The organism is Comamonas sp. HJ-2, from assembly GCF_053615495.1.
Window position 1 is genome coordinate 57672 of sequence record NZ_JBSIFD010000013.1, and the last position, 56471, is coordinate 114142.

52 protein-coding genes and 2 riboswitches (2 of these 54 cut by a window edge) are annotated in these 56471 nt (G+C 62.2%); of the genes, 16 read left to right on the plus strand and 36 right to left on the minus strand.

What is annotated here, in order from left to right:
• Positions 1 to 1229, plus strand: partial view of an ATP-dependent DNA helicase gene (locus tag ACWGXF_RS12290; protein WP_256630388.1) — the 3' portion only. Its footprint begins 850 nt before the window's first position; 1229 of the gene's 2079 nt are visible here — the last part of the coding sequence; its start codon lies beyond the left edge, outside the window; its stop codon occupies positions 1227 to 1229.
• Between the two features lie 56 nt (positions 1230 to 1285).
• Here ACWGXF_RS12290 and ACWGXF_RS12295 read toward each other — a convergent pair whose 3' ends face one another.
• On the minus strand, positions 1286 to 2077 hold the full coding sequence (locus ACWGXF_RS12295; protein ID WP_003069900.1) for an outer membrane protein assembly factor BamD: 792 nt from the start codon (positions 2075 to 2077) through the stop codon (positions 1286 to 1288).
• A gap of 240 nt (positions 2078 to 2317) precedes the next feature.
• Between ACWGXF_RS12295 and dnaE the strand changes: the two genes are divergently transcribed.
• From dnaE to clpA, 3 genes are all read left to right on the plus strand, one after another.
• A complete protein-coding gene (dnaE, locus tag ACWGXF_RS12300; RefSeq protein ID WP_039048670.1) occupies positions 2318 to 5851 on the plus strand; it encodes a DNA polymerase III subunit alpha in 3534 nt (1177 codons plus the stop codon).
• Positions 5852 to 6049: 198 nt separating this feature from the next.
• Positions 6050 to 6415, plus strand: a complete 366-nt coding sequence (clpS, locus tag ACWGXF_RS12305; protein WP_034349666.1) for an ATP-dependent Clp protease adapter ClpS — start codon at positions 6050 to 6052, stop codon at positions 6413 to 6415.
• Positions 6416 to 6477: 62 nt separating this feature from the next.
• The gene (gene clpA, locus ACWGXF_RS12310; protein WP_012838218.1) at positions 6478 to 8802 is read left to right on the plus strand and encodes an ATP-dependent Clp protease ATP-binding subunit ClpA; all 2325 of its coding nucleotides are present in this window, start codon (positions 6478 to 6480) and stop codon (positions 8800 to 8802) included.
• Positions 8803 to 9153: 351 nt separating this feature from the next.
• Here clpA and ACWGXF_RS12315 read toward each other — a convergent pair whose 3' ends face one another.
• From ACWGXF_RS12315 to cyoA, 9 genes are all read right to left on the minus strand, one after another.
• Entirely contained in the window at positions 9154 to 9405 is a 252-nt protein-coding gene (locus ACWGXF_RS12315; protein WP_256630389.1) for a hypothetical protein, read from the minus strand.
• Positions 9406 to 9555: 150 nt separating this feature from the next.
• Entirely contained in the window at positions 9556 to 9984 is a 429-nt protein-coding gene (locus tag ACWGXF_RS12320) for a polymerase (RefSeq protein ID WP_256630390.1), read from the minus strand.
• Between the two features lie 156 nt (positions 9985 to 10140).
• On the minus strand, positions 10141 to 10677 hold the full coding sequence (locus ACWGXF_RS12325) for a response regulator transcription factor (RefSeq protein WP_003069919.1): 537 nt from the start codon (positions 10675 to 10677) through the stop codon (positions 10141 to 10143).
• 15 nt (positions 10678 to 10692) lie between these two features.
• The gene (locus ACWGXF_RS12330; protein ID WP_012838221.1) at positions 10693 to 11994 is read right to left on the minus strand and encodes an ATP-binding protein; all 1302 of its coding nucleotides are present in this window, start codon (positions 11992 to 11994) and stop codon (positions 10693 to 10695) included.
• 121 nt (positions 11995 to 12115) lie between these two features.
• Positions 12116 to 12898, minus strand: coding sequence for an SURF1 family protein (locus ACWGXF_RS12335; RefSeq protein ID WP_256630391.1), 783 nt, complete (start codon positions 12896 to 12898; stop codon positions 12116 to 12118).
• Between the two features lie 8 nt (positions 12899 to 12906).
• The gene (cyoD, locus tag ACWGXF_RS12340; RefSeq protein ID WP_003067192.1) at positions 12907 to 13332 is read right to left on the minus strand and encodes a cytochrome o ubiquinol oxidase subunit IV; all 426 of its coding nucleotides are present in this window, start codon (positions 13330 to 13332) and stop codon (positions 12907 to 12909) included.
• A complete protein-coding gene (gene cyoC, locus ACWGXF_RS12345) occupies positions 13333 to 13965 on the minus strand; it encodes a cytochrome o ubiquinol oxidase subunit III (protein WP_256630392.1) in 633 nt (210 codons plus the stop codon). It lies immediately after the preceding gene.
• Positions 13958 to 15964: a cytochrome o ubiquinol oxidase subunit I gene (gene cyoB / locus ACWGXF_RS12350; RefSeq protein WP_012838223.1), complete on the minus strand. Its 2007-nt coding sequence runs from the start codon at positions 15962 to 15964 to the stop codon at positions 13958 to 13960. Before cyoB ends, cyoC begins: the two co-directional genes overlap by 8 nt.
• Positions 15965 to 16026: 62 nt before the next feature.
• Positions 16027 to 17082, minus strand: coding sequence for a ubiquinol oxidase subunit II (gene cyoA, locus ACWGXF_RS12355; protein WP_039048674.1), 1056 nt, complete (start codon positions 17080 to 17082; stop codon positions 16027 to 16029).
• A gap of 338 nt (positions 17083 to 17420) precedes the next feature.
• Between cyoA and ACWGXF_RS12360 the strand changes: the two genes are divergently transcribed.
• Positions 17421 to 18761, plus strand: a complete 1341-nt coding sequence (locus ACWGXF_RS12360) for an MFS transporter (protein WP_012838225.1) — start codon at positions 17421 to 17423, stop codon at positions 18759 to 18761.
• Between the two features lie 117 nt (positions 18762 to 18878).
• On the opposite strand, the gene ACWGXF_RS12365 is transcribed toward ACWGXF_RS12360, so the two are convergent.
• Positions 18879 to 19877 carry a Bug family tripartite tricarboxylate transporter substrate binding protein gene (locus ACWGXF_RS12365; protein ID WP_003067198.1) on the minus strand — a complete coding sequence of 333 codons (999 nt, stop codon included), beginning with the start codon at positions 19875 to 19877 and terminating at the stop codon, positions 18879 to 18881.
• Positions 19878 to 20065: 188 nt separating this feature from the next.
• On the opposite strand from ACWGXF_RS12365, the gene ACWGXF_RS12370 reads away from it, so the two are divergent.
• The gene (locus ACWGXF_RS12370; RefSeq protein WP_003055493.1) at positions 20066 to 20977 is read left to right on the plus strand and encodes a LysR family transcriptional regulator; all 912 of its coding nucleotides are present in this window, start codon (positions 20066 to 20068) and stop codon (positions 20975 to 20977) included.
• A gap of 144 nt (positions 20978 to 21121) precedes the next feature.
• Here ACWGXF_RS12370 and ACWGXF_RS12375 read toward each other — a convergent pair whose 3' ends face one another.
• Positions 21122 to 21910: an IclR family transcriptional regulator domain-containing protein gene (locus ACWGXF_RS12375; protein ID WP_012838226.1), complete on the minus strand. Its 789-nt coding sequence runs from the start codon at positions 21908 to 21910 to the stop codon at positions 21122 to 21124.
• A gap of 180 nt (positions 21911 to 22090) precedes the next feature.
• Between ACWGXF_RS12375 and pobA the strand changes: the two genes are divergently transcribed.
• The 4 genes from pobA (at position 22091) to ACWGXF_RS12395 (ending at position 25502) form a co-directional block, all read left to right on the plus strand.
• Positions 22091 to 23266, plus strand: coding sequence for a 4-hydroxybenzoate 3-monooxygenase (pobA, locus tag ACWGXF_RS12380; protein ID WP_012838227.1), 1176 nt, complete (start codon positions 22091 to 22093; stop codon positions 23264 to 23266).
• A 198-nt stretch (positions 23267 to 23464) separates the two neighbouring features.
• Positions 23465 to 24244: a 2OG-Fe dioxygenase family protein gene (locus tag ACWGXF_RS12385; protein ID WP_039048677.1), complete on the plus strand. Its 780-nt coding sequence runs from the start codon at positions 23465 to 23467 to the stop codon at positions 24242 to 24244.
• Positions 24245 to 24433: 189 nt separating this feature from the next.
• Positions 24434 to 24907, plus strand: a complete 474-nt coding sequence (locus tag ACWGXF_RS12390) for a hypothetical protein (RefSeq protein WP_087865579.1) — start codon at positions 24434 to 24436, stop codon at positions 24905 to 24907.
• A gap of 157 nt (positions 24908 to 25064) precedes the next feature.
• Positions 25065 to 25502 carry a universal stress protein gene (locus tag ACWGXF_RS12395; RefSeq protein ID WP_034352575.1) on the plus strand — a complete coding sequence of 146 codons (438 nt, stop codon included), beginning with the start codon at positions 25065 to 25067 and terminating at the stop codon, positions 25500 to 25502.
• Between the two features lie 67 nt (positions 25503 to 25569).
• Here the strand turns inward: ACWGXF_RS12395 and ACWGXF_RS12400 are convergent, their stop codons facing one another.
• From ACWGXF_RS12400 to ACWGXF_RS12480, 17 genes are all read right to left on the minus strand, one after another.
• Complete coding sequence (locus ACWGXF_RS12400; RefSeq protein ID WP_229228666.1) at positions 25570 to 26127, minus strand: bacteriohemerythrin; 558 nt, start codon at positions 26125 to 26127, stop codon at positions 25570 to 25572.
• Positions 26128 to 26212: 85 nt separating this feature from the next.
• The gene (locus ACWGXF_RS12405) at positions 26213 to 27196 is read right to left on the minus strand and encodes a Bug family tripartite tricarboxylate transporter substrate binding protein (RefSeq protein WP_039048742.1); all 984 of its coding nucleotides are present in this window, start codon (positions 27194 to 27196) and stop codon (positions 26213 to 26215) included.
• 524 nt (positions 27197 to 27720) lie between these two features.
• Complete coding sequence (locus ACWGXF_RS12410) at positions 27721 to 28485, minus strand: SDR family NAD(P)-dependent oxidoreductase (RefSeq protein ID WP_256630393.1); 765 nt, start codon at positions 28483 to 28485, stop codon at positions 27721 to 27723.
• Positions 28486 to 28577: 92 nt separating this feature from the next.
• On the minus strand, positions 28578 to 29291 hold the full coding sequence (locus ACWGXF_RS12415) for an ABC transporter ATP-binding protein (RefSeq protein WP_256630394.1): 714 nt from the start codon (positions 29289 to 29291) through the stop codon (positions 28578 to 28580).
• Positions 29291 to 30058 carry a high-affinity branched-chain amino acid ABC transporter ATP-binding protein LivG gene (gene livG / locus ACWGXF_RS12420; RefSeq protein ID WP_003079486.1) on the minus strand — a complete coding sequence of 256 codons (768 nt, stop codon included), beginning with the start codon at positions 30056 to 30058 and terminating at the stop codon, positions 29291 to 29293. Before livG ends, ACWGXF_RS12415 begins: the two co-directional genes overlap by 1 nt.
• Positions 30059 to 30113: 55 nt before the next feature.
• The gene (locus tag ACWGXF_RS12425; RefSeq protein WP_004340655.1) at positions 30114 to 31352 is read right to left on the minus strand and encodes a high-affinity branched-chain amino acid ABC transporter permease LivM; all 1239 of its coding nucleotides are present in this window, start codon (positions 31350 to 31352) and stop codon (positions 30114 to 30116) included.
• Positions 31352 to 32275, minus strand: a complete 924-nt coding sequence (gene livH / locus ACWGXF_RS12430; RefSeq protein ID WP_004340658.1) for a high-affinity branched-chain amino acid ABC transporter permease LivH — start codon at positions 32273 to 32275, stop codon at positions 31352 to 31354. The genes ACWGXF_RS12425 and livH overlap by 1 nt, the downstream gene beginning before the upstream one ends.
• Positions 32276 to 32371: 96 nt before the next feature.
• Positions 32372 to 33493 (minus strand): branched-chain amino acid ABC transporter substrate-binding protein, encoded by a 1122-nt coding sequence (locus ACWGXF_RS12435; RefSeq protein WP_004340660.1) that lies wholly within the window; start codon positions 33491 to 33493, stop codon positions 32372 to 32374.
• Between the two features lie 351 nt (positions 33494 to 33844).
• Entirely contained in the window at positions 33845 to 34507 is a 663-nt protein-coding gene (locus tag ACWGXF_RS12440; RefSeq protein WP_202787372.1) for an RluA family pseudouridine synthase, read from the minus strand.
• Positions 34508 to 34527: 20 nt separating this feature from the next.
• Complete coding sequence (locus ACWGXF_RS12445) at positions 34528 to 36708, minus strand: PAS domain-containing hybrid sensor histidine kinase/response regulator (RefSeq protein WP_034405429.1); 2181 nt, start codon at positions 36706 to 36708, stop codon at positions 34528 to 34530.
• Positions 36695 to 36901 (minus strand): hypothetical protein, encoded by a 207-nt coding sequence (locus ACWGXF_RS12450; RefSeq protein WP_152965031.1) that lies wholly within the window; start codon positions 36899 to 36901, stop codon positions 36695 to 36697. The genes ACWGXF_RS12445 and ACWGXF_RS12450 overlap by 14 nt, the downstream gene beginning before the upstream one ends.
• 49 nt (positions 36902 to 36950) lie before the next feature.
• Complete coding sequence (gene gcvP / locus ACWGXF_RS12455; RefSeq protein ID WP_256630395.1) at positions 36951 to 39854, minus strand: aminomethyl-transferring glycine dehydrogenase; 2904 nt, start codon at positions 39852 to 39854, stop codon at positions 36951 to 36953.
• A 90-nt stretch (positions 39855 to 39944) separates the two neighbouring features.
• Complete coding sequence (locus ACWGXF_RS12460) at positions 39945 to 40493, minus strand: MolR family transcriptional regulator (RefSeq protein WP_256630396.1); 549 nt, start codon at positions 40491 to 40493, stop codon at positions 39945 to 39947.
• Positions 40494 to 40540: 47 nt separating this feature from the next.
• Complete coding sequence (gcvH, locus tag ACWGXF_RS12465) at positions 40541 to 40915, minus strand: glycine cleavage system protein GcvH (protein ID WP_012838239.1); 375 nt, start codon at positions 40913 to 40915, stop codon at positions 40541 to 40543.
• A gap of 122 nt (positions 40916 to 41037) precedes the next feature.
• Complete coding sequence (gene gcvT, locus ACWGXF_RS12470) at positions 41038 to 42174, minus strand: glycine cleavage system aminomethyltransferase GcvT (protein WP_256630397.1); 1137 nt, start codon at positions 42172 to 42174, stop codon at positions 41038 to 41040.
• A gap of 64 nt (positions 42175 to 42238) precedes the next feature.
• A riboswitch (glycine riboswitch) is annotated at positions 42239 to 42364 on the minus strand.
• Positions 42365 to 42383: 19 nt separating this feature from the next.
• Positions 42384 to 42494, minus strand: a riboswitch (glycine riboswitch).
• Positions 42495 to 42582: 88 nt separating this feature from the next.
• Positions 42583 to 43173 carry an energy transducer TonB gene (locus tag ACWGXF_RS12475; RefSeq protein WP_256630398.1) on the minus strand — a complete coding sequence of 197 codons (591 nt, stop codon included), beginning with the start codon at positions 43171 to 43173 and terminating at the stop codon, positions 42583 to 42585.
• Positions 43174 to 43186: 13 nt separating this feature from the next.
• Positions 43187 to 44269: an MBL fold metallo-hydrolase gene (locus tag ACWGXF_RS12480; protein WP_452101976.1), complete on the minus strand. Its 1083-nt coding sequence runs from the start codon at positions 44267 to 44269 to the stop codon at positions 43187 to 43189.
• Between the two features lie 150 nt (positions 44270 to 44419).
• Between ACWGXF_RS12480 and ACWGXF_RS12485 the strand changes: the two genes are divergently transcribed.
• The gene (locus tag ACWGXF_RS12485) at positions 44420 to 44749 is read left to right on the plus strand and encodes a hypothetical protein (protein ID WP_452101977.1); all 330 of its coding nucleotides are present in this window, start codon (positions 44420 to 44422) and stop codon (positions 44747 to 44749) included.
• A 67-nt stretch (positions 44750 to 44816) separates the two neighbouring features.
• Here ACWGXF_RS12485 and ACWGXF_RS12490 read toward each other — a convergent pair whose 3' ends face one another.
• The 5 genes from ACWGXF_RS12490 to ACWGXF_RS12510 form a co-directional block, all read right to left on the minus strand.
• Positions 44817 to 46418 (minus strand): DHA2 family efflux MFS transporter permease subunit, encoded by a 1602-nt coding sequence (locus tag ACWGXF_RS12490; RefSeq protein WP_256630400.1) that lies wholly within the window; start codon positions 46416 to 46418, stop codon positions 44817 to 44819.
• 15 nt (positions 46419 to 46433) lie between these two features.
• Positions 46434 to 47744 carry an HlyD family efflux transporter periplasmic adaptor subunit gene (locus ACWGXF_RS12495; protein WP_452101978.1) on the minus strand — a complete coding sequence of 437 codons (1311 nt, stop codon included), beginning with the start codon at positions 47742 to 47744 and terminating at the stop codon, positions 46434 to 46436.
• 150 nt (positions 47745 to 47894) lie between these two features.
• On the minus strand, positions 47895 to 49379 hold the full coding sequence (locus tag ACWGXF_RS12500; protein WP_256630402.1) for an efflux transporter outer membrane subunit: 1485 nt from the start codon (positions 49377 to 49379) through the stop codon (positions 47895 to 47897).
• 60 nt (positions 49380 to 49439) lie between these two features.
• Positions 49440 to 50015 (minus strand): MarR family winged helix-turn-helix transcriptional regulator, encoded by a 576-nt coding sequence (locus ACWGXF_RS12505; RefSeq protein WP_012838247.1) that lies wholly within the window; start codon positions 50013 to 50015, stop codon positions 49440 to 49442.
• Positions 50016 to 50235: 220 nt separating this feature from the next.
• The gene (locus ACWGXF_RS12510; protein ID WP_039048689.1) at positions 50236 to 50706 is read right to left on the minus strand and encodes a CopD family protein; all 471 of its coding nucleotides are present in this window, start codon (positions 50704 to 50706) and stop codon (positions 50236 to 50238) included.
• Positions 50707 to 50861: 155 nt separating this feature from the next.
• Between ACWGXF_RS12510 and ACWGXF_RS12515 the strand changes: the two genes are divergently transcribed.
• Positions 50862 to 51110: a hypothetical protein gene (locus tag ACWGXF_RS12515; RefSeq protein ID WP_012838249.1), complete on the plus strand. Its 249-nt coding sequence runs from the start codon at positions 50862 to 50864 to the stop codon at positions 51108 to 51110.
• A gap of 106 nt (positions 51111 to 51216) precedes the next feature.
• On the opposite strand, the gene katG is transcribed toward ACWGXF_RS12515, so the two are convergent.
• Both katG and ACWGXF_RS12525 read right to left on the minus strand, forming a co-directional pair.
• On the minus strand, positions 51217 to 53418 hold the full coding sequence (gene katG, locus ACWGXF_RS12520) for a catalase/peroxidase HPI (protein ID WP_452101979.1): 2202 nt from the start codon (positions 53416 to 53418) through the stop codon (positions 51217 to 51219).
• Positions 53419 to 53760: 342 nt separating this feature from the next.
• Positions 53761 to 54303, minus strand: coding sequence for a PAS and helix-turn-helix domain-containing protein (locus ACWGXF_RS12525; protein ID WP_003055436.1), 543 nt, complete (start codon positions 54301 to 54303; stop codon positions 53761 to 53763).
• A 74-nt stretch (positions 54304 to 54377) separates the two neighbouring features.
• Between ACWGXF_RS12525 and ACWGXF_RS12530 the strand changes: the two genes are divergently transcribed.
• From ACWGXF_RS12530 to ACWGXF_RS12545, 4 genes are all read left to right on the plus strand, one after another.
• Positions 54378 to 55076, plus strand: a complete 699-nt coding sequence (locus tag ACWGXF_RS12530; protein ID WP_003079441.1) for a CoA transferase subunit A — start codon at positions 54378 to 54380, stop codon at positions 55074 to 55076.
• 3 nt (positions 55077 to 55079) lie between these two features.
• On the plus strand, positions 55080 to 55556 hold the full coding sequence (locus ACWGXF_RS12535) for a DUF3806 domain-containing protein (RefSeq protein WP_012838251.1): 477 nt from the start codon (positions 55080 to 55082) through the stop codon (positions 55554 to 55556).
• A 30-nt stretch (positions 55557 to 55586) separates the two neighbouring features.
• Complete coding sequence (locus ACWGXF_RS12540) at positions 55587 to 56225, plus strand: 3-oxoacid CoA-transferase subunit B (RefSeq protein WP_039048691.1); 639 nt, start codon at positions 55587 to 55589, stop codon at positions 56223 to 56225.
• Positions 56226 to 56422: 197 nt separating this feature from the next.
• Positions 56423 to 56471: the beginning of an HD-GYP domain-containing protein gene (locus ACWGXF_RS12545; protein WP_452101980.1), read on the plus strand. It continues 1304 nt past the right edge of the window; only the first 49 of its 1353 coding nucleotides appear in the window; it begins with the start codon at positions 56423 to 56425; its stop codon lies beyond the right edge, outside the window.

Genomic DNA, 56471 nt, shown 5'->3' on the forward strand with positions numbered 1-56471 from the left:
AGCAGGCCATGCGTGAGTTGCGCCTGCAGGCCGGCAAGCCTCCGGTCGGAGGACGGCTTGCGTGGCAAGCGGTGACCCCGCAGGGTCTGGATGCGGTGAAATGGCGTGCGGCACTGGTGCGGCTGGGGCAGAGCCTGCGTGCCTTGTTGATTCCGCTCTCAAGCCTGGAGGGGGCAGGGGCAGAGCTGCAGCGTCTGTATGAGCGCGGAGCAGAGTTGCTCGCGCGACTGGCACGCTTTGCTGCTCCTGCAGATGATGAATGCGTGCGCTGGCTGGAGGTCGGGGCGCAGTATCTGCGCATGCTGGAGTCTCCGCTGTCGATTGCCCGCATCATGCAGCAGAGGCTGCTTCAGCGCTCGCTGGAGGATGCCGGCACGGACAAGGGCGAGGAGCCCGATTCTTCAAGGAAGAAGGCCTGGATCTTCACCTCGGCCACGTTGGGCAATGACGCCCAGCTGAGCTGGTTTGTCGAGTCCTGCGGCCTGCGCGGAGCACAGGTGCTGCAGGTGGAAAGCCCGTTTGACTACCATCGGCAAGCCGGTGTCTATGTGCCCCAGCCCTTTGCTGCGGCCGGCAGCGCACAGCACAGCCAGCAGGTCGCCCAGCTGGTGCTGGATGCAGCGCAGCGCATAGGCGGCCGCACCCTGGTGCTGACTACCACCCTCAAGGCCCTGCACGCGATCAGCGCATCGCTGCGCACCAGCCTGGGCCTGTTTGCTGATCTCGATGTGCTGGTACAGGGCGAGGCGCCCAAGCTGGCCTTGATTCAGCGCTTTATGGCCGCCGGAGCAGTCGCCGGACGAGGAGCTGTTCTGGTGGCTTCCGCCACTTTCTGGGAGGGGGTGGACCTGCCCGGCGACATGCTGCAGCTGGTGGTGATCGACAAGCTTCCGTTTCCGCCACCTGACGACCCGCTGGTCGAAGCCCGTTCGCGACTGCTGGAAAGCGTGGGGCGAGGAGCGTTTCATGATTACATGCTGCCCGAGGCGGCACTGGCCCTCAAGCAAGGGGCCGGGCGTCTGATCCGCAGTGAAGCCGATCGTGGCGTGCTGGTCATCTGCGACAGCCGCTTGATGACTATGGGCTATGGAGCGGATTTGATGTCGGCGCTGCCTCCCATGCGCGTGCTGGGCAGTCAGCCGGAGTTCGAGGCGGCGCTGGAGCAGTTGTCGGCGCAACATGCCGGGCGTGACGGCGAGCAGGCGCCGGTGCAGGATTCAGAGGTGTAGAAATGAAAAAGGATGCGCTTGACGCATCCTTTTGTCCCTTGGGCGGCAAACGCTGCTTACCAGAGCTTCCACCAGGATTCTTTTTTCTTCTCTACGCTTTGCTCGGTGTTGGCGCCATAGCTGCTCTCCAGCACGCGCTGCGCGTCGTCACGCAGCTGAGTCATGCCCAGGGCGTCATAGGATTTGACGAGGATCACCATGGCTTCGCGCACCGCAGGCACGTTCTGGTAGTCCTTGATGGCAGCCTGCGCACGGGCAATGGCCGCCACATAGGCGCCTCGGCTGTAGTAGTACTTGGCGACATGGACTTCGTACTGGGCCAGCGAGTTCACGATGTACTGCATGCGCTGGCGGGCATCATCGGAGTACTTGGAATCTGGAAAGCGGGTCACCAGTTCGCGGAAGGACTCGAAGGAGTCCTTGGCGGCTTTCTGGTCGCGTTCGGATAGATCCTGGCGGGTCAGCCAGCCGAACATGCCCAGGTTGTCATTGAAGTTGACCAGGCCCTTGAGGTAGAGGGCATAGTCCATGGCGGGGCTGGCAGGATGCAGCTTGGTGAAGCGGTCCAGCGTGGCCAGAGCCTGCACTTTTTCGCCGGCCTTGTACTGGGCGTAGGCTTTTTCCAGCTGAGCCTGCTGGGCCAGTGGCGTGCCGGCGGCACGGCCTTCGAGCTTTTCAAACAGCGGCACGGCCTTGTCATAGGCACCGGAGGAAGATTCATCGCGCGCTTCGGTATAGATGCGCTCGGGTGTCCACTTGGCCGTCGGGTCGTCCTTGGTGCTGGAGCATCCCGCCAGCGTGGCGGCGATTAACACGGCAGGGACTAGAGTCAGTGAAATACGCGGCATGGTGGACAGTTTTCTGACAATCATTAGCGGTAATAGGAGGCAGGCCCGTCGCATCTGGCGGCAAGGCGCAAAACCTACACCATACACCACCAGGCCCGGACCTTCCTGAAAAAGGATCGACGCATTGTAATGGGCCGCCGGATCGCGCTCGCGAGTTGCTGGCGTCTTTACGCTACGGCCGCAGCGAATCTAGAGGCATTGAGTCCGCAGGGACGAAGCGCTCTTCCTACAATAGCGGCCATGTTTGTCCATCTGCGCCTGCACACCGAATTCTCCGTCGTCGACGGAACCACCCGCGTCAATGCCATGATCAAGGCCGCTGCCGAAGACGGGCAGGTGGCGATGGCCATTACCGACTTCAACAATCTGTTTGGCGGTATCAAGTTCTATCGCGAAGGCCGTGGCAAAGGCGTCAAGCCCCTGCTGGGCGCCGAGATCATGCTCGAAGGGCTGGGCGACGCACCGCCTTCACGGATCATCGTTCTTGTGCAGAGCAAGCAGGGCTACCACAATATTGCCGAGCTGCTGGCACGTGGCTGGACGCGCAATGTAGTGCGTGATCAGGCGCAGCACAAGTGGGAATGGCTGCAGGAGCTGGGCGAGGGACTGATCGTGCTGTCCGGTGCGCAAGCCGGCCCCGTGGGCATTGCCTTGACGCGTGGTGATGAAAAAGGGGCGGCCGAGATTGCCCAGCGCCTGGCCACCATGTTCCCGCACCGCTTCTATATCGAGCTGCAGCGCGCGGGCCGTGCCGATGACGAGTCGCATGTGCTGGCGGCCGTGAAGCTGGCCAGCCGCTTGAATCTGCCGGTGGTGGCGACGCACCCGATCCAGTATGCCAAGCCCGACGATTACGAGGCCCACGAGGCCCGCGTCTGCATTGCCGAAGGCGAGATCCTGGGCAATGCCAAGCGGGTGCGCAAGTTCACGCGCGACCAGTATTTCAAGACCGCTGCCGAGATGGAGCAGCTGTTTGCCGACATTCCGAGCGCGATCGAGAACACGGTGGAAATTGCCCGCCGCTGCAGCCTGACGCTGGAGCTGGGCAACCCGCAGTTGCCCAATTTCCCCGTGCCGTCCGGCATGAGCATGGACGAGTTCTTCCGCCACGAGTCCTACCAGGGGCTGGAGGAGCGCCTGGTCCACCTCTATCCCGATGCGGCCAAGCGCGACGCCCAGCGCTCGCGCTATGTGGAGCGGCTGGAGTTCGAGCTGGGAACCATCATGAAGATGGGCTTTCCGGGCTACTTCCTCATCGTGTCGGACTTCATCAAGTGGGCCAAGGCCAATGGCTGCCCAGTGGGGCCGGGCCGTGGCTCGGGTGCCGGCTCGCTGGTGGCCTATGTGCTCAAGGTGACCGACCTGGATCCGCTGGAATACAACCTGCTGTTCGAGCGTTTCCTCAACCCCGAGCGCGTGTCCATGCCCGACTTCGACGTGGACTTCTGCCAGCAGAACCGCGACCGCGTGATCGACTATGTCAAGGATCGCTACGGCCGCGATGCCGTCAGCCAGATCGCCACCTTCGGCACCATGGCCGCACGTGCGGCCATCCGCGACGTGGGCCGCGTGCTGGACATGAGCTACACCTTCTGCGACGGCATCTCCAAGCTGATCCCGAACAAGCCCGGCCTGCATGTCACGCTCAAGTACCCGCCCAATCCGCCCAAGGAAGGCGATAAATACACCTATGCCATCAAGGAGGAGCCGATTCTGGCCGAGCGCATCGAGCGCGAGGAAGACGTCAAGACCCTGATCGAGATGGCGCAGAGCCTGGAGGGCATGACGCGAAACATCGGCATGCACGCCGGCGGCGTGGTGATTGCTCCGGGCAGGCTGGCCGATTTCTGTCCGCTGTACCAGCAGCCCGGCAGTACCTCGGCCGTGGCCATGTACGACAAGGATGACGTGGAGGCCGTGGGCCTGGTGAAGTTCGACTTCTTGGGCCTGGCCACGCTGACGATCCTGGAGATTGCGCGCGAATTCATCATGAAGCGCCACAAGGGCCAGGAGAACTTCCAGTTCGAGAACATTCCGCTGGACGACTACCCGACCTACAAGCTGTTCTCCGACGGCAAGACCGAAGCCGTCTTCCAGTTTGAATCGCGCGGCATGCAGCAGATGCTCAAGGAGGCCAAGCCCTCGCGTCTGGAAGACCTGATTGCGCTGAACGCTCTCTACCGCCCAGGTCCCATGGACCTGATTCCCACCTTCATTGCCCGCAAGCACGGGCAGGAAGTCGTGGAGTACCCGCATCCGCTGGTCGAGTCGGTGCTCGCCGAAACCTACGGCATCATGGTCTACCAGGAGCAGGTGATGCAGACCGCCCAGGTGCTGGGCGGCTACTCGCTGGGCGGCGCCGACTTGCTGCGCCGGGCCATGGGCAAGAAAAAAGTCGAGGAGATGGTCAAGCACCGGGGCATCTTCCGCGAGGGTGCAGCCAAGAACGGACTGTCCGAGGAAAAGGCCGACGAGGTCTTCGACCTGATGGAGAAGTTCGCGGGCTACGGCTTCAACAAGTCGCACGCGGCAGCCTACTCCCTGCTGGCCTATCACACGGGCTGGCTCAAGGTGCACTACACGGCCGAGTTCTACTGCGGCAATATGACCGTGGAAATGGACAACACCGACAAGCTCAAGGTGTTGTACGAGGACGCGCTCAAGATGGGCATCACTTTCGAGATGCCCGATGTGAACCGCGGTGTGTACCGCTTCGAGCCGGTGACCGACAAGGTCATACGCTACGGCCTCGGAGCCATCAAGGGAACGGGGCAGGCGGCCATCGAAGCCATTGTGGCTGCGCGCAACGGCGAGGGCACAGGCCCCAACGGCCACGAGAAAGGCCCGTTCAAGAGCCTGTTCGACTTCTGCCTGCGCGTGGATCGCAGCCGCATCAACAAGCGCACCGTGGAAGCCTTGATCAAGGGCGGCGCCTTTGACACGATAGACATGAACCGCGCCTCGCTGATGGCGACGCTGGACACGGCATTCGGCTTTGCCGCCACCTCGATCGCCAACGCCGACCAGGGTGGTCTGTTCGACATGATGGGCGATGACGCGCTGGGCTCGAGTACGGCGGAGCCGCCCATGGCCGATGTGCTGCCCTGGGGCGTCAAGGAAAAGCTGACGCTGGAGAAGACGGCCATAGGCTTCTATCTGACAGGCCATCTGTTCGACGAGGTCGAGGCCGAAGTGCGCCGCTTTGTGCGCACTCCTATCGGCGAGATGCGCGACAGCCGCGAGCCGCAGACCATGGCCGGCATCATCGGCGGGCTGCGCACCATCAACGGCCAGCGCGGCAGGCTCAGCATCTTCACGCTGGACGACAAATCGGCGGTGATCGAGGCCTCGGTCGACGAGAAAACCATGGCGGCCTGCGCCGAAGTGCTCAAGGAGGACGAGTTTGTCGTGGTTTCGGGCCGTCTCCAGCCCGACCGCTTCAGCGGCGGCCTGCGCATGAAGGTACAGCAGATGTGGAGCCTGGCCGATGCACGCTGCCGTTTTGCGCGCTATCTGCAAGTCAGCGTCGGGGAGAAGATGCCCGATGTGCCGGCGCTGCTGCGCCAGTTCCCGGCCAAGGTCGAGGAAACCGAGAGCGGCAATATCAACCATGGCGTCAAGGTACGTCTGGACCTGATATGCCGCGACGAGCGTGGCTCGGCCAGTTGCGAGCTGGCGCTGGGCGAGAGCAGCCGCTTCTATCCCTCGGATGCCGCACTGGCTGCCTGGTATGGCTCGGCCGCGGCAGGCCAGGTCAAAGTGGTTTATGAATAGGCATCATGGCTGGCCTTGCGAGCCGATTGCACTCGAATGTCGGATAGGAGCCTGATTTTTTGATAGCGCAGAGCGCTTGCTGGTTAAGGGATTTCCATGGATTTCCCTTGGTTTTGCCAAATTTGCTTCCGGCCGCCTTGAAATCCCTAACAATGCTATGCATATGCCAGCGCAAAAACATTGCAACGGCTCGCTAGAATGGATTTCATGGCTACCCAACTCCCATCAATTCCCCCGGTCTCGCCAGCGATCAGAACGCCTGACGATGGAGATTCCTTGGTGCTCGAGCGGCGCCGCCAGCGGCTGCAGCCGCCACGCATGTATCAGGTGGTGATGCTCAACGACGACTTCACACCCATGGAGTTCGTGATTGCCGTGCTGCAGGAGCTGTTCGGCAAGGACCGAGAATCGGCCACGCAGATCATGCTCAAGATTCATTTGGACGGCCGCGGTGTCTGCGGCGTCTACAGCCAGGATGTGGCGGCGACCAAGGTCGAGCAGGTACTGCAGGCGGCCCAGAAAGCGGGTCATCCCTTGCAGGCCACATTCGAGCCTGTTGAATAAGCGCAGTCCGCCCTCAGATTAGTTAGCAGAGAGTCAACCAAGCAAGCCGAAAGGAGTCGCACATGATCGCTCAAGAACTGGAAGTCAGCTTGCACATGGCGTTTGTCGAGGCCCGTCAGCAGCGCCACGAGTTCATCACCGTGGAGCATCTGCTGCTCGCCCTGCTGGACAACCCCAGTGCAGCTGAAGTGCTGCGCGCATGCGCGGCCAATATCGACGACCTGCGTTCATCGCTGTCCAACTTCATCAAGGACAACACACCTCAGGTGGACGGCACCGAAGAGGTGGATACGCAGCCCACGCTGGGATTCCAGCGTGTGATTCAGCGCGCCATCATGCATGTGCAGTCCACAGGCAATGGCAAGAAGGAGGTGACGGGCGCCAATGTGCTCGTGGCCATCTTCGGCGAAAAGGACTCCCATGCCGTGTACTACCTGCACCAGCAGGGCGTCACACGCCTGGACGTGGTCAACTACATTGCTCATGGCATCAAGAAGGGCGAGCCGCCCGAGCCTGCCAAGGCCGAATCTCCCTCGGAGAGCGAAGAAGGCGCGGCTGGCGAGCGCAATGAAAAGGCCTCGCCGCTGGAGCAGTTCACGCTGAACCTGAACCAGGCCGCCAAGGAAGGCAAGATCGATCCGCTGATCGGGCGCGAGTACGAGGTGGAGCGCACCATCCAGATCCTCTGCCGCCGCCGCAAGAACAACCCGCTGCTGGTGGGCGAGGCCGGTGTGGGCAAGACCGCGATTGCCGAGGGTCTGGCCTGGCGCATCACCGAGGGCACGGTGCCCGAGGTGCTCAAGGAAGGCGTGGTCTACTCGCTGGACATGGGCGCGCTGCTGGCCGGCACCAAGTACCGCGGCGATTTCGAGCAGCGCCTCAAGGGCGTGCTCAAGTCGCTCAAGGACAAGCCGCATGCCATCCTGTTCATCGACGAGATCCACACGCTGATCGGCGCCGGTGCGGCCTCGGGCGGCACGCTGGACGCGTCCAATCTGCTCAAGCCCGCGCTGTCCAGCGGTCAGCTGCGCTGCATCGGTGCGACCACGTTCACGGAATACCGCGGCATCTTCGAGAAAGACGCGGCCCTGTCGCGCCGTTTCCAGAAGGTGGATGTGGTCGAGCCTACCGTGGCCGAGACCGTGGACATCTTGAAGGGCCTGAAGTCGCGCTTCGAGGAACACCACAGCATCACCTATGCGCAGGAAGCCCTGCAGGCTGCTGCCGAGCTGTCGGCCAAGTACATCAACGACCGTCACCTGCCCGACAAGGCGATTGACGTGATCGATGAGGCCGGTGCTGCCCAGCGTATCGCGCCCGAAGCCCAGCGCAAGCAGACCATCGGCAAGGCCGAGATCGAAGCCATCGTGGCCAAGATCGCCCGCATTCCGCCGGCCAATGTCAGCAACGACGACCGCAGCAAGCTGCAGACGCTGGAGCGAGACTTGAAGAGCGTGGTCTTCGGTCAGGACAAGGCACTGGAAGTGCTGTCGTCTGCCGTGAAGATGGCTCGCTCGGGTCTGGGCAAGCCGGACAAGCCGATCGGCTCCTTCCTGTTCTCCGGCCCCACGGGCGTCGGCAAGACGGAAGCTGCCAAGCAACTGGCCTATATCCTGGGCGTGGACCTGATCCGCTTCGACATGTCCGAGTACATGGAGCGTCATGCGGTCAGCCGCCTGATCGGCGCTCCTCCCGGCTATGTGGGCTTTGACCAGGGAGGTCTGCTGACCGAGGCCGTGACCAAGAAGCCGCATTCGGTGCTGCTGCTCGATGAAATCGAAAAAGCGCATCCGGACATCTTCAACGTGCTGCTGCAGGTTATGGATCACGGCACGCTGACCGACAACAACGGACGCAAGGCCGACTTCCGCAACGTGATCATCATCATGACCACGAATGCGGGTGCCGAGACCATGAACAAGGCCACCATCGGTTTCACGAACCCGCGTGAAGCCGGTGATGAAATGGGCGATATCAAGCGCCTGTTCACGCCCGAGTTCCGCAACCGTCTGGATGCCATCGTCAGCTTCAAGCCGCTGGACGAGCAGATCATCTTGCGCGTGGTCGACAAGTTCCTGCTGCAACTCGAGCAGCAATTGGCCGAGAAGAAGGTGGAGGTCACCTTCAGCGACAACCTGCGCAAGCATCTGGCCAAGAAGGGCTTCGATCCGCTCATGGGTGCACGCCCCATGCAGCGCCTGATCCAGGACACCATCCGCCGCTCGCTGGCCGATGAGCTGCTGTTCGGTCGTCTGACCAATGGCGGGCGCCTGGAAGTGGAGTGGGACGAAGCGGGCAACGAAGGCAAGGGTGATGTCAAGCTCACCATTACCGAGCTGCCCAAGGACGCACCCAAGGCCGAGCCCGAGCAGGCCGTGGCCGAATAAGGCCGTCGTCAGCGCCCGTATGGGGTGCTGAAACCAGAGACCGGCAGTGGCGACACTGCCGGTTTTTTGTTGTCCGCCTGGCCTGTGTTTGCTCTCTTTATGAGAGCTTCTATCGCTTGTTTGGCATGTAATTCAGGTGCTTTTATGCCTGAGTACTGCTGGTCGCGGGCGAAGTCGGCTATGAATGATGATTCGCCCATCAGGTTCTATGGACTGGTCCTGGCGGATGCAGCAGCTGCCAATGCGGTCGTTTCGGTGCTTGTAGCCTGAACGGGCGCAAGCTTTGGCGGAATGTTTTGTCCTGCGGACCACGATAGGGCCGCACGTCAATGCCCAGGCAGGGCTGCCTGATCAATCGCGCAGGTACAGAAGCAGCATGAAGATCGGAGTGCCGATCAGAACGCCGATGATGGAGAACAGGGGGCCGTAGACGAGCAGGCTTATCTCCAGGGCGTGCATGCATTCCGCTATGCCCTCATTGAGGCAGCTGACCCCGTCGGGCGGCAGGAAGATGCTGTGAAACGGCAGAAAAAGCGCCGCCACGGCGAGACTGGCAAGCAGTGCCAGAAAGGCGGAGAAAACAAGTCGGCCCAGGGTTTTCATTTGTGCATCTCCGCAGCAACTATAGATGGCTCAGCCGTGAATGCGGGGCTTCGCGGCCGACTCGGACCGGACCCGGTGCGCTGCCCTGTCGTGACGGCCGGCCGAGGTTGCTGAGCCGGACTGCCGCAAGAAAACGGCTTTGGAGCATGCCTAGGGCCTGCCTGCTGTGCCGCGTGCGGCCTGGCTGATGAAGTTGAGCGCAGCAACGATGATGCCCTTGGTCAGAGGCAGCAAAGCAAAGAACAAAAAGAAGAGGTGGTTGGCCTGCCACAGCGGCATGGTGCGCAGATGTGCGAGCCAGCTTTGAACATGGCCGCCGGCCACGGCGGTCGCGATGGCTGCGGCAAGCAGGGCCAGCAGCGTGACGGCCAGGGCCTTGGTACGCTTGGATGCGCGCTCGAAGGCGAGCATGACAGGGCGGATCAGGCAGCAGCCAAAGACCAGGGCGCAGAGAAAAGGCACCAGGTCCACGGCTTCGCCCCGTAGCAGCCAGGGCAGGGCCGTCGCATAGGACAGAACCAGCAGAGCGAGGCCGGTGGCTCCCATGAGTCGGGGTTGCCGCTGTTGCTGCTGCTTCATGGACGTCTGCCGGTGCGCTGGAACGAGGTCGCGAAACCAATGAAAAAAGGAGCTGTTATCGCTTGCTGCATGACGATTTCAGATACTTTCATATTTGAAAGGCAATGCTGAAGAGCGGAGTCAGCTATCAACATTGCTGCTTGCGCCAGACGCCAGTTACTTGACCTGGCGCTTTTCCAGCTTGCGCGCCAGCGTGCGCCGGTGCATGCCCAGGCGGCGTGCGGCCTCGGAGATATTGAAGCCGGACTCGGCCAGGGTCTCGTGAATATGCTCCCATTCCAGCGTCTTGATGGAGGTGGTCTGGCTGCTGACCTCCACGTCGGTGCGGCCTTCGACCCGCCCGAAGGCGGCTTCGATATCGTCGGTATTCGAGGGCTTGGCCAGGTAGTGGCAGGCTCCGAGCTTGACGGCTTCCACCGCCGTGGCAATGCTGGCGTAGCCGGTGAGCACGACAATCAGCGCATCGGGGTTGTGCAGATGCAGCATCTGCACGCAGTTCAGGCCCGAGGCATTGCCGGCCAGCTTCAGGTCCATGACCGCATATTGCGGCCGGTGCTGGGTCAGCAGCAGCTGCACTTCCTCGCCGCTGGTGGCATGCAGCACGCGGTAGCCCCGGCGCTCGAAAGAGCGCTTGAGGGTGCGTGCAAATGCCGCGTCATCTTCAACCAGCAGCAGTAAACGGTCTTCTTCCATGCAAACCACAATGTCTTAAATCGCGAGAGCGGACTGGGGCAGGCTGACCTCCACCAGAGCGCCTCCGCCTTGCTGAGCCGGCAGATTGCCGGCATGAACGCGGCCGCCCAGGGCGCGGGCCACGTTGGTCACCAGAAACAGGCCCAGGCCGCGACCGGGGCGCTCCTGCTTGGTGGAGACATGGCACTGGCCCAGCTGCTGCAGCACGGCGGCATCGAAGCCCGGACCATGGTCGCGCACCTGGATGCGTATCTGGTCGTGATCGCTGCTCAGGGTCAGCTCCACCCAGTCGGGCGAGGCTTCGAGGGCATTGTCCAGCAAATTGCAAATCATTTGCTGCAATGCAGTATCCGAGAGCATGGCGAAGTCCTTCACGCCCTGCTGGTGCAGCGCAAAGTGCTGCAGGCTGTTATGGGTCTGCCAGTGGCTGACCACGCCTTGCACAAAGCTGGCGAAGGTGGTGCTTTCCGTGCCTTCGGCCCGGGTCTCGCCGGCCGACAGCAGCACGCCCGAGACGATGGACTTGCAGCGCAGCAGCTGGCGCTGCATTTCCTGCAGGTCCTCGCGCAGATCCTCGTCCTGCATGAGGGCCGGCATATGCTGCCAGTCGCCCAGGATCACGGACATGGTGGCCATGGGCGTGCCCAGCTCGTGGGCCGCGCCGGTGGCCAGCAGGCCCAGGCGCACGATGTGTTCTTCCTCGCTGGCGCGCTGGCGCATATTGGAGATGCGCTTGTCGCGGCGGCGCGTGTTCTCGACGATGCGCGTCAGAAAGACGATGGTCAGGATGCTGGTCAGCGCAAAGCTGATGAGCACGCCCACGACGTAGAGGCTGGGCAGGCCTTCCTGACTCACGAACTGCACATGCAGGGGCTGGTGAAACAGGGTCAGGCCCAGGACTCCGACAAAGGAGGCCGCGACCACGCACCAGGTGTAGTGGGCGGGCAGCAGCACGGCGCTCAGAATGCCCTGCAGCAGATACAGATAGATAAAGGGGTTGCTGGCACCGCCGCTCAGGTACAGCTGAATGGTCAGGGCCAGCACATCGGCCAGCAGCGCATAGAAGACGCTGCGCGAGGTCACGGGGCGGTGCAGGCCCTGGCTCCAGTAGATATAAGCCAGATTGGTGGCCACCAGGGCCACCAGCACCAGCGCCATGGGCAGCAGGGGCAGGGCAATCTGAAAGCCGTAGTGCACCAGCGAGATGGTGACGACCTGGCCGACCACGGCAATCCAGCGCAGCTGAATCAGCAGTTGCATGTTCTGCCGCTCGGTCAGGCGCTGTACGCGAAACAGGGAATCGGAAATTTGGCTCACCGCGCAATTGTCACCGAGCAGGCCTGCCACGGACGCCTCTGGGGCTATGCGTTCCTGATGTAGGCGCGGCCTTAAAGGACCGAAAAAAAGCGCTCCGGGGAGCGCTTTTCAGGGGGGGACATCAGCTTTTGGCGGCCGCCTTGTCGTGCCGGCGTACCAGCCAGGCCGCTCCGATCACCATGATGGCCAGCCCATACCAGGTAAGCGCATAGACCAGATGGCTGTTCGGGAAGCGGATGACCGTCATGCCGGGGCGCAGGACTTCGGTGCCGGCCTCTGTCCGGGCATAGGCCGGGTTGCTGGCGGGCACACCCTGGTCTATGAAGTAGGGGGCCGGCCTGCTCAGGCCTTGGGCCTGGGCAATGGCGGCGACATCGCGTGAGTACCACTGGCCGTTGGCCGGGTCGTTCTTGCGCAGAAAGCCGCCGCCGGGCTCGCTCATGCGCATCAGCCCGATGACGGTGACGGTCTCGGCGGACGGGCCGGCTTCGGCAATCTGCTTGAGCCATTGGCCGCGCAGCTTCTCGGGCGTGAAGCCGCGGTTGACCAGAACCTGTGTGCCATCGCCCAGCTGCAGCGGCGTCATGAGCCAGAAGCCCGCGCCGGCTTCGGTCAAGGCCTTGGCCAGCACGCTTTGCCTGTCCAGCCATCGGCCTTGCGCCTTGACGGGCAGGTACTCGTGGCTGGCCGCATTGATCTGCGGCCATTGGCCGGGCTCGGGAACCGCCACGGGGGCGCTGTGCACGCGCTGCTCCACGCGCTCGATGAGGTCGAGCTTCCAGGCGCGGCGCTGCACCTGCCAGGTGCCCAGAGCCATGAAGCCTAAAAACAAGGCGATGCCCACAAACGCGAGCATCGCCTTGGCGAAGGGAGAGCGCTGCCGCGCAGCGCTCTGGTTCTTCATGAGGTCAGTCAAGGTGTGACAGCTGCGGGAGCCGTGTGACCTGCGTGATCTGCATGGCCTGCGGCCTGGTGCATTTCATGACCGGGCATCATGTTGGTGTTCATGTGGAACATGACCCAAAGCGTGCCGGAGATCGCAATCGCCAGGAAGATCACCGTGAAGATGGTGGACAGCATGGTCCAGCCGCCCTGGATCTTGCCGTTCATGTGCAGGAAGTACACCATGTGCACGATCACCTGGATCACCGCGAACAGGCCCAGCACGGCCACGGCCGTGGTGCGGTCGGTGATGATGTTGTTCATGACCAGGTAGAAGGGGATGGCGGTCAGGATGACGGCCAGGATGAAGCCCTTCACATAGTCGCCCATGGTGACGTGCAGGTCGTCGTGATCGTGGTGATCGTCATGACCGGCGTGGATATCGTGTGCGCTCATTTACAGCACCCCCATCAGATACACAAAGGTGAACACACCGATCCAGACCACGTCCAAGAAGTGCCAGAACATGGACAGGCAGTTGATACGGCGCACGTTCTCGTTGATCAGGCCGTGCTTCTTGATCTGGATCATCAGGGTGATCAGCCAGACCAGACCGAAGGTCACGTGGATACCGTGGGTGCCCACCAGCGTGAAGAAGGACGACAGGAAGGCGCTGCTCTGAGGCGTTGCACCTTGATGGATCAGGTGGTGGAACTCATAGAGTTCCACGGCCAGGAAGGCTGCGCCCAGCAGGCCGGTGACGGCCAGCCACAGCAGAGTGCCGTTCACGTTCTTCTTCTGCTTTTGCAGCATGGCAAAGCCGAAGGTGATGGACGACATCAGCAGGAAAGCCGTGTTGATGGCCACCAGCGACAGATCGAACAGATCCTTGCCCGAGGGGCCGCCTGCATAGCTGCGGCCCAGCACGCCATAGGTGGCGAACAGTGCGGCAAAGATCAGGCAGTCGCTCATCAGGTAGAGCCAGAAGCCCAGCGAGGTGCCGTTTTCCGGATGAGGCTCGTGCGCGAGGTGGTACTCGCGAGTAGCCAGGGCGGCTGCGCCGCCAGCGTTGATATGTGTATTAGACATGGGCTGCTGCAAGCTGCTTGGTACGTGCTTCTTCCGATGTGGCCACTTCGGCCGCAGGGATGTAGTAGTCACGCTTGTAGTTGAAGGTATGAATGATCGAAGCCAGGATGGTCGCGGCGAACGAAGCGATCACCAGAGGCCACATGTGCCAGATCAGAGCAAAGCCCAGAACGGTGGACAGGCCGGCAATCACCACGCCGGCGCCGGTATTGGCGGGCATGTGGATGGGCTCGAAGCCGCTCAGCGGACGCTGATAGCCATGCTTCTTCATGTCGGTCCAGGCGTCGATGTCGTGCACCACGGGGGTGAAGGCGAAGTTGTACTGGGGAGGGGGCGAGGAAGTGGCCCATTCCAGTGTGCGGCCTTCCCATGGGTCGCCGGTCACGTCACGAAGCTCGTCGCGCTTCCAGATGGACACGGCCAGCTGGATGAAGAAGCAGCCGATACCGGCAGCGATCAGGGCGGCACCGCAGGCGGCGATGATGAACCAGATCTGCAGCGAGGGATCGTCAAAGTGGTTGGCACGGCGAGTCACGCCCATCAGACCCAGGATGTACAGGGGAGTGAAGGCAACCCAGAAGCCGACCAGCCAGAACCAGAACGAAGCCTTGCCCCAGAACTCGTTGAGTCGGAAGCCGAAAGCCTTGGGGAACCAGTAGTTGATGCCGGCAAACACGGCAAACACCACGCCGCCGATGATCACGTTGTGGAAGTGGGCGATCAGGAACAGCGAGTTGTGCAGCACGAAGTCTGCGGGAGGCACGGCCAGCAGCACGCCGGTCATGCCGCCGATGGCGAAGGTGACCATGAAGCCCACCGTCCACAGCATGGGCACCGAGAAGCGGATGCGGCCGCGGTACATGGTGAACAGCCAGTTGAAGATCTTCGCGCCCGTGGGGATGGAGATGATCATCGTGGTGATACCGAAGAAGGTATTCACGCTGGCACCCGAGCCCATGGTGAAGAAGTGGTGCAGCCACACCAGGTAGGACAGGATGGTGATACACACGGTGGCGTAAACCATTGAGGTGTAGCCGAACAGGCGCTTGCGGCTGAAGGTTGCCACGATTTCGGAGAACACGCCGAAGCAGGGCAGGATCAGGATGTAGACCTCGGGGTGGCCCCAGATCCAGATCAGGTTCACGTACAGCATGGGGTTGCCGCCCAGCTCGTTCGTGAAGAAGTTGGTGCCGACGTAGCGGTCCAGCGACATCAGCACCAGGGCTGCGGTCAGCACGGGGAAGGAGGCCACGATCAGGGCGTTGGTGCACAGGGCAGTCCAGGTGAAGACGGGCATCTTCATCAGGTTCATGCCGGGAGCGCGCATCTTGATGATGGTCACGATCAGGTTGATACCTGACAAGGTCGTGCCCACACCGGCGACCTGCAGGCCCCAGATGTAGTAATCAAGACCCGTGCTGCCGCTCTGGTGCCCCAGGTTGGACAGTGCCAGCCAGCCGGAGGTCGAGAACTCGCCCAGGAACAGGGAGATCATGACCAGCACGGCGCCGCCGGTGGTCATCCAGAAGCTGAAGTTGTTCAGGAACGGGAAGGACACGTCACGTGCGCCGATCTGCAGAGGAACCAGGTAGTTCATCAGGCCGGTCACGAAGGGCATCGCCACGAAGAAGATCATGATCACGCCGTGGGCCGTGAAGATCTGGTCGTAGTGGTGAGGAGGCAGGTAGCCCATGTTGTCGCCGAAGGCCATGGACTGCTGCAGACGCATCATCACGGCATCGGCAAAGCCGCGCAGGAACATGACCAGACCGAGGATCATGTACATGATGCCGATCTTCTTGTGGTCGATGGAGGTGATCCAGTCGTTCCACAGCGGAGCCCAGAGGCGGAACTTGGTGATGCCGCCGACCACGACGAGGCCGCCAAGCACCACGGCAATAAAGGTCATGAGCACGATGGGCTCATGCGTCATGGGAATCTGGTCCCATGTGATACGGCCCAACAGCCAGTGGGAGGCCGGGGTTGTTGTTTCAGACATGTTGAGTCTCTTTTGTCGTATTGGAGCGGCTGAGCGGTTAGCGCATCCGCACCGTGAACTACTTATTGCTGTGCGACAGCTCCGGAGGCGGCGACTTCGTCGAGCAGGGCGACAACGCGGTCAGCGTCTTTGGAAGTGCAGACATCCAGGGGCAGGGCCACGCTGGAGGTCTTGCTGTGGTGTGCAGGTGGCTTGCCGCCGGCGGCGTCGATGGCCATCATTTCGTTCATGCACATCTTGCCGTCTTCCACGCAGCGGTTGAGGACCTTGTGGTACAGGCCTTCGTCCACGCTGGCGAAGCGTTCAACGGGGTTGCGCTCGCTGGGCTTGGCCAGATCGATATAGGCGTCGCGTGTCAGAACCTTGCCTTCGGTCTTGGCCTTGGCAATCCACTGATCGAACTGCTCGTTTTCCAGGCCGTGGAACTTGAAGGTCATGCCCGCAAAACCAGCGCCGCTGTAATGAGAGGACTTGCCGCCATAGACACCGGGCTTGTTGATCACGGCGTTCAGCTCGGTCTGCATGCCGGGCATGGTGTAGATCATGCCGGCCAGATCAGGAACGTAAAACGCGTTCATGGTGTGGGTGGAGGTCAGCTTGAAGTGAATGGGGCGATCCACCGGGGCAGCCACTTCGTTGACCGTGGCAATGCCTTGTTCGGGGTAGAAGAACAGCCATTTCCAGTCCAGCGACACGACCTGGATCTCCAGAGGCTTGACGTTGGGGTCCAGAGCCTTGGTGGCGGAGATGCGGTCCAGGGGACGATAGGGGTCGAGCTTGTGGGTGCTGATCCAGGTAATGGCGCCCAAAGCGATGATGATGAGCAGGGGAACCGTCCAGATCACCAGTTCCAGCGCAGTGGAGTGGTGCCATTCGGGGTCGTACTTGGCTTCGGTGTTGGACTGGCGGTATTTCCAGGCAAACAGCAGCGTCAAAAAGATGACGGGGACGATGATGAGCAACATCAGCAAAGTGGCCGTAATGACCAGATCGCCTTGCTGCTTGGCGACATCGCCAGCTGGGTTGAGGACGACGGCCTTGCTGCAACCGGCGAGGGTTGCGGTCAAAGCGGCCGCTGAGAGCCACGCGGGCCCACGGATTTCCTTGATTTTTAACATGCTTTGGGCGTGACAAAGTCGCGCTTAGGTGTAAACGCGGATTACTGGATCTCGGCAAATGTAATACCAAACAGGGGCTTGTCCATTGGACATTTTGTCCAAGGTCAACAGCTCGGGATTGGAAATGCGCTATGCGACAAGGGTTTAGCGGCTTTGGCGTGTGGACAAACTTTGAGCTGACAGGGCTTGAAATTGTCAAATCAGCCCTCAGAAACGGGGCCTGCACAGGGCTGCTCTGACAGTGCTCAGGGCAAAAACTCTATTGCAGCTGCACATGCTTGGGCGTAGAACGGAAAGCGTCCCCGGGACTGAAAAGTAAGACAAGGAGTTGTACCTTTATGACAAGCATGAACCCGTCCGTTGGTCTTACTCAGCAAGACTATGAGAACTCGGAAACCCTGGCCTACGCGGATACCGACGAGGATGTGACCCCCGGCGAGATTGCCGTGGGGGTGATCATCGGGCGCTCTTCCGAGTACTTTGACTTCTTCGTGTTCGGCATTGCCTGCGTGCTGGTGTTTCCGTCACTGCTGTTTCCCGATCTGTCCAAGCTCGATGGCACGCTGGCGGCATTTACCATTTTCTCGCTGGCCTTTGTGGCCCGTCCTGTCGGCACGGCGCTATCCATGGCCGTGCAGCGCCGCTGGGGGCGAGCCACCAAGCTCACTCTGGCTTTGTTGCTGCTGGGCGTCTGCACCGTGGGCATGACCTTCCTGCCCAGCTATGAAGTCGCTGGCATGAAAGCGGTCTGGGCGCTGGTGATCCTGCGCGTCGGGCAGGGCCTGGCTCTTGGCGGTACCTGGGACGGTCTGCCTTCGCTGCTGGCCATGTCGGCACCCAAGGACAAGCGCGGCTGGTATTCGATGATCGGGCAGTTGGGGGCTCCGCTGGGCTTCATCATTGCCGCAGCGCTGTTCGCCTATCTGTATTCGAGCCTGAGTGCCGACGATTTTCTCAGCTGGGGCTGGCGCTTCCCGTTCTGCGTTGCCTTTGCGATTAACGTGGTGGCCTTGTTTGCTCGTCTGCGCCTGGTTGTGGGCCAGTCCTATACACAGGCGCTGCAGGAGCGCGAACTGGAGCCTGTCAGCGTCACACGTTTGATGGCCAGCGAAGGCCGCAATGTGATGATCGGCGCATTCGCGGCGCTGGCCAGCTTTGCACTGTTCCATCTGGTCACCGTGTTCCCGCTGTCCTGGATCTCGATGTACTCGAATCAGTCGGTGACCGATGTATTGGTGGTGCAGATCATCGGCGCACTTCTGGCGGGGATGGCCATCATGCTCTCTGGCTGGCTGGCCGACCGTGTGGGCCGCCGCAATACGCTGGGCACCATGGCTTGTCTGATCGGCATCTTCAGTTTCCTGGCGCCCTGGCTGCTGGGCAGCGGTACGGTGGGAAACAATGTCTTCATCATTGTGGGCTTCATCCTTCTGGGATTGTCCTACGGGCAGGCATCGGGTACCGTGACCTCCAACTTCTCGCCTCACTTCCGCTACACCGGTGCGGCCTTGTCCACCGATATGGCATGGTTGATCGGTGCGGCGTTCGCCCCGTTGGTGGCCTTGGGTGTCTCGGCAAAGTTCGGCCTGGTGGCTCTGGGTATCTATCTGCTGTCGGGCGCCTTGTGCACGCTGGCGGCCCTGGGCATCAACCGTGCCATCGAGGCGCGCGACCAATAAGAAGTCAGTGAACTTCCCTGAAAAACGCCCGGTGCTTGCATCGGGCGTTTTTCTTGATACCAGAGGGCATGAAAAAGCCGCCTGCAAGAGGCGGCTTTTTATCGATTGGAAGACGGATCAGTCCAGAGCCAGACCGGCCTTCTTGATGACATCACCGAAACGCTTGCTCTCGGAGGCCATGAAGGCCTTGAACTCGGCAGGCGTGGGATTGAAGGATTCGTAGCCGAAGGCTGCGAACTTGTCCTTGACGTCCTGGCCTGTCAGGGCCTGGCGCACATCGGTGCGGATCTTTTCGATCACGGCGGGGGGTGTACCGGGGCGCACGGCCAGGGCGTTCCAGCCGATGGCAGTGAAGTCCTTGGGGCCGCCCGATTCGGACACCGTGGGCACGTTCTCGAAGCCGGCAATACGGCTGGGAGCTGCCACGGCCAGGAAGCGCAGCTTGCCGCCACGCACCAGCGGGCCTGCCGTGCCCAGGGAGCCCAGGGCAAAAGTCAGCTCGCCATTGGCAACGCCCTGGTACAGCTGGCTGGTTTCCTTGTAGATCACATGCTCCATCTTGGTGCCGGTCTGGTTTTCCAGCAGGGCCGAGCCCAGGTGAACAGGGTTGCCCACGGACCAGGAGCCGTAGTTCAGCTTGCCGGGGTGCGCCTTGGCGTCGGCAATCAGGTCGCCGATGGTCTTGTAAGGGCTGTTGACGGGCACGCAAACAAAGAAGAAGTTGCGGAACAAGGGCATCAGGATTTCGAAGTCCTTGTTCAAGTCATAGGGCAGCTTCTTGAACAGGTGGGGGTAGGCGGCGATATGGACGTTGTCCAGCTGGATCATGTCCGTGCCGTCGGTGGCACCGCGCTTGAATTCATTGATGGCGATGAAGCCGTTGCCGCCGGGACGATTTTCCACCACCACGGGCTGACCCCAGGCGCGGCCCAGCTTGTCGGCCACCAGGCGCGACAGGCCATCGGGGCCACCGCCTACGGGGAAGGGGTTGATGATGCGCGAGGACTTGGTGGGCCACTTGTCGCTCTGGGCGAAAGAGGGGGCTGCCACGGCTGCGGCAATGGCGCCGAGTGCGAATGCAGCTTGGCGACGGCTCATATTGAGCTGATGGGTCATTTTGTCTCCCTGGAAGGATGTCGATGATGAATTGCGTGTGGACCACGCATTGTTGATATCGTCGGCTGTTATTTTTAGATATTCAGGCCCAGTTGATTACATTGTGTCACTTGGGGCATAAACACCTAGGTCTAGCTGAGGCTAGCAGCTATAGCAAAATAGCATAGCTTGTTTTGAAAGGTGTGAGCATGAATCTGCAGCAGATAGAGACCTTTGTTCGGGTGGCCGAAGTGGGGAGCTTCAGCAAGGCTGCGGTATTGCTGGACACCGCCCAGCCGGCGCTCAGCCGTCAGGTGCGGGCCCTTGAAACCGAGTTGCGCGAGACCTTGCTGATCCGCACCGGGCGCGGCGTGACGCTGACCGATGCGGGGCGCCGCCTGCTCGAGCATGGCCATGCCATCATGCAGCGCGTGGCCATGGCCAAGGAAGACCTGGGCAGTCAGCGCGACGAGCCCGTGGGGCGTATCACGGTCGGCTTGCCGCCGAGCCTGGCGCGGCGCCTGACCTTGCCCCTGATCGACGGCTTCAGCCGTGAGATGCCCAAGGCCAGGCTGGCGGTGGTCGAAGGTTTTTCGATGAATATCTCGGAGTGGCTGACCTCGGGGCGCATGGATCTGGGTCTGGTCTACACGCCGGAGCCACACCCGCAGATCGAGGTCTCGCCCGTGCTCGAAGAGCGCCTGTGCCTGATCGGCCCGGCCAGCACGCTGGCAGGGCGCACCAGCATTCCGTTCGAGCATCTGGCCGAGTTTCCGTTGATCATGCCCCAGCACGGGCAGATTTTCCGCAAGCTGATGGAGGCCCAGGCCACGTTGTCCCAGGTCAAGCTCAATGTGGTCTGGGAGGTTTCCAGCGTGCCCGCCATTCTGGATCTGGTGCGCGGCGGCTATGGCTATGCGGCGTTGACCGACAGCGCCATGCACAGTCATGCCACGGATGCATCGCTGGTGGAGGTGCCCATCAAGTCGCCGCATATCGTCAGCACCTTGTGCCTGGTGCAGCCCGCCAAAAAGAAGTCCACGCCGCTGATGCGCCGCACGGCCGAGCTGCTGCGCCGCCTCAGCATGCAGGTGTGCTCGGTGGAAAGCGGGCATATCTGAGCGTCGTGCCTGCCCAGGGTATTGCCGCTGATGGCTCAAGCTCCTGTTAGGGGAGCTTGTTGCGCGTTCTGAATAAAGATTTCAGATATTTTTCTATCTGAAATCAAGTGGTAACAATCGCAATAAGCTTCTGAAATGATAGCGTCAAAGCTGGGGGCGCAAGGCTCTCGCGGCTTCCTGCAGCAGCGGCAGTATTTCCTGCTGCATGGTTTGCGGGCTCATGCGCTTGGCCGATGTCACCACATTCAGCGCTGCCACGGTGCGCCCGCGCATATTGCGTAGCGGCACGGCCACGGCCTGAATCGCCAGTTCATGCTCCTCAAGTGCCATGCAGTAGTCGAGGCGGCGCACCTCGTCGAGCAAGGTCTTCAGCGCCGCACCATCGGACACCGTGTGTGCCGTCAGCTTGGGCAGGTCATAGCTGGCCAGCCAGTCGTCGAGCTCCGAGCTTGAGAGCGAGGCCAGCAGCACCCGGCCCGTGGACGTGGCGTGCGCCGGCAGGCGCGTGCCCAGATGCAGTCCGTGGGCCATCAGGCGCTCGCCCTTCTCATGAACGGCGCTGCGCGCGACGATGACGACTTCGCGGCCCTCGCGCACCACGCAGGAGTAGGACAGTCCGGTCTGCGCTGCCAGTCTGTGCAGCACGGGTTGCACGATGCGCGGCAGCCGGGCCGAGGCCAGATAGCTGCCCGACAGGCGCAGCACCTTGGGAGCCAGCCAGAAATAGCTGCCGTCGGATTCCAGATAGCCGAGATAGGCCAGGGTGAGCAGATGGCGCCTGGCGGCAGCGCGCGTGATGCCTGCGCGCTCGGCCGCCATGGTGGCATTCAGGCGTTGGCGCTCGGTGTCGAAGCTTTCCAGTACGGCCAGACCCTTGGCCAGGCCGGCAATGAAGTCTGCCGGGGCGATGGAGGGTGAGCCATGGTCATTCATGGAGGCTTCCGCAGTTCTTGTTTTGCGCGATCATCGTTCTCATTGTGCGATTATCGCGCAAACAACGATTCTCTCCTTTGTCTTGATGCAGCACAAAACTTAGTCTTGCTGCACAGCGCAACCGGCGTCGTCACGCTCGCCGGTTGAGAGGTTTTTGAGCCATAACAAGGAGTCATATTCATGCGTACACAAGTCGCCATCATCGGTGCCGGTCCCTCGGGTCTGCTGCTGGGGCAGCTGCTCTACAAGGCGGGCATCGACAACATCATCATCGAGCAGCGCAGCGCCGACTATGTGCTGGGCCGCATCCGCGCCGGCGTGCTGGAGCAGGTGACGGTGGATCTGCTCAAGCAGGCGGGTGCCGACAAGCGCATGAATGAGGAAGGTCTGCCTCATGACGGCATCGAGCTGCTGTTCAAGGGCAAGCGCCACCGCATCAATCTGCATGACCTGACCGGTGGCAAGCGCGTGATGGTCTACGGCCAGACCGAGGTGACCCGCGATCTGATGGAAGTGCGCGCCCAGGAGGGCCTGACCACGGTCTACGAAGCCAGCCATGTGCAGCCCGTGGACTTCGAGAGCGACAAGCCCAAGGTGCGTTACGAAAAAGACGGCCAGGTGCACGAGATCGAGTGCGACTTCATCGCTGGCTGCGACGGCTTTCACGGCATCTGCCGCGCCAGCGCTCCTCAGGACAAGATCAAGACCTTCGAGAAGGTCTACCCCTTCGGCTGGCTGGGCCTGCTCTCGGATACGCCGCCCGTGTCGCACGAGCTGATCTATGCCAACACCGAGCGCGGCTTTGCCCTGTGCAGCCAGCGCAGCGCCACGCGCAGCCGCTACTATCTGCAGGTGCCGCTGACCGACAAGGTCGAGGACTGGAGCGACGAAGCGTTCTGGGAAGAGCTCAAGAAGCGCCTGGACCCCGAAGCCCGCGCCAATCTGGTGACCGGCCCATCGCTGGAAAAAAGCATTGCGCCGCTGCGCAGCTTTGTGACCGAGCCCATGCGCTTCGGCCGCATGTTCCTGGCCGGCGACGCCGCGCACATCGTGCCCCCCACCGGCGCCAAGGGCCTGAACCTGGCAGCTTCCGACGTGGGTTATCTGTCGCAAGCCTTTGTCGAGTACTACAAGGAGCAGTCCGAGGCTGGCATCGACCGTTACTCCGAGCAGTGCCTGCGCCGTGTCTGGAAGGCCGAGCGCTTCTCCTGGTGGATGACTTCCATGCTGCACAACTTCCCCGGCGAGGGCGAGTTCAACACCAAGGTACAGGAAGCCGAGCTGGACTACATCGTCCACTCCGAAGCCGGCTCGACCTCGCTGGCCGAGAACTATGTGGGTCTGCCTCTGGTTTAAGCCCGAGACCGCCTTGCCTTCGTCACCGTGGTGATGAAGGCCCGGTGCCCGATCACGGCGCCTCGCGTTCTGCCTGCATTGCTGTGTGCGATGCAGGCATTTTTTTCATCCATGCAATTTGGTTGATGCTGCCTTGCGTAAATTTTGATGCCGGGGCACAAGCCAGCGGGGCCTGCGAGGAGTAAGCTTGCCGACCTTATGGCGCACATCATGTTTTCCCCTCCCTATATTGCCGCTGCCGAGGCAGCCCAGTCCTTGCGCACGCGCGGCTATGCCGTGCTGCAGCCCGAGGACTTCGCCCAGTGGATGGGCCTGAGTGTGGCCGATCTGCACGCCATGGATGCGGACTGGCAGGGTCTGCCGCCCGATGCCTTCCTCAAGGATGGAGGCCGCTATCGCCGCCGCCGCCATTCCTGCTTTGTCAGCGAAGGCGATCAGGTGCAGCAGGTGCCCCACCGCGCCCACTGGCAGCCCGTGGAATACAACGCTCTGCATGGCGGCATGCAGCGTATGTTCGAGCCCATGCTGGACAGCACGACGACGAGTGCGGCATGGCTGGAGATGATCAATGCCTTGGGGCAGCTGGCGGATCAGGTGTTCTGCACTGACGAGCTGCATGAGCGCTGGTTTGTCGAGGCGCACCAGTTCCGCATCGACACCACGGACGGCATCGGCCGTCCCACGCCCGAAGGCGCTCACCGCGACGGCGTCGATCTGGTCGCCGTGCTGCTGGTGGGACGCAAGGGCGTCAAAGGGGGCGAGACCCGCGTGTTCGAAGCGACCGGCCCCAACGGCCAGCGCTTTACCTTGACCGAGCCCTGGTCCGTGATGCTGCTCGACGACGCACGCATGATTCATGAGACCACGCCGATTCAACCTGCCGAGCCCGGTGGCGTGCGCGACACGCTGGTGCTGACCTATCGTCGTGGCAACTTCCAGGGCGCCGAGCTCCAGGAGCAGCAGGGTCAGGCTGCTTGATTGATGCGGACGACTTTGTTCGGAAAATTTGAGCAAAACTGTAACGTGCTCAATACGTCAAAGTGACGTCATCAACACTGCATGATGCAGGCTTGTCGCGGCGAAGCTTTCGCCTCTTCGAGTCTTCCCTGCATCCAACAAGCCAGATCAGCTGGCCAACACCACGCCTTGCAGAGCGTGGTTTTTTATATGAATCGCTTTTACGCCCTTAGTATTCCAGTGCTGACCGCTCTTGTCACAGTAGCGGCCTGCAAGCCTTCGCAAGACCGTCCGGCGCAGGCGGCCTACACCAAGGAGCCCACGATCTACTTTCGCAACGGCCTTGAGATTACCCTCGGCGATGCCTCGGTACCGATTCACGGCGTGGAGGAATGCCCTTATGGTCTGGCCGCGCCGGCCGGAGCCGTGGTCGAGCTCAATGATGCCAAGTGCATTCGACTCTCGGACGATACCGAGCGGATCGTCGTGATGCTGGACATGCCTGGCGGCATCGTCCGGGAGGAATGGACCGTGCGCCGCGATGCGCCCAGCAAGCCCCATGAGCCAGCCTTCAAGAATGTATCCCTGCTGCGCCCAGACGGCACTCGCATCACGATCACCGACAAGTCCGACACTCTGCTGGACAAATGCTACGAATACCAGACGGCCCATGTCTGTATCTGAACCAGACCTCAGTCAGCGTGAACTTCAGGGTTGATTCATGTCAACACGCTGAGGCATGATGAAGGCAGACTCAACGCTATTTCAAGAGCGGCATCTGCCCCGGGCCTCTGGCTTGAGGTCCTTGTCGCCTGCAACCTGAAAGGAGAAACATATGTCCATGTTCAATCACATTCTGGTTCCGGTCGACGGCTCCAAGCCCTCCATGCTGGCGGCGCACAAGGCCGCAGAGCTTTCCAAGGTCTTCGGCAGCGCCGTGACGGCGGTGTATGTGGTCGATCCCTATCCTTTCACCGGCGTGGGCGCCGACTTTGCCTACGGCCAGTCACAGTATCTGAGCGCGGCCACCGCCGAAGCCAACACCGCCCTGGATGCGGTCAAGGCCATCATGGATGAGGCGGGCGTGCCCGTGAAGACGCTGGTGGGCGAGGGCCATGCGGTGCATGAAGGCATTGTGCGCACCATGGAAAGCGTGGGAGCCGATCTCGTCGTCATGGGCTCGCAGGGGCGACGCGGTCTTGAGAAGCTGATGCTGGGCAGCGTCACGCAGCGCGTGCTGGGCGCCGTGCGTGTGCCGGTGCTGGTCGTGCGCGAGTGAGCGTCAGGCGGCTGCCCCATGAAGCAACGGCTCCTCAGGGAGCCGTTTTTCTTGTGGGCAAGCGTGCTCAGCGATTGAGCAGCCGGGCCAGCCAGCCTTTTTTCTTGCGCTGCAATTCCAGCTCCTGCAGCACTTCCGCCTTGAGTCGTTCTTTTTCTGCCGTGTGTCCGCTCTCTTTGGACATCATGCGCAGATAGACCTTGGCTGAGTCCACATAGCCATGGTCTTCGTTGCGGATGTGGTTGAACAGCCAGCGCGAGAGCATGCCATGCAGTTCGGCGGCCACATCCTCGCCCGCATCGAAGCGGGTCTGCATCTCGATCACGCGGCGCGTGAACAGCTCGTGCACTTTTTTGTGCGGCCCTGCGAACATATAGCCGGCGCTCTCGATCAGGCTTTCCTCGAAGACGAAGTGCGAGACGGTGTAGTCGATCATCTCGCCGATGACATCGCCCAGCCCTTCGCGATCTGGCGAGCTGCGCAACTCATAAAGCCGGTTGATGTAATCGACGATGCGGCGGTGCTGTCGGTCGATCTCCGCAATCCCGGTGTCCAGCTCGGGGACCCAGACCAGCAATGCCATGATGTTCTCCAGAAATTCAAGGGTTTCCGGAGAAGTATTCACGAGCCTGTCATATGCCGCATTGATGCAGATCAGGCCTATCCGCGCCAGGCAGGGCGGCGCGAATCCTGCGCGCCGCGTCGGGATGTCACTCGATCTTGGCGCCCGAGGATTCGACGACCTGCTTGGACTGCTTGAAGTCGGTCTGGAACATCTTGTCGAAGTTGGCCACGCTCATGGACTGGGGCTCGGCACCCTGGGTCAGAATGGCCTCGCGCACCTCGGGCATGGCCAGCAGCTTGTTCACTTCGACATTGACCTTGGTCACGATGGCTGCGGGTGTGCCCTTGGGCATGAACAGGCCGTACCAGGTGCTCACATCAAAGCCCTTGAGACCGGACTCGGCCAGTGTCGGGGTGTCTGGCAGCGAGGACGAGCGCTTTGCCGAGGTCACGGCGATGGCGCGCAGCTTGCCGGCCTTGATCTGGGCTATGGCCGAGGGTACGGAGGACACCAGCAGATCCACATTGCCGGCCAGTGCATCCATCATCGCGGGGTTGGAGCCTTTGTAGGGCACGTGAGTCAGATGAATGTCCGAGGCCTTTTCCAGCATCACGCCGGCCAGATGGATGCTGGTGCCGTTGCCGGGCGAGCCGTAGGTGATCTTGGACGGGTTCTTCTTGGCTGCAGCCACCACGTCGGCCAGCGTCTTGTATGGCGAGTTGGCGGCCGTGGCGATCACGATGGGGGTGTAGGCCACATGAGCCACGGGGGTCAGATCCTTGCTGGGGTTCCAGGGCAGGTTCTTGTAGAGGTAGGGGCCAAGGACCACGTTGTCCTTCTGGCCCATCACCATGTCATAGCCCGTGGGCGCTGCCTTGACGGCTTCGGTGATGCCGATGGTGCCGCCTGCACCCGCACGGTTGTCGGGCACCACGGTCCATTTGCTGACTTCGGTGAGCTTGCTGGCAATCACGCGCGAGAGGATGTCGGTGCCGCCGCCAGGTGGGAACGGCACGATCATGCGCACGGGCTTGTTGGGGTAGTCGGCTGCGGGGTCTTGTGCAGCGGCTGAAAAGCTCAGGCCCGCGCTTGCGATCACGGCTGTGCTGATGAGAATTTGGCGAATCATGAAAAAGAAGCTCCAGAGACGAACGGGGGAGCGCTGGCCCGCAAACAAGGGCGGCGCAGTCGCGGCTGGTGCCTGAGCCTTGAGCTCGGCAGCCAGAGTCACGGAAGGTGGGCTTTTCGATGATCGGGGACGGTGGTTCCGCCATCAATGGGTATTTGTCTTTACCGGGGAGCGCGAGCCATGCCGTACGGACATGATCGCCATCCGCACGCGCTGCACGACAGGGTTGCTGCCGTTGCTAGCACGGAGGCAGCGTACCGATCGGGTGTCGCTGTCTTTGTGGCCCACGGGTGCGGATTGTGGTTCTGCGCACAGCCACGGAGGCTGCTGCAGACCAGTGGAAACATTCTGCCACGCATGAAAGACTTGCCAGGGCTTGGTTCGAGAATAGGCTGCGCCTGTTTCCAGATTTTTTGCTCGGGTCCGGCAGTTCACGGCAACAAGAGCTGCAGGTGCCTTTGGTCATTGGTCTGGATAAGGCGGCTGCAGCCATGTTTTGGAGTCCAGCTGTTCTGAGTGCTATCTCAAGCCTGGCGTACGTCGGCAACCACCTGGTCGCCGAAGTCCGGTCGTGCCAGCCAGGCCAGCACGCGGGCTGCGGCGTCATCGGCCGAGGTCAGCTGCCCGTTGCTGTGCAGACCAGCAAAACGCCCCACGTCAGGGAAGTCGGTTGAAGCTGCGCTGCGCAGTTGTACCTGCATATCGGTGTCGATGACGCCTGGCGCCAGAGACACAATGCGTGCGCCGTTGGGCTTGGCAGCCTCTTCCAGCGCCACGCAACTGCTGAACTGGTCCATGCCGGCCTTGGCCGTGCAATAGCTGGCTTGCGAGGCCATCGCGCGGCGGCCCAGGCCCGAGGAGATATTGAGCACCTTGCGGGAAATCCTCCAGCTCTCGGTTGCACCGAGAAAGGCTCCGGTCAAGGCCATGGGAGCCTCAAGACCCACGCGCAGGGCATTGATCATGTCGGCTGAAGGCACCTGGGACAGCGGCGCAATCTGCGGGATGACGCCCGCATTGTTGATCAGGGTGATGCTGGCCCATTCACGCGGATCTATCGTGCCCAGCCAGGTCGCCAGGCGCTGCGCAGCAGCAGCGCTTTGTGCCAGGTCCTGCTCCCATTGCAATAGCTGTGCAGGCTTGCTGGCGCTGGAGGCCAGGGCGGTGCTGGTCTTGCGGGCAATGCTCAGCAACTGATGGCCTTGCTGCAGCAGTTGCTGTCCCATGGACAGGCCCATGCCGCGAGAGCCACCGGTCAGAATCGTTAAGTGCTTTGTCATGCGAAGCATCTTACGGTTGATTGAAGACCGAAAAGAGCAAGCCCCGCAAGACTTGCGTCCGGCGGGGCCTGGCGATGACCTCAGATGAGCTCAGCGAGCTGTCAATGACCCAGATAGGCCTTGCGCACCTCGTCGTTGCTCAGCAGGTTGACACCGCTGTCCTCCAGCACCACCTTGCCGGTTTCCAGCACATAGCCTCGGTCGGCAATCTGCAGGGCGCGGTTGGCATTCTGCTCGACCAGGAACACCGTCACACCCGCTGCGCGGATGGTCTGAATGATCTCGAAGATCTGCGCAATGATGAGCGGCGCCAGGCCCAATGTGGGTTCGTCCAGCAGCAGCAGGCGCGGCTTGCTCATCAGTGCGCGGCCTATGGCCAGCATCTGCTGCTCGCCGCCCGACATGGTGCCCGAGCGTTGCGCTGCGCGCTCCTTCAAACGAGGAAAGAGCTTGAACACATGCTCGACGCCGTCGGCGATCTCGGCCTTGCTCAGGAAAAAGCCGCCCATCTGCAGGTTCTCGGTCACCGTCAGGTCCTTGAAGACACGACGGCCTTCGGGCGAGATGGCAATGCCGCGGCGCATGATGTGATGGGTGGACATCTGGGTGATGTCCTCGCCCTCGAACAGAATGCGCCCGCCGCTGGCACGAGGGTTGCCGCAGACCGTCATCAGAAGCGATGTCTTGCCAGCACCATTGCTGCCGATGAGGGTGACGATCTCGCCCTGATTGACATGCAGGCTGACATGATTGACCGCGCAGATCGCGCCGTAATGGGTGGAGACCTGCTCCAGTTGCAACATATGCTGGCTCATCAGGCCTCTCCCAGATAGGCCTTGATGACCCGTTCATCATTGCGAATCGCCTCGGGCAGGCCCATGGCGATGGGCTTGCCGTATTCCATGACCAGAATGCGCTCGGACACTCCCATGACCAGACCCATATCGTGCTCGATCAGCAGCACGGCCACGCCGTACTGTTTGCGCAGATCGTCGATCAGATGCTGCAGGTCTTTCTTCTCCTGCGGGTTCAGGCCGGCGGCGGGCTCGTCCAGCATCAGCACGCGAGGCTTGGTGATCATGCAGCGCGCAATCTCCAGCCGGCGCTGGTGACCGTAGGCCAGATTGCCGGCCTCGCGGTTGGCAAACTGGCGCAGGCCCATCACGTCCAGCCATTGGAGCGCGTTGTCGATCTTTTCCTGTTCGGCACGGCGATAGCCTGGCGTGTTGAACAGGCCGCCGAGCAGCGTGGCGCGCGACTGGCGGTGCTGTGCGACCAGCAGGTTTTCCAGCGCCGTCATGCTCTTGAACAGGCGCACGTTCTGGAATGTGCGCACCACACCGTGGTTGGCGACCTGGTGGCTGCTGTGGCCTGCAATGCTCTGGCCGTCCAGAACGACCGAGCCGCCCGAGGGCTGGTAGAAACCGCTGATGCAGTTGAATACCGTGGTCTTGCCCGCGCCGTTGGGGCCGATGATGGCAAACACTTCCTGAGGGCGTACGTTAAAGCCCACGTTGTCCACGGCCAGCAGGCCGCCGAAGCGCATGCACAGGTCTTTGACTTCCAGCAAATACTCGCTCATGCGTTTGCCCTGCCTGTGGTTGTAGTTATTGAAATAATAGCGTTCAGGTGCAGCTTCATGACTTCACCTCCACTTGGTGTCGCTTCATGGGCAGCAGGCCCTGAGGGCGCCAGACCATCATCAAAATCATGACCAGACCGAAGATCAGCATGCGGTATTCGGAGAATTCGCGTGCCAGCTCGGGCAGCACGGTCAGGATGATGGCGGCCACGATCACGCCCAGTTGAGAGCCCATGCCGCCCAGCACCACAATGGCCAGAATCAGGGCCGACTCGATGAAGGTGAAGGACTCGGGATTGACGATGCCCTGGCGAGCGGCGAAGAAGGCGCCGCCAAAACCCGCGAACATGGCGCCCAGCGTGAAGGCCGAGAGCTTGATCTTCATGGGGTTGAGGCCCAGCGAACGGCAGGCGATTTCATCCTCGCGCAGCGCTTCCCAGGCGCGGCCTATGGGCATGCGGATCAGTCGGTTGCTGATGAACAGCGTCACCATGGCCAGCAGCAGGGCCATCAGGTAGACGAAGATCACCATGTGCATGGAGTTGAACTCCATACCGAAGAACTGATGAAATGTCGTGCCGTCCTCGGTCAGGGGCGAGCGGGTCATGGGCAGGCCCAGCACCGTAGGCTTGGGAATGCTGGAGATGCCGTCGGGACCGCCCGTGAAGCTGGTCAGATTGGTCAGCAGCAGGCGGATGATCTCACCGAAACCCAGCGTCACGATGGCCAGATAGTCACCGCGCAGGCGCAGCACGGGAAAGCCCAGCACGAAGCCGAACAGAGCCGAGGCTGCGCCAGCCAGCGGCAGCGCTTCCCAGAACGTCCAGCCAGCCCAGTGGAACAGCAGCGCATAGGTGTAGGCACCCACGGCATAGAAGCCCACAAAGCCCAGGTCCAGTAGGCCGGCAAAGCCGACCACAACGTTCAGACCCAGGCCCAGCATGACGTAAATCATGGCCAGAGTCGCGATGTCGACGGCATTGCGGCCCGCGAAGAATGGCCAGGAGGCGGCCATCATCAGCACCACAAAGATGACGACGTTGCGCGTGCCCGACTTCATCTGCGGGACAGCCGGCAGATTGACCTTGGGCAGCTTGCCAGCGAGCAGGGGCTTGAGCATCTGCACGACGAAGATGGCAAGGCAGGCCCAGCCGGTCATGCTCCAGTCGGGGGTGATGATGGTGCGCACGCCGGCGCGCTCCAGGTGCAGGCTGAAGATGGGGGTGACGACGATGGCCGTCATCACGGTGGCGATCAGCGCATCGCGCAAAGCGGCGGAAAAGCTGTACTTCATCAGACTTTCTCCACTTCAGGTTTGCCCAGCAGGCCCGAGGGGCGGAACATCAATATGGTCACCAGCAGGCCGAAAGCCACGATGTCCTTGTATTCCGACGAGATGTAGGCGGCGGCAAAGGTCTCGGCTACGCCCAGAATCACACCGCCCAGCATGGCGCCGGGGATGGAGCCTATGCCGCCCAGCACGGCGGCCGTGAAGGCCTTGATGCCGGCGAGGAAGCCGATGAAGGGATTGAGCTTGCCCACAGCCAGCGCAATCAGCACGCCGCCCACGGCGGCCAGCACGGCGCCCAGCACAAAGGTGAAGGAGATGACCTTGTTGGTATCTATGCCCAGCAGATTGGCCATATGCATATCCTGAGCGCAGGCGCGCGAGGCACGGCCCATGCGCGAATGCTTGATGTACATGGTCAGTGCAATCATCAGCACCACGGTCACCGCGATGATGAGCACGCGGGTATAGGGGATGAAGACCTCGAAATTGCCCATGTGGAAATTGATGGCTCCCGGCAGCAGCGAAGGCACGGCCATATCGCGCGCGCCCTGGCCCAGAGCCACCCAGTTCTGGAGGAATATGGACATGCCGATGGCCGAGATCAGCGCGACCAGACGCGGGCTCTGGCGCACGGGCTTGTAGGCCACCTGTTCGACAACCAGGCCATAGACGCCGGTTACGAATACGGCCACCACCAGCATCAGGCCGATGATGGCCCATATGGGCAGACCGCTTTGCGTGCCAATCGCCGAAAGCGTCACGAGGCCTATATAGGCCCCGATCATGTAGATGTCACCGTGTGCGAAATTGATCATGCCGATGATGCCGTAGACCATGGTGTAGCCAATGGCGATCAGGGCGTAAATGGCTCCGAGTGAGAGCCCGTTGAATAGCTGTTGTATCAGCTGGGGGAGAAAGTCTGACATGTAACGCCACCCTTGAAACAGGAAAAGGCCCGAGGGCCAGATAACAAACATCCGGAGGCATGGCCCCTGCCATTGCCTCCGGAGAGAGTGGTGGAATTACTTGGCGAGCGATTTGCTGCCGTCCTTGTGCCACTGGAAGACCTGGAAATCGAAGGAGTTCAGGTCACCCTGCTTGTTCCAGGACACAGGGCCCAGCACGGTGTCCACGCCCGTGGTCTTGTGCATCCAGTCGGCCACCTTGGCGGGGCTGTCGCCAGCGGCCTTGATGGCGGCCAGCAGAGACTGGGTGGCGGCAAACGAGGTCAGCTGGAAGGCGCCCGAAGCATTGCGCTTCTTGTCCTGGAAGGCCTTGACCACGGCGGCATTCTTGGGATTGGCGGCAAAGTCGGCGGGCAGGGTTACCAGCATGCCTTCGACGGCAGGGCCGGCAATGGCGTTGACTTCGGGGTTGCCCACGCCTTCAGGACCCATCATCTTGACCTTCAGACCTTGCTCGGCAGCCTGACGCAGCAGCAGACCCATTTCGGGGTGGTAGCCGCCGTAATAGACAAAGTCCACGCCTGCGCCCTTGAGCTTGGTGATGACGGCGGAGTAGTCGCTGTCGCCTGCGTTGATGCCCTCAAAAAGTGCCACGTCGATCTTGGCCTTCTTCAGGTCGTCACGCACGGAAGAGGCAATGCCCTGGCCGTAAGACTGCTTGTCGTGCAGCACGGCAACCTTTTTGGGCTTGAGCTTCTCGGCAATGAACTTGGCGGCTGCCGGGCCCTGCTGGTCGTCACGGCCAATGGTGCGGAAGATGAAGTGGTAGTTCTTGCCGTCGGTCAGAGCGGGCGAGGTGGCAGAAGGAGTGACGACCACCACGCCTTCGTTGTTGTAGATGGGCGCTGCGGCAATCGAGGCACCCGAGCAGACGGGGCCGACCACATAGCCGATCTTGCTGTTGACCACGCGGTTGGCAGCGACGGGGCCTTGCTTGGGTTCGCAGGCATCGTCCACGGGTACCAGCTCGATCTTCTTGCCATTGACGCCGCCAGCGGCATTGGCCATTTCAACGGCGGTGGTGGCACCTTCCTTGACCATGTCGCCGTACTGGGTCAGCGCACCAGTGGTGGGAATGACCAGGGCGATCTTGATTTGGGCATGCGCGGTGGAGACCAGGGCGGCACCAGCCAGGCCCAGGGCGGCAACAACGGTTTGCATGCGGAACGGAATGCTCATGAGGACTTCCTTAATCTCGAGAGATGTTCGAAAAGCGCGATTGCTGCCATAGCAGTTCGCGCAAAGAAGCTCAGGTTAATCGAGTGGTCAACGAAGGCAACAGGGTATGCAGGGGCTGGTGCAGGCTTTCGGTTTTTGCTATGTCGTGCATAGCAGCTAGTACGCAAGGGCTATGGCGCAGCCTGCATTTGTGATGTATATGCGCAGTCCATGCCTGAACTGTGCGGCAAGTGTCTGCATCAGCGGTCTTTTTGCGCAGATTCCTGTCCTGCCTCAGCACTGTACTGAAGGGTTTTCTGTTGCGGCGTGGCAACTTTGAGAGCTTGACGGTTGCTGCCGATTTGAGGGGGATTAAAAAAGTGGATCGCTTTTTAGCTGCAGCAGTCCGCCGGTGACCGGGTGCACCAGCTCCAGTGCTGCCGCATGCAGCAACAGGCGTGGGCTGGCGCAGGCCACGGCTTCGCTGGCATATAGCGCATCGCCCAGCATGGGGTGGCCTATGGCCGCCATATGCAGGCGCAATTGATGGGTGCGGCCCGTCAGCGGGCTCAGCAAAACCCGGGTGCGGGGTATTCCTGGTTGGACGGTGTGCTCGATCACCTGCCACAGCGTCTGGCTGCTTTTGCCGGTTTCGTGGTCGATGACTCGCAGAGGGCGGCGTTCCCAGTCGGCCGCGATCGGCAGATCGATCAGCTGCCAGCCCTTGGCATCTGCGGTTTCCGGACCCGCCTGCAGATCACCGGCCACCACGGCGATATAGCGTTTGTCGACCTGGCGTTCGGCAAAGGCCTGGCTGAGCTGCCGCTGTACGCCCGGATTGCGCGCCATGATGACCAGGCCCGAGGTGGCCTGATCGAGGCGGTGCACCACCAGCGCATCGCCGAAATGCTGCAGGGCGCGCTGGCTCAGGCAATCTTGCTTGTCGGGGCCGCGACCGGGCACGCACAGCAGGCCCGAGGGCTTGTCGAGCACCAGCAGGTGCTCGTCTTCATACACACAGTTCAACGCACTCATTCAAACAGCTATCGATTGCTTCAGGGGTTGAGCAGTTCATGCACCGTGGCGCAGAACTCCTGCACATCGTTGGGCTTGTGGATCAAGGCTCTGGCTCCGGCTGCGATCGCAGCCTGCTCGATTTCGGCCGTCACATAGCCGGAGGCCAGTGCAACCGGCAGTTGAGGGCTGATCTGCAGAGCCTGTCTGAGCAGGTCCAGTCCGCTGAAACCGGGCATGTTGTAGTCGGTGACTATGAGGTCAAAGCGCTGTGGCTCCTCATGCAGGGCGGCCATGGCCTCATGGGGATCGGTAAAGCCCGAGACTTCATAGCCGCGACGGCGCAGCAGGCGCTGAAACAGAAAGACCAGAGCCTGATCGTCGTCCACATACATGACATGGCTGGCGCGCGTGGCCAGGACAGGTTCGGGCAGCGGGGCTTCGGGCTTGTCCATGCGCATGGGCGGCAGCGCAGAGTGGCTGGAAGTCGGGTCGCTGAGAGGAAAGTACAGCGTGAAGCAACTGCCCTGGCCCAGTTCGCTGTGCACATCGACAGCGCCGCCATGGGTGCGCATCACGCCATGTACGACCGAGAGGCCCAGGCCTGTGCCCTGGCCGACCGGTTTGGTGGTGAAAAAAGGCTCGAAGATGCGTCGCTGAGTCGCGACGTCCATGCCTGGACCAGAGTCCTGCACCATAAAGACCAGGTATTCGGCCACGGCCAGACCCAGGCGTTCGCATTGGTAGCTGTCGGGAGCAATGCGCATGGCCCGCATCTGGATGATGCCGCGCTGACTGCCAATGGCCTGCATGGCGTTGTTGCAGAGATTGAACAGCGCCTGTTCCACCTGAGTGGGGTCGGCCAGCAGCGGCGGCAGATCGTTGGACTCCTGCACCTGTAGCTCTATGGAGGGAGGCAGGGTCACGCGCAGCAGGCGAGCCGTGTCGGACATGACTTCCTGCACCTGAACCGGACGGCGTTCGGGCAGGTCATTGCGGCTGAAGGTCAGAATCTGGCGCACCAGATCGCGGGCGCGGCGACCGGCTTTTTCGATCTCGCGCAGGCTTTCCATGGCAGCCGGGTTGCCGCAGCTATCGGCCTTGGCCAGCTCCACATTACCCAGGATTGCGCCCACGATGTTGTTGAAGTCGTGGGCAATCCCGCCGGCCATGGTGCCTACGGCCTGCATCTTGTGGGATTCGCGCAGCTGGGTTTCCAGCGCATTGCGCTGGGCTTCGGCGCGATTGCGGCTGGTCAGGTCGCGCGCAAAGATGGTGGTGGTGTCGCCGCTGCTGTGGTGTTCGAAGGAGACGCTGATTTCCATGGGAATCTCACGCCCCGACAGGGTCAGCCCCGTCATCTCGCCCAGCACGGCCTGTGTGGTCAGCGAGGAAAAAGCCAGTGCCCGAGCGGCATCGGGTAAAAAGCGCTCCAGCGGGCTGCCCAGGGCATCCTGAGGCGAGCACAGAAACAGGGCTGCCGCCGTGGGGTTGAAGACAGTGATGCGCTGATGCTGATCGACGCAGATGATGGCGTCCAGCGCGGAGTTGATGACCGACTCCAGCCGTCTCTCGCTAGCATAAAGCTGCTGGTTGCGCTCTTGCAGCGCCTTGCGCTCGGCAAGCAGCGGGCCCTGGTTGACAACGGCACACAAATACTGCCAAGTGGCAGGACCGTTTTGCTGGGGCACGACCACGCCGGCCACATGCAGGTCGCCGCAGAGCTCGAATTCTTCGGTGATCTGGAACAGGACCTCGTGCACCTCGGCGCGTCCCATCGCCTTGGCCTGCTCGAAGGCCGTAGTCACGCGCTCTGCGTCGTTGACATGCACAAAGGGCTTGAAGTTGATCAGCAGCCGGTCTTTTTCGGTGGGCTGAAATGCGCGGTGAGCCATGGCATTGGCCTGGACCACCATATCGTATTCATCAACCACCAGCAGCGGCAGCGGAATGCTTGCAAACAGCGTTTCAAACCGCTCCGATGCGCTCTCGGCTACGGCCTGGCTGTAATTGAGTACCTCGTTTTGCAGCTCCAGCTCGTGCTGGTAGTTGCGCAACTCCGCCACCAGGGCCTGCAGCGGGTCTTCATCCTCCGGCACCAATGGCTGGGTGTTGGCGCTCAGGCCCAGCGGCGCAGCACCGGGGGCCAGCAGGGCATGCAGAGGCAGGCCGCCATCAATGACAGGCAGCAAGGGAGGGGGAGTGGGTTCAGAGGAGCTCATGAGACAGGCAGAAGACCTCGGCAGTGTAAGCCGGTCCCTGCACCTGCCCTTGAAAAAGGCGGGCAGTCAACCGGTATTCAGGCAACTCGATGCTCGGTTTGGCGGCAGCAACGCCGATTGCATTGATGTCGTGAATGCATTCACTGCCGGCGAACAGTAACGGGCGGGCTGGTGTTCGACATTGATTGAGCATAAAAAAGCCAGTGCGGCGGAGCGCACTGGCTTGGGGGAGACCCTGGCTATCAGTCTTCGTAAGCGTCCATGGGCACGCAGCTGCAAAACAGATTGCGGTCACCATAGACGTTGTCCACGCGGCCCACGGGGCTCCAATACTTGGCGCGGCGCAGGGCAGGCAAGGGATAGGCGGCGGTTTCGCGGCTGTAGCCATGCTGCCAGTCTGCGGCCAGCAAGGCCTCTGCCGTATGGGGTGCGTTCTTGAGCGGGTTGTCGTCCCTGGGCAGTCTGCCGGCCTCCACTTCGGCAATCTCGGCGCGGATGGCGATCATGGCTTCGATGAAGCGGTCCAGCTCAGACAGGCTTTCACTCTCGGTCGGCTCCACCATCAGCGTGTTGGGCACGGGAAAGGACAGCGTCGGTGCGTGGAAGCCGTAGTCGATCAGGCGCTTGGCCACGTCCTCGGCCATCACGCCGCAGCTGTCCTTGAAGTGGCGCAGATCCACAATGCACTCATGGGCCACGTGACCATACTCGCCCGCGTAGAGAGTGGGGAAGTGCTCCTTGAGCCGCGCGCTGATGTAGTTGGCGTTGAGGATGGCGGTCTCGGTCGCCAGCTTCAGGCCCGGTTCGCCCATCATGCGGATATACATCCAGCTGATCGGAAGAACGGCTGCATTGCCCAAAGGCGCTGCGCTGACAGCTCCCACCTGGCGGACGTCGCCTGCGGTGGCATGCCCCGGCAGAAAGGGCACCAGATCCTCGACCACGCACACGGGGCCGACGCCGGGGCCGCCGCCGCCGTGAGGAATGCAGAAGGTCTTGTGCAAGTTCAGATGGCTGACATCGCCGCCGAACTCGCCGGGTGCGGCAAGACCTACCAGGGCGTTCATATTGGCGCCGTCCACATAGACGCGGCCGCCATGGCTGTGCACCAGCTGGCACAGCTCCTTGACCTCGGTCTCGAACACGCCGTGCGTGCTGGGGTAGGTGATCATGATGCAGGCCAGATTGGCGCTGTGCTTCTCGCAGGCCAGCTTCAGATCCGCCATGTCCACGTTGCCGTTGTCATCGCACTTGGTGACCACGACCTGCAGGCCCACCATTTGCGCGCTGGCCGGGTTGGTGCCGTGGGCGCTGCTGGGAATCAGGCAGATATTGCGGTGCGCCTCGCCGCGTGATTCATGGAAGGCCTTGATGGCCAGCAGACCTGCGTATTCGCCCTGGCTGCCTGCATTGGGCTGCAGGCTGATGCCCGCGTAGCCCGTGGCCTGGCACAGCCAGTCGCGCAGTTGCTGGTCCAGCTCGGCATAGCCTTGCAGCTGGTTGGCAGGCGCAAACGGGTGGATGTCGGCGAACTCTGGCCAGGTGATGGGAATCATCTCGCTGGTGGCATTGAGCTTCATGGTGCAACTGCCCAGCGGGATCATGCTGCGGTCCAGCGCCAGGTCCTTGTCGCTGAGGCTGCGTATATAGCGCAGCATGGCGGTTTCGGAGTGGTGGGTGTTGAAGACCGGGTGGGTCAGATAGGCCGTGCTGCGCTGCAGGGATTCGGGGATCAGCGAGGTCGGGCCTTCGTCCATGGCCTCGATGGTGGGCAGGGCCTGGCCCTCCTGGGCAAAGATGCTCCAGAGCAGCTCGACATCGGCCCGGGTCGTGGTTTCGTCCAGGCTGATGCAGAGATATTCATCCCAGGCTTTGCGCAGGTTGACGCCTCGGGAGACGGCGCGAGCCGCCAGGGCGTCGGTGGCCTCCCGGGTGTGCAGGCTCACGGTGTCGAAGGCTGTGTCGTGGTGATGGGCGCTGAAGCCCAACTGGGCCAGGCCACGGCTCAGAATCGCTGTGAAGCGTGCCACACGCTGGGCAATGCGCCTCAACCCCTGGGGGCCGTGGTAGACGGCATACATGCTGGCAATCACTGCCGGCAGGACCTGGGCCGTACAGATATTGGATGTCGCTTTCTCGCGGCGGATATGTTGTTCGCGCGTCTGCAGCGCGAGGCGGTAGGCGGGCTTGCCATGCGCATCGACGCTGACACCCACCAGACGGCCGGGAAGGCTGCGCTTGTATTCGTCGCGGCAGGCCATGAAGGCCGCGTGTGGACCGCCTGCGCCCATGGGCATGCCGAAGCGCTGGCTGTTGCCCACGACAATATCGGCATCCCATTCGCCGGGCGGTGTCAGCAGGGTCAGAGCCAGCAGGTCGGTGGCCACGATGGCGGCGGCCTGCTTGGCGTGAATGGCTTGCACATCGGCCTTCCAGTCCACGATCCAGCCGCTGGACGCGGGGTACTGGATGACGGCAGCAAACAGATCGCCTGCCAGCGCAGCCTCCCACTCCTGCTGGCTGTTGGCGATCACCACTTCGATGCCGATCGGCCGGGCGCGGGTCTCGATGACTTCAATCGTCTGCGGGTGCAGATCGCCGGCGAGCACGATGCGATGGCTTCTGGATTTGACAGAGCGCCTGGCCAGCGTCATGGCCTCGGCGGCTGCCGTGGCCTCGTCCAGCATGGATGCATTGGCAATCGGCATGCCGGTCAGGTCGGTCACCATGGTCTGGAAGTTGACCAGCGCCTCCATGCGGCCTTGTGAGATTTCTGCCTGGTAGGGGGTATAGGCCGTATACCAGGCTGGATTCTCGAGGATGTTACGCAGGATGACGCCCGGCGTGTGCGTACCGTAGTAGCCCTGGCCGATAAAGCTCTTCAGAACCTGATTCTTGCTGGCGATGGCCTTGAGTTCGGCCAGCGCAGCGGCTTCGGTAATCGGCGCCGGAAGATCCATGGGCCTGGCGCGTGCGATGGAGTCGGGCATCACATCGCGAATCAAGGCATCCAGCGAGGGCTTGCCGATGGCGGCCAGCATTTTTTGCTGCTCATCGGCGTCCGGGCCTATATGACGGGGGATGAATTCGTGACTGTTTTCCAGCGCTTCCAGGGAAGCGACGGGGGCGGGAGGCGACATCAGCATGGGAGGGACCTATTCTCAAATACTGTGACTGACGGTTTGCATGCCAGGCATGCGTGAATGCCGTATGCCTGAAGGCATGCGGCCGGTGCTTCAAGCAGCGCTGGCTTGTTCCAGCGCGGTGTTCATCAGAGCCAGGCGTTCGCTTTCCTGGTCGGCATATTCCCAATCGGGATATTTGCTGCGTGCCACGGTGTTCAGCCATTGCTGGCAGGCCAGGGCAAGCAGGGCTTGCTGTTGCAGATCGGCATCGATGCTGCCTGTGATCTTGAGCTGACCAAAGGCGGTGGCCACGTGGGCGCGACAGACCGAGCGCAGATAGATCTGGTTCATGTCATCGCTGGCCAGCCACTGGGCCTTGGCCGCATCGTCATGAGCCAGCATGTCCTTGGGCACGGGCAGATCCCAGCCGCTCAGTTGTTGGTGCAGAAAGCGCAGGGTCTTGGCGTTGCCGCCTGTCTGATCCTGGTACCACTCTTGAAGAGCGGCCAGTATGTCGCTGCCGTCATCGCTGCCGAAGGGGCTGAAGTCGTCACCGCAGTCGTAATAGAAGTCCTGGGCTGCGATGCGCGCAAAGGTCGGGTGGCTGGTCTCGCGGGCGAGACCGACGTCCGGATCGTCGAAATACAGAATGGTGCTCATGGCTGCATGCAAAAACGGCCTTCGCAATGCGAGGGCCGTTGATACGCTTAGTTGTCCTTGGCGAAGTCGTTGTAGGCAGTCTCTTCCATCAGGCCTTCGAGCTCGCCCACATTGCTCATCTTGACCTTGAAGAACCAGCCAGCGGCCAGGGGGGCGCTGTTGGCGAGCGACGGGTCGTCGCGCAGGGCTTCGTTGACTTCGACGATCTCGCCGGTCACGGGCATGTAGACATCGGCAGCGGCCTTGACGGACTCGACCACGCCAGCCACATCGCCGGCCTTGAAGGTGGAGCCCACGGCAGGCAGGTCCACAAACACCACATCGCCCAGTGCATCCTGTGCGTGTACGGTGATGCCGACGATGGCGGCATTGGTGTCAGCGGCGTTGATCCATTCGTGTTCTTTGGAATACTTGATGCTCATGGAAGGCTCCAGATGGGGGATTCAGGGGAATCGGGTGTTGTTTGAGAAAGGTCCAGCTCGCACTTTAGCGGTGTTCTGGCCGCTGTTTGGCAAACTGGCCCGTCTCATGCGCGGCGGCAGACCTAGCCGCGGTAGTAGCGGGTGGGAACGAAGGGCGTGGCGACCACTTTCATGGGCACGGGCTTGCCGCGCACCATGGCGAAGATTTCCGTATCGATGGCGGCATAGTCGGGCTCGACATAGGCCAGCGCCACAGGCTGGTTGAGCGTAGGGCTGAGCAGGCCGCTGGTGATGTGGCCGATATGCTGTCCGTCCATGTTTTCCAGCACGGCGGGCTCGCGCACGGGAATGCGTTCCAGCGCGATCAGGCCCACGCGCTTGCGGCGCAGCGACTGAGGGTTCTGCAATTGCTCCAGCACGATGGCCGCACCGGGAAAACCGCCCTCGCGCTCGCCGCCGGTGCGGCGAACCTTCTGCATGGCCCAGTTCAGCGCGGCTTCGACCGGCGTGGTGCTGGTGTCGATGTCGTTGCCGTACAGGCAAAGTCCGGCTTCAAGGCGCAGCGAGTTGCGCGCGCCCAGACCGATGGGGGCCACCTCGGGCTGTGCCAGCAGCGCTTCGGCAAAGGCTTCGGCAGCTTCGCCGGGCAGGGAGATTTCGAAACCGTCCTCGCCCGTATAGCCGCTGCGCGTGATGTAGAGCGCATGGCCTTGCCAGTCGAAGTGGTTGCCGGTCATGAATACCAGTTGCGTCACTCCAGGAATCAGGCGCGAGAGGGCTGTGGCAGCTTGCGGACCTTGCAGGGCCAGCAGGGCGCGATCGGGCAATGGGGCGACCTCGCAGCGGCTGGCGATGCGGTTCTGGATATGAGCGATATCGGCCTCTTTGCAGGCGCCGTTGACGATGAGGAACAGATCTTCGCCGCGGTTGACGAACATCAGGTCGTCGAGAATTCCGCCTTGTTCATCGAGCAGCAGACCGTAGCGCTGCTTGTGCAGGCCCAGGTCCATGACATCGACGGGCATCAGCGATTCGAGCGCGGCGGCGGCATCGGGGCCGCGCAACAGCAACTGGCCCATGTGCGAGACATCGAACAGGCCGGCAGCCTTGCGCGTGTGCAGATGCTCGGCCATCAGGCCTTGAGGGTATTGCACGGGCATGGCGTAGCCGGCAAACGGCACCATGCGGGCACCCAGTTTCTGGTGCAGTGCAAACAGCGGTGTGGAACGCAGATCGGAAGAGGTGTCAGCAGCAGTCACAGGCAAGCGCTCCGGTGGTCAAACCAAAATGAGTGGCCATGCATGGCTGGGCCATGCGTGGCGGGCTTGCCCTGCTGTCCGCTTTACCTGAGAGATTCACTGCACGCATTGCATCGGGCAGTTTGCTCCTTCGGTGGATGCCGGCGCACATACGAAATGACGGCCTGCATCTCTCTCCAGCAAGGGACGCTGCAGGTTTGCACACCTTGCAGCGCTTGTCAGTCCTTTTGCCTGAGCGTTTTGACACCGGGTTGGGGGTCTGCGCCTTCGGCGGTGCGAGGCAGCTTCAAGCTGCAGGCACTCTCTCCTGACCTTGGCGATTCTAGCGGTGGGCAAGGGGCTTGCACCACCGAATCGGATGGATTCTGGGGTTTTCGAGCACAGATCGCTGGAATTGAGCTTGCGGTCTCACTGCGGTTCTGTGTTCATGGCGGGCGTTCGAGGAACATCGATCTCCTGGCGCGGAAACACCAGTTGGTAGGGCTGCTCGAAGCAGGACGTCACGGGCTGGCCCTGGCGCATGCCGGGCTTGAACTTCCAGCGTTCGAGCGAGCGCATGATGGACTTCACGATGCGGGGATCGGTATCGGCGGGCTGGTAGGCCACACGGCCGAGTTCGCCCTGGGCCGTGACTTCCAGGCGGAAGACCACCGTGGTCTCCAGCCCGTTCGGAAACCAGTGGGCGCTGATGAAAGGCGTGGTGTGGCGGCGTGGCTGCGGTTGCCGATCGAGATGGGCGGGGGGTGTGCAGTCTGCCTTGATCCAGGCAGGCCATTCCATGCTCTGTGGCCGCCTGTGCTGCGTGTCCAGTGGCGGAGCCGGCGTCGGCTCCGGCTGCCCGGAAACTGTGCTCGAGATGCCGGCATTCGGCGGTTGCTTGGGCTGGCTGCCATCGAAGAGGTGGGAGCAGGCCCCGAGCAGCAAGGCGGTCAGAGACGCGGCGCAGGCGGCGGCAAGGTGTGAGGTGCGCGAAATGTCCATGAGGACATTGTCGGCCATGCGGGTTGCACCTTCAGGGTTGCGCGGGGCGCAGATCCAGTCCCTTGCTGTCGGCCTCGGCGCAGACGCGCCACCAGGCCGAGCCCGCATGCGGAGCGTTCAGGTCCAGGCGCTCGCCCATCATGGGCGTGGCGATCTCTATGCCGTGCTGCCTGCCCAGACTCAGGATCTGCTCGAAGGGGTCCCACCAGGCATGCATGGCGAGGTTGAAAGTGCCGTTGTGTATGGGCAGCAGCCATTGGCCGCCGAGATCCCGGTGTGCCTGCACGGTCTGCGCCGGATGCATATGGACATAGGGCCAGTGGGCGTCGTAGGCGCCAGTCTCCATCAATGTGACATCGAAGGGGCCGAAGTGCCTGCCGATTTCGGCAAAACCGTCGAAGTAGCCGCCATCGCCGCTGAAGAAGACGCGCAGCGGCCTGTCGGCCTGGCGATCTTCTATGGTCCAGGACGCCCAGAGCGTGCGGTTGCCGTCGCGCAGGCTGCGTCCCGAGAAATGCTGGGCCGGCGTGGCCGTGAAGCGCAGGCCGTCGACCTCGCTGCCCTGCCACCAGTCGTGCTGCACGATCTTGTCGGCCGGCACGCCCCAGGCCACCAGTCTGTCTCCCACTCCCAAGGGGCAGAGAAAAACTCCCACCTTGGGTGCGAGCACGCGAATGGTGGCGCGGTCCAGATGGTCGTAGTGGTCATGCGAGAGCAGCACGCCGCGCAAGGCAGGCAACTCGTCCAGGGCAATCGGCGGGGCATGAAAGCGCTTGGGGCCGGCAAACGATAGCGGCGAGGCGCGCTCGGAAAACACGGGGTCCGTCAACCACCAGCCGCCGCGCAGCTTCATCAGCAAGGTCGAATGGCCCAGGCGATACAGGCTGCGTTCGGGCGCGAGGTTCAGCTCGGTCGTGCTCAGCGGCAAAATGGGCAGCACCTTGCCCGGCTGGGAATCGGCCGGCTTGTTGAAGAAGAACTTCCATAGCGTCCCGGCATCTGGCTTGGGGCTGTTGACCGGACGCGGATGCGTGTTGCGAAAACGCCCGCCCGAATACTGGGGCGAGTCCTCGTAGTCGGTGATGGAGGTGGAGAGACTTGGTTTGCGAAACAAGATCAGGCGCCTTATTGAGACATTGGCCGCAGTTTGGGACGGTTTGCAGCGCTGCAAGAGCCGGCTTGCAAGAGGCCGTAACACAGGCACGGCCATTCAGCTGCTTTCTCGGGGCGGATGCGACACTCGCTGTCTGAGGAGCAAATGCACATGAATCCCATGGTTCACAATTTGGAGAGCATGCTGGCGGCCGGCAAGGATGGTGCGCTGCTGCGCTATACCCTGGGCAAGGCCTATGCCGACGACGAGCAGATGGCCGTGGCGCGCGAGCATCTGCGCAAGGCCACGGCGCTGGATGCCGAATACTCCGCCGCCTGGAAGCAGCTGGGCAAGGTGGAGCTGGCGCTGGGCGATGCACAGGCCGCGCGCGCCGCCTGGCAGCAAGGGCTGAGCTGCGCCCAGACCAAGGGCGATGCCCAGGTCGTCAAGGAGCTGCAGGTTTTTTTGCGGCGCCTGGACAAGCAGGCTGCTGGCACGTAGAACTATCAAAAAAATAGCTGGAAGCGATTGTGGGTCAATCGCTTCCAGCCAATTTTTCTGAAGTTTGTCAGTGTGCGCCAGCGGCCGCGTCGGAGGCTCCTGCGGCAGAGGCCGGGCGCTTGGTGAACCAGATCAGCACGATCAGGCTCAGGAACAGAAAGGACGATGCCAGAAAGATGTCGTCGGCAGCCCGCGTGAAGGCCTGCTGATCGATCAGCCGGTTGATCTGGGCATAGGCCTGCTCGGCACTCATGCCTGCTGCCTGCAGGTTTCTGACCGTGCTGGCAAACGTGCCCTGGCCTTGCACCAGCAACTCGGTCAGATGGGCATGGTGCATGGAAGCCCGGCTTTCCCAGAGCGTGGTGGCAATCGAGGTGCCCATGGCGCCGGCCGTGATCCGCACGAAGTTGGACAGGCCTGCGGCGGCCGGAATGCGGTCCGGCGTCAGTCCGCTCAGCGTGATGGTGGTCAGCGGAATGAAGAAGAAGGCCATGGCGCCGCCCTGGATCAGCGTGGGAATCAGGATATGGGCGAAGTCGGTCTCCACGGTGAACTTCGAGCGCATCCACAGCACCATGGCAAACACGATGAAGGCAATCGTGGCCATCTTGCGCGGATCCCAGACACCGACCTTGCGGCCCACCATGGGCGTGAGCAGGATGGCCAGCAGGCCCACCGGCGCCAGAGCCAGGCCGGCCGAGGTGGAGGTGTAGCCCATCCATTGCTGCAGCCACAGCGGCAGCAGCACCACATTGCCGAAGAACAGGCCGTAGGCGATGGACAGCGCGATCGAGCCGGCCGCGAAGTTGCGCCTCTTGAACAGGCGCAGATCGACGACGGGATGGGCGTCGGTCAGCTCCCAGACCACGAACACGGCAAAGGCCACGACAGCGATCACCGCAAAGGCGATGATTTCATTGGAGGCAAACCAGTCCAGCTCCTTGCCCTTGTCCAGCATCAGCTGCAGCGCCGCCACCCAGAGCACAAGCAGGGACAGGCCCAAGGTGTCGATAGGCAGCTTGCGCGTGGGCGTTTCGCGGTTGCGGTAGATGCTCCAGGTCATGAGGGCCGAGAGCAGGCCCACGGGCACATTGATGTAGAAGATCCAGGGCCAGGAAATATTGTCCGTGATCCAGCCGCCCAGCAGCGGCCCGACCACGGGCGCGACCAGCGTGGTCACGCCCCATAGCGATAGCGCCACACCGGCCTTGGCGGGCGGATAGCTGGACAGCAGCAGGGTCTGCGACAGCGGAATCATGGGGCCGGCCACGGCGCCTTGCAGCACGCGGAACAGCACCAGCATCTCCAGCGAGGAGGCAAAGCCGCAGAGCCAGGAGGTCAGCACGAACAGCAGCACGCTCATGGTGAACAGGCGCACGGCGCCGAAGCGCTGGGTGAGCCAGCCCGTCAGCGGCACGGAGATGGCATTGGCCACGCCGAAGCTGGTGATGACCCAGGTGCCCTGGCTGGGGCTGACGCCCACATCGCCCGAGATGGCCGGAATGGCCACGTTGGCGATGGAGGAGTCCAGCACGTTCATGAAGGTGGCCAGCGAGAGCGCCAGCGTGCCCAGGGCGAGCTGCGCGCCCTTGAGCGGGGCGATGGCAGGCACCGCCGGAGCCGGTGGCGAGGCACCCGCTCCGGGATTGACAGAAGTCGAGGAAGTCATGGCTGATTCCGCGTCTTATTGCGCAGGCTGGGCAGCGGGTTGGGCGGGGCCAACCGGGGCCGGAGCGGGCAGATCGGCCAGCTGGGTCAGTGCCGGCAGCTTGTCGCCCGCGATGATGTGCTGGATGCGCTGCTCGGCCTGTGCCAGGCTGCCGTCATAGACCGTGGTCTGGGCCACGGGCTCGCTGCGCGGCGTGCTGGCAAGGGCCTGGCCGTCCTTGTCGCGGATATCGACCTTCGCGTCCATGGACAGGCCCACACGCAGCGGGTGCTGCTTGAGCGCTTCGGGCTCCAGGCTGATGCGCACGGGAACGCGCTGCACCACCTTGATCCAGTTGCCGGTGGCGTTCTGCGCGGGCAGCAGCGCAAACGCCGCACCCGTGCCCGCACCCAGGCCCACGACCTTGCCTTCGTACGTGGTCTTGTCGCCGTAGACGTCGGCGGTCAGCTCCACCTTCTGGCCCATGCGCAGATCGGCCAGCTGGCTTTCCTTGAAGTTGGCATCCACCCAGAGCTTGTGCAGGTCGACCACGGTCAGCAGCGGCGAGCCGGCGGCCACGCGCTGGCCCAGTTGCACGCCGCGCTTGGCCACAAAACCGTCCACGGGCGCGATCAGCCGCGTGCGCTGCAGGGCCAGATAGGCTTCGCGCACCTTGGCTGCGGCCGCCATGACGGCCGGGAAGTCCTCGGCCGTCGTGCCCTTGGTCTGGGCTTCGGCGGCCGTCAGCTGGGCCTTGGCAGCACGCACGGCGGCTTCTGCGGCCGCCACGGCGTTGCCGGCGGCCGTGGCCAGGGCCTTGGCATGGTCAAACTCTTCCTTGCCCACGGCACCGGTGGCCGTGAGCGGGCGGCGGCGCGCCACATCGTCGTTGGCCTTGGCGGCATCGGCCTTGAGGCGCAGCAGATCGGCTTCGCGCTGGGCCACCTGGGCGGCCAGCGGGGCGTTGTTGGCATACAGGGTGCGGGTCTGGCGCGCAGTCTGGGCCAGCTGCGACTCGGCCTGGGCCAGTTGCACCAGATAGTCGGCAGGGTCCAGCTGCACCAGCAACTGGCCGGCCCGGACATAGTCGGTATCGTCGGCACCGATGCTGATTACGGTGCCGCCGACCTGGGGCGTGATCTGCACCACATTGCCGGCCACATAGGCGTTGTCCGTGGTCTGGTAGTTGCGGGCCACCATCCAGTGCCAGCCGCCCCAGGCGATGGCGGCCACGGCGACAGCGGCCGCCACGATGGTCAGGCCCTTGCGGCGGCCCGCAGGGTTGGCGCTGGGCGTAGCTGCCGCAGGAGCTTGGGGAGCGTTCTGAGTAGGCTTGGTGTCGGTCATGATGTTGGCGCTTTGTTATCTGTGAAGCGGTTTTGCGCTATTGAAAAGAGGAGCTGCTAGCGCTTGTCAATAAAACAATTGAGAGTGTTTTTGCCTTGAATTCAATGGCAGTAAAGCGGTAGCAGCTATTGATTTTGTTGAGTTCGATGTCTATTGCAGTGCAACAGTCGGGGTGTCGTCGCTCCAGCCACCGCCCAGGGCTGCGGCCAGGGCCACGCGGGTATCGAGCTCGCGTGCCTGCAGGTCCACAGCCAGGCGACGCTGGTTGATGAGCTGGGTTTCGGTGTTGAGCACGGTGATCTGACTGCCCAGGCCGGCCTGATAGCGCTGCACGGCAAAGTCATAGGCCCGCTCGGCCTTGGACAGCGACTCGGTTTGCAACTGCTGCTGGCGCTGCAGCGATTGCACGGAGGCAATCGCGTCGCCCGCCTGCTTGACGGCATCGAGCACGGCGCCGTTGTACTGGGCGATGGCGGTGTCGAGATCGGCCTGTTTGCCGCGCAACTGGGCGCGCAGGCGCTTGCCGTCGAAGATGGGCAGGCGCAGCGCAGGCGTGATGCCCATCTGGCGCGAGCTGCCCTGCAGCAGATTGTCCAGGCCCAGCGCGTTGAGGCCCACAAAAGCCGTCAGATTCACATCGGGGTAGAAGTCGGCCCTGGCCGATTCAATGCCTTGCGTGGCCGCTTCCACGCGCCAGCGCGCGGCCACCACATCGGGGCGGCGGCCCAGCAGATCCGCGCCCAGAGCCTGCGGCACGGGCTGGATGCGCAGCACCGACAGTCTGGGCGAGAGCGCATTCTGTGCATCGGGCGCCTGGGCGCAGAGCACGGCAATCGTGCGGCGCGCCAGCGTGATCTGCTCGCCGAGCATCTCGATCTGGGTCTGGGCATCGGGCATGCCGGCCTGGGCCTGGGTCAGTTCCACCTGGCTGTCCAGGCCCGCTCGGGTGCGCTGCTCGCTCAGGCTCAGCAAGGACTGGCGCTGGCCCAGCGTGCGCTCTGCCACTTCCTTCTGGGCAATCAGCCGGGCCAGGGCGATATAGCTGCGTGCCACCTGTGCGGCCAACTGGTTGGCGGCGGCGGCGCTGTCGGCCCTGGCGGCGCGCGCCTGGCCCAGCGCGGCCTGCAGGTCCGCGCCATGCTTGCCGAAGAAGTCGGGCGACCAGGACAGGCCGGCCTGCAGATTGCCGCTGTTGTAGATATTGCCCGCAATCGGGGCGGGAATCATGCCGTTGGCCGTGTAGCGCTGACGTGTGGCATCGGCGCTCAGCGTGCCGCGCACATCGCTGGCCGTGCTGCTGGCCGTGGCCAGGGCTGCGGCTTTTTCAAAGCGTGCGTTGCTGGCGGCCAGGCTGGGGCTGCCGGCCAGGGCCTGATCGATGAGTTGATTGAGCCGGGCATCGCCCAGACCTGTCCACCATTGGGAGGAGGCGAGTGCCGTGGCGTCCGCAGCGCTGAGGCTGGCGGAGTCGTTCAGGCCGACATCGGCCGAGCCCAGTCGTGTCAGCGGCTGGTGCGCCGGCCCTTGCGAGGCACAGCCTGCCAGCGCGAGCACGGCGGCCAGTGCTGCGGTTGCCAGCAGCGGGCGACCAGGGGCTTGCTCTGCGGCGGGTTTGCGTGAAGGTCTAGAGGTCATGGAAAAGTGCCAGTGGTTTTTATTGAAATAGGGCGGTAAAAAAGTAGGCAGCAGGTCAGCCTAGTCCCCGGGGTCGCGGCCTGCCTCGTTCGTTTGGATGGGGGGCTTGCCAGGCTCCTGGGTCAGGGCCTCTCGAAGCGCATCGCCGTTGACCAGCATGCGCTGCAGCATGGACAGCATCAGCGTGCATTCGCTGTGGCTGAAGCCGCGCAAATGGCCGTTGAGCACCTTGGTCAGAACCTTGGGCACCTGGGTGGCGACGCTACGTCCCTCCTCGGTGAGCACCAGGTGCACCACGCGTCGGTCGGTGGTGGAGCGCTCGCGGCGCAGCAGCCCCTTGGCCTCGATGCGGTCCAGCGCGCGCGTCACCGAAGCCGGGTCCATGCCCAGGTCCTTGGCCAGCGTGCTGCTATTGGTGTCGGCGCAGATCAGCAGCTTGTACAGCGGCAGCCATTGCACATAGGTCAGTCCTTGCTCGGCCAGCTGGGCGTCGGCCAGCTGCAGGATGGAGCTGAGCACGCGCCGCATGAGAAAGCCAATGCTTTTGTCCGGCGCGTAGACCCCTGCCTGGTAGAAGAAGCTGGATTCGTCCTGCGGGTCGATGATGGGGTCGGTCTGGTTTTGCAATGGCGCCACCAATATTTGCTTGGTCAATGATTGAGTTGGCAATTATTGTGCAACTGCAAAAAAATGTCAGCAAGGTTTTGAATGGAGCCGGACCTGCCTGCGCAGTCTCTGTTTTTGTTGCTATGGAAACAAAAGCAGTTTGAGCATTGTTGGTATGCGCTAAAGCCTTGTCGGACTCATAAAAAAAGCCCGGCCATGAAGACCGGGCTTGCTGAAGGCTGCTTCAGGCTCAGAGCGGCACGCGCAGCACGACCACGATCACCAGACCCAGGGCCAGATTGAAGGAGACCCATTTGCGGATGCTCTCCAGTGCCTTGCCGCCTGCGGGCCAGTCCTTGAGCTGCACGGCCGCATCCAGGCGCTTGAACAGCGCAAAGCGGATATGACCGAACACGGCCATCATCACCAGGCCCAGAATGCTCATCACGATCCAGTTGACCGGCATATTGAACTGGCCGCCGGCCTGGGCGGCCATGGCGTGAATGCTGCCAATCATGCCGATGCCGGTGGCCAGCACGACGACCACCAGCACGAGGACCCAGGCAAAAAAGCGCTGCAGCACGCCATGCATCAGCGTCACGCGCTCGGGTGGTTGCAGGCCCTGGACGGCAGGACGCAGAAAGAAATGTGCGAAGAACATGCCGCCCACCCAGATGATGATGGCCAGAAGGTGCAGAAGTTTGAACAGGATGAAAAGCATGGTTTGTGGGGCTTGATTGGGGAGACATCGCAAGCCTAACGGAGATCGTCCTACGGGTGGAACACACAGGCCGAAATAGCAGGACTTTCGCTTTGCCCAGGTCTGATTAGACTTGGCTGTAATCCACAACAGCCAGCAATGGCGCAGGAGTCCTTATGTCAGAACAAGCCACCGTCGTCGCCTTCAAGCAGTCTTCCGGACGGGTCGCCTTGCGCACAGGCAACGGCCGCTTTGTGCTGGCCGAGCAGACCGATTCCAGCGCGCTGCGTGAAGGACAGAGTCTGAACGGCAATATGAGCGAGTTCGGCCCGGAGGTCTGGAGCGATGACAGCGGGCAAAATCATTACGAAGTCTTTGTGCTGGGCTGGGATCTGTCGCAGGAAGCGGTCGAGCTGGAGATGTGATGTGTTGATCCTGAAAAAACAGCTGCCAGCGCTTGATTGACAGGCGCTGGCAGCTTTTTCTTTTTGGATTTTCCTGGAGCCGGGGCTTTCACCCCGGCGCGCCCTGTTACTTCTTCAGGTCGAAGCGGTCCAGTTCCATGACCTTGACCCAGGCAGCGACGAAGTCCCGGTAGAACTTCTGCTCGTTGCCCTTTTCGGCATAGACCTCGGCCACGGCACGCAGAATGGCGTTGGAGCCGAAGACCAGATCCACGCGGGTGCCGGTCCACTTCTTGGCGCCGCTCTTGCGGTCCACGCCTTCGTAGTTGCCATCCTCAAGGGGCTGCCACTGTGTGCCCATGTCCAGCAGGTTGACGAAGAAGTCGTTCGTCAGCTTGCCCGGAGTCTGGGTCAGCACGCCGTGGTTGCCTGCGGTGTTGATGTTGATGGCGCGCAGGCCGCCGATCAGCACGGTCATCTCGGGGGCCGTGAGCGTCAGCAACTGGGCCTTGTCGATCAGCAGGGCTTCGGCAGGTGCCGGGAAACGTCCTTGCAGGTGGTTGCGGAAGCCGTCGGCCTTGGGCTCCAGCGGCGCAAAGGATTCGGCATCGGTCTGCTCGTCGCTGGCGTCGCCGCGGCCGGGAGTGAAGGGCACGCTGATCTTCACGCCAGCGTCTGCGGCTGCTTTTTCAACGCCCGCGCTGCCGGCCAGCACGATCAGGTCGGCCAGCGAGATGCGCTTGTCGCCGTCGGCAGCCTTGTTGAACTCGCGCTGGATTTCCTCGAGCTTGCCCAGTACCTTGGCCAGTTGCGCAGGGTTGTTGGCGGCCCAGTCCTTTTGTGGAGCCATTCGGATGCGGGCACCGTTGGCACCGCCGCGCTTGTCCGAACCACGGAAGGTGGAGGCCGAGGCCCAGGCCGTGGCCACCAGCTCCTGCACCGACAGGCCCGATGCCAGCAGCCTGGCCTTGAGGGCGGCCACATCGGCGTCGTTGACCAGTTCATGCTTGGCGGCGGGGATGGGGTCTTGCCAGATCAGCTCTTCCCGGGGGACTTCTGGGCCCAGATAGCGTGCACGCGGGCCCATGTCGCGGTGGGTCAGCTTGAACCAGGCGCGGGCAAAGGCTTCGGCAAAAGCCTGCGGGTTTTCGAGGAAGCGGCGCGAGATCTTCTCGTAGGCCGGGTCCATGCGCAGCGACAGGTCGGTGGTCAGCATGGTGGGCTTCTTGTTGGGACCGCCATGCGCGTCGGGGATGACATCGCCAGCGTCCTTGGCAACCCACTGAATGGCACCCGCAGGGCTTTTTTCCTGCACCCATTCATACTTGAACAGGTTCTCGAAGAAGAAGTTGCTCCACTGTGCAGGAGTCTGGGTCCAGGTCACTTCCAGGCCCGAGGTGATGGCATCGCCGGCCTTGCCGGACTTATAGCTGCTGGCCCAGCCCAGGCCCTGGGCTTCCAGGCCGGCGGCTTCGGGCTCGGCGCCCACATGGCTGGCGGGGCCCGCACCATGGGTCTTGCCGAAGGTGTGGCCGCCGGCGATCAGCGCCACGGTTTCCTCGTCATCCATGGCCATGCGGGCAAAGGTGTCGCGGATGTCATGCGCGGCCGAGAGGGGGTCGCCATTGCCGTCCGGGCCTTCGGGGTTGACATAGATCAGACCCATCTGCACGGCGGCCAGCGGGTTCTCGAGGTCGCGCTCGCCGCTGTAGCGGCTGTGCGGGTTCTGGGTGGGGGCCAGCCATTCCTTCTCTGCACCCCAGTACACGTCCTGATCGGGTTCCCAGGTGTCCACGCGACCGCCACCGAAGCCGAAGGTGCGAAAGCCCATGGTTTCCAGTGCGACGTTGCCGCACAGCATCATCAGGTCGCCCCAGGAAATCTGGTTGCCGTACTTTTGCTTGATCGGCCACAGCAGGCGGCGCGACTTGTCGATGTTGACGTTGTCGGGCCAGCTGTTGAGCGGCGCAAAGCGCTGCTGGGCGCGACCCGCGCCGCCGCGACCGTCCTGAATGCGATAGGTGCCGGCTGCGTGCCAGGCCATGCGGATGAACTGGGGGCCGTAGTGGCCGAAGTCTGCAGGCCACCAGTCCTGCGAGTCGGTCATCAGGGCACGCAGGTCGCGTTTGACGGCTTCATAGTCCAGCTTCTGGAAAGCCTGGGCGTAGTTGAAGTCTTCACCCAAGGGGTTGCTTTTGGCGGAGTGCTGGCTCAGCAAATCCACGCGCAGCTGATTGGGCCACCAGTCCTTGTTGCTGGTGGCGTTGCCTGCGGCGACGGTTTCGCTGTTCTGTCCTTGGTGGAAGGGGCACTTGGATTCAGTAGTCATGGGGCTCTCCGTTTCAACGATCCGACAGGTCGGTAGGTCCAGGAAACAGATATCAATCAATGATTGATATCAATCAATTCAACTCAATAGCTATTAGCGATTGGTTGAGATGAATTATCGATGCGCGGCTGGCCTGAAGGGCGTGTTGTGCTATTGAAATTACTAAGCAGCGCCATAGGAAGAAATATGGGTCGAGTCCTTGGCCGACGGGAAGTCGGGCGAGGAGACTGCGCAAAGTGACTGAGATGCTGACGTTTTGAGCGTATGCGAGGCGACCGGTTTGCACAAGCAGGGGCGCGCAAATCAGGTGCTTGACCTACCTGTGTCATCTGCGTCTGAGGCTTATCCGGCCACCAGTTTGTGCACCAGATCGGCCGCCGTGGAGGCGCCGTATTTGCGCATCAGCCGGGCGCGGTAGATTTCCACGGTGCGATGACTGATGGCCAGTGCCTTGCCTATTTCCTTGCTGGTCATGCCTTCGAGAAGACGTGCAGCGACTTCGCGTTCGCGGCCTGTGAGCTCGGCCTTGACGGGGCGATGGGCCGAGAGGTCCTCGAAGCTCCAGATGCCCGAGGCATGGGGATCGTTTCGGTCCAGCGTGCGGCCGCTGACATGACACCAGAACACCTCGCCATTGGCGCGCTTCATGATGCGGTTGTCGGAATAGATGCCTGTGGTGTTGAGAATCGGGGCAATGCGCGCGCCCAGGCGCTCGTATTCGTCAACGCTGGGATAAAGCACCTGAAAGGTCTGTCCTATGAGTACTTCGCGCGATGCATGGAACATTTCACACAATTGCCGATTACAGTCAATCATGATGCGGTTGCGCGAGATGACGAGACCTACAGGGGCGGCGTCGAACGCCAGCCGGTAATCCACAACCATGGTACTGCTCTTTACGAAAAACTACTTACTTAAGTACGTAGTATCGTAGCGCATCCAATTTCAAGGAGACATGTGTGAAAAAGCTCTACCCATCCGCAGAAGCGGCGCTGCAGGGCGTGGTGTCCGACGGGCAACTGCTGGCCGTTGGCGGCTTCGGCCTGTGCGGCATTCCCGAGGCCCTGATCGATGCGGTTTGCGCCAGCGGCGTCAAGAACCTCACGGTGGCATCCAACAACGCCGGCGTGGACGGCTTTGGTCTGGGCAAGCTGCTGGACACCCGCCAGGTCAAGAAGATGATCTCCAGCTATGTGGGCGAGAACAAGGAGTTCGAGCGCCAGTACCTGGCCGGTGAGCTGGAGCTGGAGTTCACGCCTCAGGGCACGCTGGCCGAGAAGATGCGCGCCGGCGGCGCCGGTATTCCTGCCTTCTTCACCAAGACCGGTGTGGGCACGCTGGTGGCCGAGGGCAAGGAATTGCGCGAATTCGATGGCGAGACCTATGTGATGGAGCACGCGATCGTGGCCGATGTGTCCCTGGTCAAGGCCTGGCGCGCGGACAAGAGCGGCAATCTGCAGTTCCGCCTGACGGCGCGCAACTTCAACCCTGCGGCAGCCACCTGCGGCAAGGTCTGCGTGGTGGAGGTCGAGGAGTTGGTGGAAGTGGGCGAGATCGCTCCCGACGACATCCATCTGCCCGGCATCTATGTGCACCGCATCGTGCACAACGCCAATCCCGAAAAGCGCATCGAAAAGCGCACCGTGCGCGAAGCCTGAAACATGGCGGATACGTCCTATTCGCCCGAGGCTGCCGCCCAGGCCGACGTACCGGTCTTTCGTGCGCTGGCTGCGCAGGAGCTGGAGCAACTGGAGCGCGAACGCTTGCTGGTGTGCCAGGTCGCGGCCCGTGAACTGGGGCTGAGCGACTGGAGCATGGATCGCTCTGGCCTGGCGCAGCTGCAGCCGCTGCTCGATCGTGGCCTGGTGTCGGCCGACAACCTGCTGCTGGCCCGAGGATTGGGTGTGGTGCTGGGGGACGCGCTGAGCTGCGAAATGGACGATATGGACTGGCATATGGTGAGCGACGACTGGGGAACCGACCCCGTTGTGCGCTACCGCGAAACCAGCATCCAGGTGGGGGCTCGCGACATGGTCCTCAAACGGCTCGAAGACGGCCAGAGCGTCGATCTGCTGCACTTGCTCGATGGTGTGATTTCGCACCTGCAGCCCATGATCGACTCCGGCGACTACCAATAACGTCAATCAAGATTTATTCAGGAGGCTCTTATGCCCTGGACTCAAGACCAGATGGCCGCGCGCGCGGCCCAAGAACTCGAAGACGGCTTCTACGTCAACCTCGGTATCGGCATTCCCACGCTGGTGGCCAACCACACGGGCGACAAGGAAGTGTGGCTGCAGTCCGAGAACGGCATGCTGGGCATCGGCCCCTTCCCGACCGAGGACCAGGTCGACGCCGATCTGATCAATGCCGGCAAGCAGACCGTGACCACGCTTCCCGGTTCGGCCATTTTCGGCTCTGATCAGTCGTTTGCCATGATTCGCGGCGGCAAGATCAATCTGTCCATTCTGGGCGCCATGCAGGTGTCCGAAAAAGGCGATCTGGCCAACTGGATGATTCCCGGCAAGATGGTCAAGGGCATGGGCGGCGCCATGGACTTGGTGGCGGGCGTCAAGCGCGTCATCGTGCTCATGGAACATGTGGCCAAGAAAAAGGACGGCACGACCGACCTGAAGATTCTGCCCAACTGCACCCTGCCGCTGACGGGTCTGGGCGTGGTAGATCGCATCATCACCGATCTGGGCGTGATGGACGTGACCCCCGAAGGCCTGAAGCTGGTGGAACTGGCCGATGGCGTGAGTTTTGACGAGATCCAGTCCAAGACTGGTGTGACGCTGCTGAAATAAGCGGCGCTGCGCTCACGGGCAAGAACCGCTGCGGCGGTTCTTTTTTTGCGCCTTTTTCTGCAGCATTGGCAGAATTAATAGCTGTCGGGGTCGATAGGGCAAGCGATGCAAGCTGTTTTTGCTTTAATTGTGGCCCACAAATTATTGCAATCTGCAACAATCGAGTTTGATTGAGCAGACAGAAACAGAGCGCTTTGATGAGTGAGAACGCTGGTGCGCAAGGGCACGAGACCGATGTACATTTTT

What these genes read in the sequence shown, in the direction of transcription:
- livG (WP_003079486.1), bottom strand. Translation starts at nt 30,058, where the DNA reads ATGAGCGAGTATTTGCTGGAAGTCAAAGACCTGTGCATGCGCTTCGGC.
- ACWGXF_RS12390 (WP_087865579.1), top strand. Translation starts at nt 24,434, where the DNA reads ATGAATCGCTTTTACGCCCTTAGTATTCCAGTGCTGACCGCTCTTGTC.
- ACWGXF_RS12325 (WP_003069919.1), bottom strand. Translation starts at nt 10,677, where the DNA reads ATGGAAGAAGACCGTTTACTGCTGCTGGTTGAAGATGACGCGGCATTT.
- ACWGXF_RS12410 (WP_256630393.1), bottom strand. Translation starts at nt 28,485, where the DNA reads ATGCTTCGCATGACAAAGCACTTAACGATTCTGACCGGTGGCTCTCGC.
- gcvP (WP_256630395.1), bottom strand. Translation starts at nt 39,854, where the DNA reads ATGCTGATGTCGCCTCCCGCCCCCGTCGCTTCCCTGGAAGCGCTGGAA.
- cyoD (WP_003067192.1), bottom strand. Translation starts at nt 13,332, where the DNA reads ATGAGCGCACACGATATCCACGCCGGTCATGACGATCACCACGATCAC.
- ACWGXF_RS12425 (WP_004340655.1), bottom strand. Translation starts at nt 31,352, where the DNA reads ATGAAGTACAGCTTTTCCGCCGCTTTGCGCGATGCGCTGATCGCCACC.
- cyoC (WP_256630392.1), bottom strand. Translation starts at nt 13,965, where the DNA reads ATGTCTAATACACATATCAACGCTGGCGGCGCAGCCGCCCTGGCTACT.
- cyoA (WP_039048674.1), bottom strand. Translation starts at nt 17,082, where the DNA reads ATGTTAAAAATCAAGGAAATCCGTGGGCCCGCGTGGCTCTCAGCGGCC.
- ACWGXF_RS12370 (WP_003055493.1), top strand. Translation starts at nt 20,066, where the DNA reads ATGAATCTGCAGCAGATAGAGACCTTTGTTCGGGTGGCCGAAGTGGGG.
- ACWGXF_RS12365 (WP_003067198.1), bottom strand. Translation starts at nt 19,877, where the DNA reads ATGACCCATCAGCTCAATATGAGCCGTCGCCAAGCTGCATTCGCACTC.
- cyoB (WP_012838223.1), bottom strand. Translation starts at nt 15,964, where the DNA reads ATGTCTGAAACAACAACCCCGGCCTCCCACTGGCTGTTGGGCCGTATC.
- ACWGXF_RS12415 (WP_256630394.1), bottom strand. Translation starts at nt 29,291, where the DNA reads ATGAGCCAGCATATGTTGCAACTGGAGCAGGTCTCCACCCATTACGGC.
- pobA (WP_012838227.1), top strand. Translation starts at nt 22,091, where the DNA reads ATGCGTACACAAGTCGCCATCATCGGTGCCGGTCCCTCGGGTCTGCTG.
- ACWGXF_RS12320 (WP_256630390.1), bottom strand. Translation starts at nt 9,984, where the DNA reads ATGAAGCAGCAGCAACAGCGGCAACCCCGACTCATGGGAGCCACCGGC.
- ACWGXF_RS12475 (WP_256630398.1), bottom strand. Translation starts at nt 43,173, where the DNA reads ATGGCCGACAATGTCCTCATGGACATTTCGCGCACCTCACACCTTGCC.
- ACWGXF_RS12435 (WP_004340660.1), bottom strand. Translation starts at nt 33,493, where the DNA reads ATGAGCATTCCGTTCCGCATGCAAACCGTTGTTGCCGCCCTGGGCCTG.
- ACWGXF_RS12360 (WP_012838225.1), top strand. Translation starts at nt 17,421, where the DNA reads ATGACAAGCATGAACCCGTCCGTTGGTCTTACTCAGCAAGACTATGAG.
- gcvH (WP_012838239.1), bottom strand. Translation starts at nt 40,915, where the DNA reads ATGAGCATCAAGTATTCCAAAGAACACGAATGGATCAACGCCGCTGAC.
- ACWGXF_RS12395 (WP_034352575.1), top strand. Translation starts at nt 25,065, where the DNA reads ATGTTCAATCACATTCTGGTTCCGGTCGACGGCTCCAAGCCCTCCATG.
- ACWGXF_RS12450 (WP_152965031.1), bottom strand. Translation starts at nt 36,901, where the DNA reads ATGCTCAATCAATGTCGAACACCAGCCCGCCCGTTACTGTTCGCCGGC.
- dnaE (WP_039048670.1), top strand. Translation starts at nt 2,318, where the DNA reads ATGTTTGTCCATCTGCGCCTGCACACCGAATTCTCCGTCGTCGACGGA.
- ACWGXF_RS12335 (WP_256630391.1), bottom strand. Translation starts at nt 12,898, where the DNA reads ATGAAGAACCAGAGCGCTGCGCGGCAGCGCTCTCCCTTCGCCAAGGCG.
- ACWGXF_RS12405 (WP_039048742.1), bottom strand. Translation starts at nt 27,196, where the DNA reads ATGATTCGCCAAATTCTCATCAGCACAGCCGTGATCGCAAGCGCGGGC.
- ACWGXF_RS12535 (WP_012838251.1), top strand. Translation starts at nt 55,080, where the DNA reads ATGGCGGATACGTCCTATTCGCCCGAGGCTGCCGCCCAGGCCGACGTA.
- livH (WP_004340658.1), bottom strand. Translation starts at nt 32,275, where the DNA reads ATGTCAGACTTTCTCCCCCAGCTGATACAACAGCTATTCAACGGGCTC.
- ACWGXF_RS12385 (WP_039048677.1), top strand. Translation starts at nt 23,465, where the DNA reads ATGGCGCACATCATGTTTTCCCCTCCCTATATTGCCGCTGCCGAGGCA.
- ACWGXF_RS12445 (WP_034405429.1), bottom strand. Translation starts at nt 36,708, where the DNA reads ATGAGCTCCTCTGAACCCACTCCCCCTCCCTTGCTGCCTGTCATTGAT.
- clpS (WP_034349666.1), top strand. Translation starts at nt 6,050, where the DNA reads ATGGATTTCATGGCTACCCAACTCCCATCAATTCCCCCGGTCTCGCCA.
- ACWGXF_RS12510 (WP_039048689.1), bottom strand. Translation starts at nt 50,706, where the DNA reads ATGCTTTTCATCCTGTTCAAACTTCTGCACCTTCTGGCCATCATCATC.
- ACWGXF_RS12315 (WP_256630389.1), bottom strand. Translation starts at nt 9,405, where the DNA reads ATGAAAACCCTGGGCCGACTTGTTTTCTCCGCCTTTCTGGCACTGCTT.
- clpA (WP_012838218.1), top strand. Translation starts at nt 6,478, where the DNA reads ATGATCGCTCAAGAACTGGAAGTCAGCTTGCACATGGCGTTTGTCGAG.
- ACWGXF_RS12375 (WP_012838226.1), bottom strand. Translation starts at nt 21,910, where the DNA reads ATGAATGACCATGGCTCACCCTCCATCGCCCCGGCAGACTTCATTGCC.
- ACWGXF_RS12540 (WP_039048691.1), top strand. Translation starts at nt 55,587, where the DNA reads ATGCCCTGGACTCAAGACCAGATGGCCGCGCGCGCGGCCCAAGAACTC.
- ACWGXF_RS12500 (WP_256630402.1), bottom strand. Translation starts at nt 49,379, where the DNA reads ATGACCTCTAGACCTTCACGCAAACCCGCCGCAGAGCAAGCCCCTGGT.
- ACWGXF_RS12495 (WP_452101978.1), bottom strand. Translation starts at nt 47,744, where the DNA reads ATGACCGACACCAAGCCTACTCAGAACGCTCCCCAAGCTCCTGCGGCA.
- ACWGXF_RS12440 (WP_202787372.1), bottom strand. Translation starts at nt 34,507, where the DNA reads ATGAGTGCGTTGAACTGTGTGTATGAAGACGAGCACCTGCTGGTGCTC.
- ACWGXF_RS12490 (WP_256630400.1), bottom strand. Translation starts at nt 46,418, where the DNA reads ATGACTTCCTCGACTTCTGTCAATCCCGGAGCGGGTGCCTCGCCACCG.
- ACWGXF_RS12515 (WP_012838249.1), top strand. Translation starts at nt 50,862, where the DNA reads ATGTCAGAACAAGCCACCGTCGTCGCCTTCAAGCAGTCTTCCGGACGG.
- ACWGXF_RS12525 (WP_003055436.1), bottom strand. Translation starts at nt 54,303, where the DNA reads ATGGTTGTGGATTACCGGCTGGCGTTCGACGCCGCCCCTGTAGGTCTC.
- katG (WP_452101979.1), bottom strand. Translation starts at nt 53,418, where the DNA reads ATGACTACTGAATCCAAGTGCCCCTTCCACCAAGGACAGAACAGCGAA.
- ACWGXF_RS12485 (WP_452101977.1), top strand. Translation starts at nt 44,420, where the DNA reads ATGAATCCCATGGTTCACAATTTGGAGAGCATGCTGGCGGCCGGCAAG.
- ACWGXF_RS12460 (WP_256630396.1), bottom strand. Translation starts at nt 40,493, where the DNA reads ATGAGCACCATTCTGTATTTCGACGATCCGGACGTCGGTCTCGCCCGC.
- ACWGXF_RS12295 (WP_003069900.1), bottom strand. Translation starts at nt 2,077, where the DNA reads ATGCCGCGTATTTCACTGACTCTAGTCCCTGCCGTGTTAATCGCCGCC.